Annotated in this window: 57 protein-coding genes, 1 other RNA gene and 2 other annotated features (2 of these 60 only partly in view); of the genes, 50 read left to right on the forward strand and 8 right to left on the reverse strand. The window is 43.4% G+C overall.

The window, feature by feature from the left end:
* From M1E09_RS05665 to M1E09_RS05730, 14 genes are all read left to right on the forward strand, one after another.
* A protein-coding gene (locus M1E09_RS05665) for a rod shape-determining protein (protein ID WP_456273881.1) crosses the window boundary here: on the forward strand, positions 1 to 35 show its final stretch. 970 nt of this gene lie to the left of the window's left edge; the window shows 35 of its 1005 coding nt (coding positions 971-1005); its start codon lies off the left edge, out of view; its stop codon occupies positions 33 to 35.
* Between the two features lie 245 nt (positions 36 to 280).
* Positions 281 to 1159, forward strand: coding sequence for a rod shape-determining protein MreC (gene mreC, locus M1E09_RS05670; RefSeq protein ID WP_456273882.1), 879 nt, complete (start codon positions 281 to 283; stop codon positions 1157 to 1159).
* Positions 1156 to 1674 (forward strand): rod shape-determining protein MreD, encoded by a 519-nt coding sequence (gene mreD, locus M1E09_RS05675; RefSeq protein ID WP_456273883.1) that lies wholly within the window; start codon positions 1156 to 1158, stop codon positions 1672 to 1674. The genes mreC and mreD overlap by 4 nt, the downstream gene beginning before the upstream one ends.
* Before the next feature lie 189 nt (positions 1675 to 1863).
* Positions 1864 to 2544 carry a septum site-determining protein MinC gene (gene minC, locus M1E09_RS05680; protein ID WP_456273884.1) on the forward strand — a complete coding sequence of 227 codons (681 nt, stop codon included), beginning with the start codon at positions 1864 to 1866 and terminating at the stop codon, positions 2542 to 2544.
* A 1-nt stretch (position 2545) separates the two neighbouring features.
* Complete coding sequence (gene minD / locus M1E09_RS05685; RefSeq protein WP_456273885.1) at positions 2546 to 3349, forward strand: septum site-determining protein MinD; 804 nt, start codon at positions 2546 to 2548, stop codon at positions 3347 to 3349.
* 225 nt (positions 3350 to 3574) lie between these two features.
* The gene (locus M1E09_RS05690) at positions 3575 to 4348 is read left to right on the forward strand and encodes a peptidoglycan DD-metalloendopeptidase family protein (RefSeq protein WP_456273886.1); all 774 of its coding nucleotides are present in this window, start codon (positions 3575 to 3577) and stop codon (positions 4346 to 4348) included.
* On the forward strand, positions 4341 to 5207 hold the full coding sequence (locus tag M1E09_RS05695) for a M50 family metallopeptidase (RefSeq protein ID WP_456273887.1): 867 nt from the start codon (positions 4341 to 4343) through the stop codon (positions 5205 to 5207). The genes M1E09_RS05690 and M1E09_RS05695 overlap by 8 nt, the downstream gene beginning before the upstream one ends.
* A gap of 106 nt (positions 5208 to 5313) precedes the next feature.
* Positions 5314 to 6771, forward strand: coding sequence for an Rne/Rng family ribonuclease (locus M1E09_RS05700; RefSeq protein ID WP_456273888.1), 1458 nt, complete (start codon positions 5314 to 5316; stop codon positions 6769 to 6771).
* 317 nt (positions 6772 to 7088) lie between these two features.
* Positions 7089 to 7169, forward strand: a sequence feature (ribosomal protein L21 leader region).
* A gap of 13 nt (positions 7170 to 7182) precedes the next feature.
* Positions 7183 to 7491, forward strand: a complete 309-nt coding sequence (gene rplU, locus M1E09_RS05705; protein WP_456273889.1) for a 50S ribosomal protein L21 — start codon at positions 7183 to 7185, stop codon at positions 7489 to 7491.
* Between the two features lie 12 nt (positions 7492 to 7503).
* Positions 7504 to 7839, forward strand: a complete 336-nt coding sequence (locus M1E09_RS05710; RefSeq protein WP_456273890.1) for a ribosomal-processing cysteine protease Prp — start codon at positions 7504 to 7506, stop codon at positions 7837 to 7839.
* Positions 7840 to 7851: 12 nt separating this feature from the next.
* A complete protein-coding gene (gene rpmA / locus M1E09_RS05715; protein ID WP_113930151.1) occupies positions 7852 to 8142 on the forward strand; it encodes a 50S ribosomal protein L27 in 291 nt (96 codons plus the stop codon).
* A 171-nt stretch (positions 8143 to 8313) separates the two neighbouring features.
* Positions 8314 to 8841 carry a Spo0B C-terminal domain-containing protein gene (locus M1E09_RS05720; RefSeq protein WP_456273891.1) on the forward strand — a complete coding sequence of 176 codons (528 nt, stop codon included), beginning with the start codon at positions 8314 to 8316 and terminating at the stop codon, positions 8839 to 8841.
* A 53-nt stretch (positions 8842 to 8894) separates the two neighbouring features.
* Complete coding sequence (gene obgE / locus M1E09_RS05725) at positions 8895 to 10187, forward strand: GTPase ObgE (protein ID WP_456273892.1); 1293 nt, start codon at positions 8895 to 8897, stop codon at positions 10185 to 10187.
* Positions 10188 to 10218: 31 nt separating this feature from the next.
* Entirely contained in the window at positions 10219 to 10674 is a 456-nt protein-coding gene (locus tag M1E09_RS05730) for an ACT domain-containing protein (protein WP_456273893.1), read from the forward strand.
* A gap of 733 nt (positions 10675 to 11407) precedes the next feature.
* Here the strand turns inward: M1E09_RS05730 and M1E09_RS05735 are convergent.
* Positions 11408 to 11953 carry a 3H domain-containing protein gene (locus M1E09_RS05735; RefSeq protein WP_456273894.1) on the reverse strand — a complete coding sequence of 182 codons (546 nt, stop codon included), beginning with the start codon at positions 11951 to 11953 and terminating at the stop codon, positions 11408 to 11410.
* Positions 11954 to 11983: 30 nt separating this feature from the next.
* Entirely contained in the window at positions 11984 to 13120 is a 1137-nt protein-coding gene (locus M1E09_RS05740; protein ID WP_456273895.1) for an IscS subfamily cysteine desulfurase, read from the reverse strand.
* A 122-nt stretch (positions 13121 to 13242) separates the two neighbouring features.
* Between M1E09_RS05740 and nadB the strand changes: the two genes are divergently transcribed.
* Genes nadB through nadA form a run of 3 tightly spaced genes read left to right on the forward strand, consistent with a single transcriptional unit; the run spans position 13243 to position 16784 of the window.
* Positions 13243 to 14835 (forward strand): L-aspartate oxidase, encoded by a 1593-nt coding sequence (nadB, locus tag M1E09_RS05745; RefSeq protein ID WP_456273896.1) that lies wholly within the window; start codon positions 13243 to 13245, stop codon positions 14833 to 14835.
* Positions 14804 to 15637 carry a carboxylating nicotinate-nucleotide diphosphorylase gene (nadC, locus tag M1E09_RS05750; protein ID WP_456273897.1) on the forward strand — a complete coding sequence of 278 codons (834 nt, stop codon included), beginning with the start codon at positions 14804 to 14806 and terminating at the stop codon, positions 15635 to 15637. The genes nadB and nadC overlap by 32 nt, the downstream gene beginning before the upstream one ends.
* A gap of 40 nt (positions 15638 to 15677) precedes the next feature.
* Positions 15678 to 16784 carry a quinolinate synthase NadA gene (nadA, locus tag M1E09_RS05755; protein ID WP_456273898.1) on the forward strand — a complete coding sequence of 369 codons (1107 nt, stop codon included), beginning with the start codon at positions 15678 to 15680 and terminating at the stop codon, positions 16782 to 16784.
* 459 nt (positions 16785 to 17243) lie between these two features.
* On the opposite strand, the gene M1E09_RS05760 is transcribed toward nadA, so the two are convergent.
* Positions 17244 to 17720 carry a tetratricopeptide repeat protein gene (locus M1E09_RS05760; RefSeq protein WP_456273899.1) on the reverse strand — a complete coding sequence of 159 codons (477 nt, stop codon included), beginning with the start codon at positions 17718 to 17720 and terminating at the stop codon, positions 17244 to 17246.
* Between the two features lie 241 nt (positions 17721 to 17961).
* Between M1E09_RS05760 and safA the strand changes: the two genes are divergently transcribed.
* The 10 genes from safA to yajC all read left to right on the forward strand — a co-directional run bounded on the left by safA (position 17962) and on the right by yajC (position 26540).
* Positions 17962 to 19419 (forward strand): SafA/ExsA family spore coat assembly protein, encoded by a 1458-nt coding sequence (gene safA / locus M1E09_RS05765; RefSeq protein WP_456273900.1) that lies wholly within the window; start codon positions 17962 to 17964, stop codon positions 19417 to 19419.
* Positions 19364 to 20389 (forward strand): phosphotransferase, encoded by a 1026-nt coding sequence (locus tag M1E09_RS05770; protein WP_456273901.1) that lies wholly within the window; start codon positions 19364 to 19366, stop codon positions 20387 to 20389. The genes safA and M1E09_RS05770 overlap by 56 nt, the downstream gene beginning before the upstream one ends.
* A gap of 124 nt (positions 20390 to 20513) precedes the next feature.
* Entirely contained in the window at positions 20514 to 21230 is a 717-nt protein-coding gene (locus M1E09_RS05775) for a YhcN/YlaJ family sporulation lipoprotein (protein WP_456273902.1), read from the forward strand.
* A gap of 201 nt (positions 21231 to 21431) precedes the next feature.
* Entirely contained in the window at positions 21432 to 21998 is a 567-nt protein-coding gene (locus M1E09_RS05780; RefSeq protein ID WP_456273903.1) for a BofC C-terminal domain-containing protein, read from the forward strand.
* 180 nt (positions 21999 to 22178) lie between these two features.
* Positions 22179 to 22787 (forward strand): Holliday junction branch migration protein RuvA, encoded by a 609-nt coding sequence (gene ruvA, locus M1E09_RS05785; protein WP_456273904.1) that lies wholly within the window; start codon positions 22179 to 22181, stop codon positions 22785 to 22787.
* 22 nt (positions 22788 to 22809) lie between these two features.
* The gene (gene ruvB, locus M1E09_RS05790) at positions 22810 to 23811 is read left to right on the forward strand and encodes a Holliday junction branch migration DNA helicase RuvB (protein WP_456273905.1); all 1002 of its coding nucleotides are present in this window, start codon (positions 22810 to 22812) and stop codon (positions 23809 to 23811) included.
* Positions 23808 to 24014 carry a DUF2905 domain-containing protein gene (locus M1E09_RS05795; protein WP_456273906.1) on the forward strand — a complete coding sequence of 69 codons (207 nt, stop codon included), beginning with the start codon at positions 23808 to 23810 and terminating at the stop codon, positions 24012 to 24014. Before ruvB ends, M1E09_RS05795 begins: the two co-directional genes overlap by 4 nt.
* 21 nt (positions 24015 to 24035) lie before the next feature.
* Positions 24036 to 25061, forward strand: coding sequence for a tRNA preQ1(34) S-adenosylmethionine ribosyltransferase-isomerase QueA (gene queA / locus M1E09_RS05800; protein WP_456273907.1), 1026 nt, complete (start codon positions 24036 to 24038; stop codon positions 25059 to 25061).
* Positions 25062 to 25083: 22 nt separating this feature from the next.
* Positions 25084 to 26223 carry a tRNA guanosine(34) transglycosylase Tgt gene (tgt, locus tag M1E09_RS05805; protein ID WP_456273908.1) on the forward strand — a complete coding sequence of 380 codons (1140 nt, stop codon included), beginning with the start codon at positions 25084 to 25086 and terminating at the stop codon, positions 26221 to 26223.
* 56 nt (positions 26224 to 26279) lie between these two features.
* Positions 26280 to 26540 (forward strand): preprotein translocase subunit YajC, encoded by a 261-nt coding sequence (gene yajC / locus M1E09_RS05810; RefSeq protein WP_456273909.1) that lies wholly within the window; start codon positions 26280 to 26282, stop codon positions 26538 to 26540.
* 48 nt (positions 26541 to 26588) lie between these two features.
* Here the strand turns inward: yajC and M1E09_RS05815 are convergent, their stop codons facing one another.
* Positions 26589 to 26957 (reverse strand): TIGR04086 family membrane protein, encoded by a 369-nt coding sequence (locus M1E09_RS05815; RefSeq protein WP_456273910.1) that lies wholly within the window; start codon positions 26955 to 26957, stop codon positions 26589 to 26591.
* Between the two features lie 201 nt (positions 26958 to 27158).
* Between M1E09_RS05815 and M1E09_RS05820 the strand changes: the two genes are divergently transcribed.
* Together M1E09_RS05820 and M1E09_RS05825 are read left to right on the forward strand one after the other, a co-directional pair.
* Positions 27159 to 28454: an ArsB/NhaD family transporter gene (locus tag M1E09_RS05820; protein WP_456273911.1), complete on the forward strand. Its 1296-nt coding sequence runs from the start codon at positions 27159 to 27161 to the stop codon at positions 28452 to 28454.
* A gap of 581 nt (positions 28455 to 29035) precedes the next feature.
* Complete coding sequence (locus M1E09_RS05825) at positions 29036 to 29683, forward strand: DUF421 domain-containing protein (RefSeq protein ID WP_456273912.1); 648 nt, start codon at positions 29036 to 29038, stop codon at positions 29681 to 29683.
* 42 nt (positions 29684 to 29725) lie between these two features.
* On the opposite strand, the gene spoVB is transcribed toward M1E09_RS05825, so the two are convergent.
* The gene (spoVB, locus tag M1E09_RS05830) at positions 29726 to 31276 is read right to left on the reverse strand and encodes a stage V sporulation protein B (protein WP_456274911.1); all 1551 of its coding nucleotides are present in this window, start codon (positions 31274 to 31276) and stop codon (positions 29726 to 29728) included.
* A gap of 108 nt (positions 31277 to 31384) precedes the next feature.
* Here spoVB and M1E09_RS05835 point away from each other — a divergent pair, with 108 nt between their 5' ends.
* From M1E09_RS05835 to dtd, 8 genes are all read left to right on the forward strand, one after another.
* Positions 31385 to 31711: a post-transcriptional regulator gene (locus tag M1E09_RS05835; RefSeq protein ID WP_456273913.1), complete on the forward strand. Its 327-nt coding sequence runs from the start codon at positions 31385 to 31387 to the stop codon at positions 31709 to 31711.
* Between the two features lie 114 nt (positions 31712 to 31825).
* Complete coding sequence (secDF, locus tag M1E09_RS05840; protein WP_456273914.1) at positions 31826 to 34090, forward strand: protein translocase subunit SecDF; 2265 nt, start codon at positions 31826 to 31828, stop codon at positions 34088 to 34090.
* A 166-nt stretch (positions 34091 to 34256) separates the two neighbouring features.
* Complete coding sequence (locus tag M1E09_RS05845) at positions 34257 to 35138, forward strand: cation diffusion facilitator family transporter (protein WP_456274912.1); 882 nt, start codon at positions 34257 to 34259, stop codon at positions 35136 to 35138.
* 13 nt (positions 35139 to 35151) lie between these two features.
* A complete protein-coding gene (locus M1E09_RS05850; RefSeq protein ID WP_456273915.1) occupies positions 35152 to 35496 on the forward strand; it encodes a LapA family protein in 345 nt (114 codons plus the stop codon).
* Between the two features lie 901 nt (positions 35497 to 36397).
* The gene (gene recJ, locus M1E09_RS05855; protein WP_456273916.1) at positions 36398 to 38743 is read left to right on the forward strand and encodes a single-stranded-DNA-specific exonuclease RecJ; all 2346 of its coding nucleotides are present in this window, start codon (positions 36398 to 36400) and stop codon (positions 38741 to 38743) included.
* A gap of 15 nt (positions 38744 to 38758) precedes the next feature.
* On the forward strand, positions 38759 to 39271 hold the full coding sequence (locus M1E09_RS05860; protein WP_456273917.1) for an adenine phosphoribosyltransferase: 513 nt from the start codon (positions 38759 to 38761) through the stop codon (positions 39269 to 39271).
* Between the two features lie 349 nt (positions 39272 to 39620).
* On the forward strand, positions 39621 to 41813 hold the full coding sequence (locus M1E09_RS05865) for a RelA/SpoT family protein (RefSeq protein ID WP_456273918.1): 2193 nt from the start codon (positions 39621 to 39623) through the stop codon (positions 41811 to 41813).
* A 14-nt stretch (positions 41814 to 41827) separates the two neighbouring features.
* Entirely contained in the window at positions 41828 to 42268 is a 441-nt protein-coding gene (gene dtd, locus M1E09_RS05870; protein ID WP_456273919.1) for a D-aminoacyl-tRNA deacylase, read from the forward strand.
* Positions 42269 to 42502: 234 nt separating this feature from the next.
* Here the strand turns inward: dtd and M1E09_RS05875 are convergent, their stop codons facing one another.
* Positions 42503 to 44233: an SH3 domain-containing protein gene (locus M1E09_RS05875; RefSeq protein ID WP_456273920.1), complete on the reverse strand. Its 1731-nt coding sequence runs from the start codon at positions 44231 to 44233 to the stop codon at positions 42503 to 42505.
* A gap of 141 nt (positions 44234 to 44374) precedes the next feature.
* Here M1E09_RS05875 and M1E09_RS05880 point away from each other — a divergent pair, with 141 nt between their 5' ends.
* The 5 genes from M1E09_RS05880 to M1E09_RS05900 all read left to right on the forward strand — a co-directional run bounded on the left by M1E09_RS05880 (position 44375) and on the right by M1E09_RS05900 (position 49405).
* The gene (locus tag M1E09_RS05880; protein WP_456273921.1) at positions 44375 to 44551 is read left to right on the forward strand and encodes an RNA polymerase subunit sigma-70; all 177 of its coding nucleotides are present in this window, start codon (positions 44375 to 44377) and stop codon (positions 44549 to 44551) included.
* A 67-nt stretch (positions 44552 to 44618) separates the two neighbouring features.
* Positions 44619 to 44848: a binding site (T-box leader), on the forward strand.
* A gap of 97 nt (positions 44849 to 44945) precedes the next feature.
* On the forward strand, positions 44946 to 46217 hold the full coding sequence (hisS, locus tag M1E09_RS05885; RefSeq protein ID WP_456273922.1) for a histidine--tRNA ligase: 1272 nt from the start codon (positions 44946 to 44948) through the stop codon (positions 46215 to 46217).
* A gap of 14 nt (positions 46218 to 46231) precedes the next feature.
* Complete coding sequence (aspS, locus tag M1E09_RS05890; protein WP_456273923.1) at positions 46232 to 47998, forward strand: aspartate--tRNA ligase; 1767 nt, start codon at positions 46232 to 46234, stop codon at positions 47996 to 47998.
* Between the two features lie 62 nt (positions 47999 to 48060).
* Positions 48061 to 48250: non-coding RNA, 6S RNA (gene ssrS, locus M1E09_RS05895), on the forward strand.
* 390 nt (positions 48251 to 48640) lie between these two features.
* Positions 48641 to 49405 (forward strand): tRNA threonylcarbamoyladenosine dehydratase, encoded by a 765-nt coding sequence (locus M1E09_RS05900; RefSeq protein WP_456273924.1) that lies wholly within the window; start codon positions 48641 to 48643, stop codon positions 49403 to 49405.
* Positions 49406 to 49466: 61 nt separating this feature from the next.
* Here the strand turns inward: M1E09_RS05900 and M1E09_RS05905 are convergent, their stop codons facing one another.
* The gene (locus M1E09_RS05905; protein WP_456273925.1) at positions 49467 to 49919 is read right to left on the reverse strand and encodes a hypothetical protein; all 453 of its coding nucleotides are present in this window, start codon (positions 49917 to 49919) and stop codon (positions 49467 to 49469) included.
* A gap of 235 nt (positions 49920 to 50154) precedes the next feature.
* Here M1E09_RS05905 and M1E09_RS05910 point away from each other — a divergent pair, with 235 nt between their 5' ends.
* From M1E09_RS05910 to M1E09_RS05930, 5 genes are read left to right on the forward strand one after another with little or no spacing between them, the layout of a single operon-like run.
* Positions 50155 to 50919, forward strand: coding sequence for a hypothetical protein (locus M1E09_RS05910; protein WP_456273926.1), 765 nt, complete (start codon positions 50155 to 50157; stop codon positions 50917 to 50919).
* A 2-nt stretch (positions 50920 to 50921) separates the two neighbouring features.
* Positions 50922 to 51299, forward strand: coding sequence for a GntR family transcriptional regulator (locus M1E09_RS05915; protein WP_456273927.1), 378 nt, complete (start codon positions 50922 to 50924; stop codon positions 51297 to 51299).
* Complete coding sequence (locus M1E09_RS05920; protein ID WP_456274913.1) at positions 51299 to 52009, forward strand: ABC transporter ATP-binding protein; 711 nt, start codon at positions 51299 to 51301, stop codon at positions 52007 to 52009. The genes M1E09_RS05915 and M1E09_RS05920 overlap by 1 nt, the downstream gene beginning before the upstream one ends.
* Complete coding sequence (locus tag M1E09_RS05925; RefSeq protein ID WP_456273928.1) at positions 52006 to 52932, forward strand: ABC transporter ATP-binding protein; 927 nt, start codon at positions 52006 to 52008, stop codon at positions 52930 to 52932. The genes M1E09_RS05920 and M1E09_RS05925 overlap by 4 nt, the downstream gene beginning before the upstream one ends.
* Complete coding sequence (locus M1E09_RS05930; protein ID WP_456273929.1) at positions 52925 to 53878, forward strand: ABC transporter permease; 954 nt, start codon at positions 52925 to 52927, stop codon at positions 53876 to 53878. Before M1E09_RS05925 ends, M1E09_RS05930 begins: the two co-directional genes overlap by 8 nt.
* Before the next feature lie 57 nt (positions 53879 to 53935).
* On the opposite strand, the gene M1E09_RS05935 is transcribed toward M1E09_RS05930, so the two are convergent.
* Positions 53936 to 55201, reverse strand: coding sequence for a replication-associated recombination protein A (locus M1E09_RS05935; protein WP_456274914.1), 1266 nt, complete (start codon positions 55199 to 55201; stop codon positions 53936 to 53938).
* 213 nt (positions 55202 to 55414) lie between these two features.
* Between M1E09_RS05935 and cymR the strand changes: the two genes are divergently transcribed.
* The 3 genes from cymR to mnmA all read left to right on the forward strand — a co-directional run.
* Entirely contained in the window at positions 55415 to 55834 is a 420-nt protein-coding gene (cymR, locus tag M1E09_RS05940) for a cysteine metabolism transcriptional regulator CymR (RefSeq protein WP_409251471.1), read from the forward strand.
* 14 nt (positions 55835 to 55848) lie between these two features.
* Positions 55849 to 56991, forward strand: a complete 1143-nt coding sequence (locus tag M1E09_RS05945; RefSeq protein WP_456273930.1) for a cysteine desulfurase family protein — start codon at positions 55849 to 55851, stop codon at positions 56989 to 56991.
* 157 nt (positions 56992 to 57148) lie between these two features.
* A protein-coding gene (mnmA, locus tag M1E09_RS05950; RefSeq protein WP_456273931.1) for a tRNA 2-thiouridine(34) synthase MnmA crosses the window boundary here: on the forward strand, positions 57149 to 57671 show its beginning. Its footprint extends 593 nt past the window's final position; only the first 523 of its 1116 coding nucleotides appear in the window; the start codon lies at positions 57149 to 57151; its stop codon lies beyond the right edge, outside the window.

Here is a 57671-nt window from a genome sequence, read left to right on the forward strand (position 1 = left end):
TGGACCATATCGACTTATTTAAAAATAAAAAATAATATTTCGCAACTGTTAAAAATGGGGCTGCACTCATTGAAAGGTTTTGTGGGCAGCCCCTTCTTGTTTGTACAGAACTGAAAAGCAATCCACTCTATTAAGTATCAACACTTCTATGGCTCGTTTTTGCGTAAAATGCTCTTTTTCCTTTATAAGAAAAATGGTAGATTAAGAAGTGTACATGTTGTATTCATTCATATCACATCAGGAGAGAAAATAAGTGTAAAAGATAGAGGTGTCTTTCATCATGCCCCGCTTTTTTTTGAATAAACGATTGATCATCCTTCTTGTCAGCATCATCGTGCTGGTGGCATTGATAGGATATTCTGTTCGTGAAAGGGATAATATATCCTGGCCCGAACAATTTGTAGGAGATATTGTCGGATTCGGCCAGTCGCTGGTTTCCAGGCCTGTCAATTCCATTTCCGGATTTATTGAGAATGTGAAAGATCTGCAGAATACGTATACAGAAAACCAAAAACTGAAATCCCGCCTTGAAGAGCTCGTGAAATTGGAGACGATGGTAAAAGATCTTGAAAAGGATAACGAGGAACTGCGCCAGATTCTCGGCAAGGAAGAGAACCTGCGAGATTATGATCCCATCCAGGCGACAGTGATTGCAAGGAATCCAAGCCAATGGGATGACCTGTTGATCATTGATAAAGGAAAGGTCCAGGGTGTTCAATCGAATATGGCTGTCATTACTTCCCAAGGATTAATCGGAAAGGTGAAAAGTGTTAAACAGTTCTCTTCCACCATTGAACTGCTTAGTACAAAAAACCCGAACAACCGGATTTCCGCTCTGATTCAGGGAGATGTTAATGCTGTAGGGTCTATAGAAGGATATGATACGGACCGGGATCAGCTTCTTGTAAAGCGGATTCCCAACGATATCAAGCTGAAGGAAGGATCGAAAGTGATCACGTCAGGCTTGGGCGGCGTGTTTCCGAAAGGCCTCCCGATTGGGGAAGTGAAGGAAATTGTCCCGGATCAATATGGCCTGACACAGACAGCTTATGTGAAACCAACAGCTGACTTCTATCACCTTGAACATGTAATGGTTGTGAACAGAAGCAAAAAGAGTGTCGATTTAGAGGAACCTGAAGATGCGGAGGGAGAGGAATGAAACGACTTCTCCTTCCGCTGATAGCTTTAATCTGCTTCTATGGCTCCAGCGTATTCGTTACGCTTCTGCCCATGGAAGTTTATAATAGTGACAGGGTTCTTGTTCCTCACTTTTTAATCATTTTCATCATGTTGATAAGTGTGTATTACCATAATGCTACGGCCATTTTGTACGGGTTTATCTTCGGCTTTCTATACGATTCATTTTTCACTGAAGTCCTTGGGGTGCATTTGTTCATATTCCCATTCACAACCTTTTTGACATCAAAGATCATGAAGGTGCTTCACAGCAACCTGATTGTTACCGGTATTGTCATTTTATTGAACCTGTCTATATTGGAATTCCTTGTGTATGAGATCAATTTACTGATCGGAAAGACAGGGTGGGATATTGTAACGTTTGCTGATCTTCGGCTATGGCCGACATTAGTGCTGAATGCAGTTTTTATGATCATTTTCTCGTACCCTTTAAAAGCACTGCTTTTGAAGCTTGAGAAAGAAAGGCTTGAAGACTGAGTCCTTTTGCCCATAATGTTTGTCAGCCTGCTGAAAAATAGTATGTTAGGTTAAAGGGAAACAGCAGTAAGAAACAATTTCTATCACCTCACATCCCGGCTGCAATAAAATACAAAAAGCATGTTTTAAAAAAAGGAAACGGGCATGCTTTTGTCGAATTAAATGACGACTGAGGTGAATTATTCCGACATGAAAAATAGGCAAAATGTTATGATTAAGGGAACAAAAGATGGCCTTACTCTCCATCTGAATGATCAGTGTTCCTTTGTTGAACTTAAGAATGAGTTAAAGGACAAGCTTTCAGCCCAATACCACCATAATGAGGATTCTCCGCTCATCACTGTGAAGATACAGGCGGGAAACAGATATTTAACACCGCCCCAAAAAGAGGAACTGAAGAAGGTTGTCACTGAAAAACGCAATTTGTCAGTACAAGAGATCTCAAGCAATGTAATGACGAATGAAGAAGCGGTAAAACTTAAAGAAGAAAGTGAAATCCATACAATAGCCGGAGTCATCCGTTCCGGACAGGTCATTGAAGCCCCAGGGGATCTATTGATCATTGGGGATGTGAACCCCGGCGGAACGGTAAAAGCCGGCGGCAATCTTTACATCCTTGGTTCTTTAAAAGGGATCGCTCATGCAGGCTATATGGGGAGCGATGAAGCGGTTATTGTCGCATCCCAAATGATACCTTCCCAGCTGCGGATTTCTGATTGCCTGAACAGGGCTCCTGATCATTTCGATAAAGATGAAAGTCACGAAATGGAGTGCGCTTACATAGATGATTCTAATCAAATCGTAATTGACAGATTGCAAGTGTTAAAGCATCTAAGACCGAATATTACTAGTTTTAAAGGGGGACGCTAATGTGGGTGAAGCAATTGTAATTACTTCTGGTAAAGGCGGAGTAGGGAAAACGACTACATCTGCGAATGTTGGTACGGCATTAGCTCTGCAAGGGAAAAAAGTGTGTTTAGTAGATACGGATATCGGGCTTCGTAACCTTGATGTCGTTATGGGACTGGAGAATCGTATCATCTATGATCTCGTGGACGTTGTCGAAGAACGCTGTAAAATCCATCAGGCACTTGTGAAGGACAAGCGGTTCGACGATAAATTGTTCCTGCTTCCCGCTGCGCAGACGAGCGACAAATCTGCTGTTTCTCCAGCTCAGATGAAAAAATTGATTGATACGCTTAAACAGGACTATGATTATATTATCATCGACTGTCCTGCAGGGATCGAGCAAGGCTATAAAAACGCTGTAGCCGGAGCTGACAGGGCGATTGTTGTCACGACCCCTGAAATTTCTGCTGTAAGGGACGCCGACCGCATCATCGGCCTGCTTGAAAAAGAAGACATAGAGCCTCCGAAACTGATCATCAACCGCATCCGCACCCATATGATGAAAACCGGGGAAATGCTGGATGTAGATGAGATTACTACGCATCTTTCCATAGATTTGATCGGCATTGTCGCGGATGATGATAATGTCATAAAATCATCCAATAAAGGCGAACCGATTGCAATGGATCCAAGCAGCAAGGCCTCTATTGCTTACCGAAATATCGCCCGCCGAATCCTGGGAGAATCTGTTCCTCTTCAATCCCTTGATGATGACAGACCGGGTGTGTTCACCAAACTGAAGAAGTTCTTTGGTGTGAAGGCGTAAAAGAATTTGCATCGTATATTCCTAGCCGTCTTGCTTTTCGCAGGACGGCTTTTTTATGCTTTTGGCTGCTGCAGTAATCAGACATAGACATATTTCCTTCGGACAAGTCATACATTGTTAGCAAAAGGGACTTGTACTGGAGATTGTGAAGAGTCTGCAACGAGAGCCAATGGCACAGACTCCCAACTGTACGCGTTCTGAGCATACAAAAAGGGGAATGGTATTATGGGGAATCGAGCGGATGAAATCAGAAAAAGAATAGCCAAAAGAAAACGAATGAACAGCTATAATGCTTCACCATCAAGGAATATGCTCCTCCCTTCAGACGAAGAGAGGTACGGGGGAGAACGATTCTCTTCTTATGAAGGTGGTCCTTCTTCAGAAGGAAGCCACCCTTTGTTCAGTAAAGAGATGTTAATCCTGAAAATTCTTGGAACCAGTGTAGTTGTTCTTTGTACAGCCATCTTGTTTCAGAATCAAGTGCCCGGTTTTGACAAGGCTCGTTCATACGTTAAGCAGACCATGAGCGATGATTTTCAATTTGCGGCTATTTCAACCTGGTATGAAGATCAATTCGGAAAGCCCTTGGCATTGCTTCCTGAGGGAAAAGACGGGACACAAAGTACTGGTGAAGAAGTGGTGGAATATGCTCTGCCAGCTTCAAGCAAGGTAGTCGAAAATTTCAAGACCAACGGACAGGGAATCATGGTGGAAACAAGCAAAGGCTCGGAAGTCCAGGCAATGAAAGGCGGACTTGTTACCTTTGCCGGAAAGAAAGATGATCTTGGCCAGACAGTCGTCCTTCAACACGATGATGGATCTGAATCCTGGTATGGGAACTTGAACACGATTAAGGTTAACCTATATGAAACGATTAAAACCGGCAGTGCTGTCGGGACAGTAACGGATGGTGAAAGTTCTGCGACTGGAGAGTTTTATTTTGCGATAAAACAAGGGGATGCCTTCATTGATCCGATCCAGGTGATATCATTTGACTGAATTCATGAAGCTGCTGAAAAAGGTTCATATTCATCCGCTGCTTTGGGCGGCAGCAGGACTGGCGATTGTAACCGCCCATTTTATAGAGCTGATCATGCTTTTTATCATTATTTTTATACATGAGTTAGGACATGGGGTCGCGGCCCATGTTTTTTCTTGGCGAATTAAGAAGATCATGCTTCTTCCTTTCGGCGGAGTCGCTGAAATGGATGAACACGGAAACAGGTCATTGAGAGAAGAACTGTGTGTCGTGGCAGCCGGTCCCATTCAGCATATTTGGTTGATGGGGGCAGCCAAGCTTTTGTATTCTGCTGAATTCCTTTCAACTTACAATTATGAGCTGTTCATTCAATTCAATCTTATGGTGCTGATATTCAATCTTCTCCCAATCTGGCCATTGGACGGGGGCAAGCTCCTGTCCGTCTGCCTGGGATACAGACTTACCTTCATCACTGCTTTTCAGTGGACGTTGATCCTTTCATTTGCGGCCCTCCTCCTTTTTCATGCGGTCGTGCTGTTGACAGTTCCTTTTCATCTTAACCTTTGGATCATCTTATCTTTCTTGTATTTCTCGCTATGGGTGGAGTGGAAGCAAAGAAAGTTCACGTTCATGAGGTTTTTACTGGAACGGTATTACGGAAAAAGCGGAGATGTACGTGACCTCAAACCGCTGAAAATCAATGGAGAAGAATCGATTTATTGTGTCCTGGAGAAGTTCCATCGCGGCTTTAAGCATCCGGTTATCATTTATGTGGATGGAAAAGAAGCAGGAAAACTGGACGAAAATGAAATTCTGCATGCCTACTTTGCTGAAAAAATGACGACTGCAAAATCCCGTGACCTTCTCTATTTATATTGAAGTATTTGCGAAATCCGAATACCCATATTATGATGAAAAGGCTGGCTGTACCTTAGTCAGTCTTTGTTTTATTTGAAGAAAGGCAAGGCGGAAAGAGGTAGGACAAATGAACAAAATAATAGTGAATGCCATGGGCCGTGAAAAAAGATGGGCCCGATTAAATAATGGAAAACTAGAAAGTCTGCATATCTATCAGCCTGAAAATGAAACAATTGTCGGCCATATCTATCTGGGCAGAGTCGACAAAGTTGAAAAAGGCCTTAATGCTGCATTTATCAATATAGGAACTGAAAAGAACGGTTTCCTGCATATGGATGATCTGGCCGAATACATGTCATTAGGTGAAGAGGAGAAGAAAAACGCCCAAATCGGACGGCTCATTCATCAAGGACAGAAACTGCTGGTACAAGTGAAAAAAGACCCCACCGGTACAAAAGGACCGAGATTGACGGGAATCATTGAACTGAGAGGGAACTCACTGGTATACCTCCCAGAAGGCAGATATATTGCTGTCTCTAAGAAGGCTTCGAACGAGGAAGAAAAGAAAAAATGGCGGCGGTTTGGATACGGGATGAAAGAGGAGCAGGAGGGCATCATTTTCAGGACAGCCGCTTTTCAAGAAACAAAAGAGACGATCCGGCTGGAGTTTTTACAACTCAGGAATCAATTTCTAGAACTGAATCGATACTCGCGGACAAAAAAGGCACCGAATTTAATTTATCGCCAGGATGTGCTGAAGGAAGAGATTTTGGAAGAACTAAAGAAAATAAAAGAGGCAGAAATCCTTACAGACGATTCTTCATGGAAAAATGAATTTAGCCAGTTCCTGGAACAGCGAAGCTTCCCATTTACTGGAGAGGTTGTCCACATCCAAGGCCACGAGAATATTTTCAATTATTATAGAGTGGAAGAGCAAATTGAGAAGGCATTGAAAAAAGCAGTCTGGTTGGAAAATGGTGCATCGATTGTGATTGAACCGACCGAAGCTTTGACGGTGATTGATGTGAATACCGGGAAATATACCGGAAAGAGTGATTTACAGCAGACAGTATTGAAAACCAACGTTCTGGCTGCAAGAGAAATTGCCAGGCAGCTAAAAGTAAGGAACCTTTCGGGAATGATCCTGGTTGACTTTATTGAAATGAAGAGCGAACAGCATCGGGCTGAAGTGGTAAGTGCTTTACAAGACGGCCTCAAAGAAGATGGCAAGCGTACTACAATCGTAGGTTTCACCGAACTGGGCATTCTTCAGTTGACTAGAAAGAAGACAAAACAGTCTCTCCTGGAGTACATGAGCACATCCTGTCCTTCCTGCAACGGCAGTGGACAAGTACCGAGTGCTCAAACGCTTGCCTACAGACTCGAAAGAGAACTTTATGAACTCTATCCCACCGACGAAGACAAAGTGGTTGTCGAGGCAACAGAAGACGTTCAACGGGTATTCCGGGGTGAGAGTTCTCATTTCCAAAAAGAAATGGAGAAAGCCATTAATAAGAAAATTGAATTTCAGGTCGCTTCTCAAAGTCATCCTTTTTATAAAATCAAGAGATTGGAGTATGTGTGAAAGAGGATATTTAATTAAGATTGGATTGGAAACAATGTTGTTTTTTGACCGGAGCGGAAGGTGCTCTACTCCTGCGGGTTTAGCGTGACAGGTGAGACCAAGGTTACGTACCCACTGGAACGTAACCCCGCAGGCAAAGCCGAGGAGGCTCACCGCACGCCCCGCGGAGTCGAGCACCTGGAGCGCAGGTCAAAAAACTTTTAACATTAAGTTGGAAGGTGAATTCCTAGGAATTCTAAATCATTTTAATACTGAGTAAGCTATTGACACCAATCTTTCTTTTATGATAGGATTCTTATGTTATAGTTTTTGTAGCACCCGTGCTACAACCGCTCAAATCAGGCAATAAGCTTTTGTGTATAACAAAACGCCTGTACTTGGCGAGTCTGAGTTTATAAGGAGGTGCCATTCATGTACGCAATTATCGAAACTGGCGGAAAGCAAATCAAAGTAGAAGAAGGACAATCCATCTACATTGAAAAGCTTACAGGAAACGAAGGCGAAACAGTTACTTTTGACAAAGTACTTTTCGTAGGTGGCGACAATGTAAAAGTAGGAAGCCCATTAGTTGATGGAGCTACTGTTACAGCTAAAGTTGAAAAACAAGGCCGCGCTAAGAAATTAGTCGTTTTCAAATACAAGCCAAAGAAAAACTATCGTCGTAAGCAAGGTCATCGTCAACCTTACACTAAAGTAACGATTGACAAAATCAACGCGTAAGGCGTTTGAAAGATGATTAACGTTTACTTCACTAAAGATCCAGGAGGGAGAATTTCTTCTTTTTCCATGGATGGACATGCAAATTTTGCGCAGAATGGTCAAGATATCGTTTGTGCCGGAGCATCGGCTGTATCCTTTGGCACCGTAAACGCGATCATGTCATTGACCGGGGTCGAACCCGGGATTGACCAGTCGCCGGATGGCGGTTACCTTCACTGTGAATTCCCGGCAGATCTGCCGGAAGAAACAGAGGAAAAGGTCCAGCTTCTCTTACAAGGGATGATTGTCTCTTTACAGACGATAGAACGTGAATATAGCAAGTTTATCAAAATAACCTTCAAAGCGTAGGAGGTGGAACAAATGTTAAGATTAGATCTTCAATTTTTCGCATCTAAGAAAGGGGTAGGTTCGACTAAAAACGGTCGTGACTCAATCTCTAAACGTCTTGGTGCTAAACGTGCTGATGGTCAAGAGGTTACTGGCGGATCTATTTTATACCGTCAACGCGGTACTAAAATTTACCCGGGAGTTAACGTTGGACGCGGCGGTGACGATACTTTATTCGCTAAAGTTGATGGAATCGTACGTTTCGAGCGTATGGGCCGTGACAAGAAAAAAGTCAGCGTATACCCTGTAGTTAAAGAAGCTTAATGCTTTTTAAAGAAAACTCTAGCCGTATTCGGTTAGAGTTTTCTTGTTTTATGAGAGGACAATGGGTCAATCAGTCGATTATTGTCTTTTTATCAGGAAAAATTTTTCGTTACCCTATCCTTTTCTGATATACTAGCAAGTAAGAAAAGTCCGAATGTTACGGGGAGTTTTATGATGAATAGTGAATGGAACCTGGTAGAGGCATTGCGACATGCCCGCCATGACTGGATGAATAGATTGCAATTGATCAAAGGCAATATGGATTTAGGAAGAATGGACAGGGCGAAGCAGATCATTGAGGAAATTGTCGCTGAAGCCCAGAATGAGTCAAAGCTTTCTAACCTGAGGCTGCCAAAATTCTCTGAGTGGATGCTTACCTATAATTGGCAGACACACTATATTAAGTTGGAATTCGAAGTCATCGAAGCAGAAGAACCTGATCTTGATGATAATTGGTTATATGAGTGGTTTACAGGACTGTTATTTGTTCTTGAAAACTGTGTGAAACCTTATGAAGAAAACAATATGATGGTAACCATCAAGATTTGCCAGCAGGAAGCCCGGTTTGAATTGGATTTTAATGGGATAATAGTAGATAGAGAAACGCTGAAGGACTGGCTGGGGAAAAACAGTGCCGGTATTGCGGTGCACACACTGGATAGTAACGGATTTTTAATATCCTTGAGTACAAATACATAATCTAAGAAGAGCCGGCCATCTCTTGGTCCTCTTTTTTTAAGGAGTGAAAACAAATGTTTGTCGATCAGGTCAAGATTTATACAAAAGGCGGCGACGGAGGCAACGGAATGGTTGCATACCGCCGTGAAAAATACGTCCCGGACGGTGGTCCTGCGGGCGGTGACGGAGGCAATGGTGCTGACGTTATATTTGAAGTGGAAGAAGGTCTGCGCACACTGATGGATTTCCGTTATCAGCGTCACTTTAAAGCGCCTCGCGGAGAGCATGGGATGAGCAAGAATATGCATGGAAGAAACGCAAAAGACATGATAGTCAAGGTTCCACCGGGTACCATTGTAAAAGATGATGACACAGGGGAAATGATCGCGGATTTGACGGAGCATGGCCAAAGAGCCGTCATTTCCAAAGGCGGACGCGGTGGAAGAGGAAATACCCGCTTTGCTACACCTTCCAATCCTGCTCCGGAATTATCGGAAAAGGGGGAGCCGGGCCAGGAGCGATATATCGTCCTTGAACTCAAGCTTCTTGCTGATGTCGGACTTGTAGGTTTTCCAAGCGTAGGAAAGTCGACTCTGCTGTCCATCGTTTCAGCAGCCAAGCCCAAAATAGGTGATTATCACTTTACCACCATTGCTCCCAACCTGGGAATGGTAGAAACAGAAGACGGACGCAGCTTCGTCATGGCTGATCTTCCGGGATTGATCGAAGGCGCATCTGAAGGTATAGGTCTCGGACATCAGTTCCTTCGCCATATTGAACGTACGCGTGTCATCGTCCACGTCATCGATATGAGCGGACTAGAGGGAAGGGACCCTTACGAAGATTACCAGACAATCAATGCGGAGTTGGAAGCCTACAACCTTCGTTTGACAGAACGTCCGCAAATCATTGTGGCCAATAAAATGGACATGCCTGATTCAGAGGAAAACCTCAAGAATTTCAAGGCGCAACTGGAAGAGGACTATCCTGTCTTCGGTATCTCTGCCGTTACAAGGCAAGGGCTTCGTGATCTTTTGTTCGCCATCGCCGATAAACTGGAAAAAACACCTCAGTTTGCGATGTTTGAAGAAGAGGAAGAAGAGACAAAAGATCAGCGTGTGCTTTATAAACATGAGAAAGCGGAGACTGAATTCATTATCACAAGGGAATCTGATGGTACATTCGTTGTCAGCGGTGCCAAAATTGAAAAACTCTTTAAGATGACCGATTTCAGCCGCGAAGAATCCCAAAAGAGATTTGCGCGTCAATTGCGCACAATGGGAGTCGATGAAGCTCTTAGAGAAAGAGGAGCTAAAGATGGCGATACAGTCAGATTGCTCGACTTTGAATTTGATTTTGTCGACTGATTCTCCAGCTTAGGTTACGGGGGGAACAGCATTGCGAAAAAAAGAACAGGACGGAAAATTTTATCTTGTCAGAGAAGATGTGCTTCCTGATGCAATAAAGAAAACCCTTAAAGCGAAAGAGCTGTTGGACAGGGGGAAAGCAGATTCGGTTTCGGAAGCGGTACAGAGCATTGACTTAAGCAGAAGTGCCTTTTACAAATACCGTGATACTGTATTTCCGTTTCATACAATCGTGAAAGAGCGGATCATCACTCTATTCTTTCATCTGGAGGACCGCTCCGGCACCCTCTCTTACCTGCTGGGAGAGGTGGCGAAAACAGGCTGTAACATCCTGACGATTCACCAGACGATCCCTCTGCAGGGCAGGGCAAATGTGACGCTCTCCCTAAATGTCGCGGACATCACAGTTGATATCGAAGAGATGCTGAACAGCCTGAGAAAATTAGAATTTGTGGAAAAAGTAGAAATGCTGGGCTCAGGTGCCTAGCATTTTTTTGTTGAGACAAAAAAGCCTGTCCATTTTATGGATTTATCTTTTTGAAATTTGGCTGTTGTGTCGATGCTTCTTTTTCTGGTGGGGGTATAGCGCCTATATGGGGTTGTCAATTTTATATTTTTAGGATTTGATGCCGCCATAGCGTGTATATGGGGTTGTCAATTTAATATTTTTAGGATTTGATGCCGTCATAGCGCCTATATGGGGGTGTCAATTTAATATTTTTAGGATTTGATGCCGCCATAGCGTGTATATGGGGTTGTCAATTTAATATTTTTAGGATTTGATGCCGTCATAGAGCCTGTATGGGGTTGTCGATTTAATATTTTTAGGATTTGATGCCGCCATAGCGCCTATATGGGGTTGCCGATTTAATATTTTTAGGATTTGATGCTGCCATAGCGCGTATATGGGGTTGTCGATTTAATATTTTTAGGATTTGATGCCGCCATAGCGCCTATATGGGGTTGCCGATTTAATATTTTTAGGATTTGATGCCGCCATAGCGCCTATATGGGGTTGTCGATTTAATATTTTCAGGATTTGATGCCGCTATAGCTCCTTTATGGAGTTGCCGATTTTCCATTTTCCGAATTCTATGCCGCCATACCGACCGGTTTAACTCGACGCCCCTTCTTATACATAAAAAGGAAAAACCAACAATCATTGAAATTTACTCCACAAAAAAAGGACACCCTCCAAAAGAAGAGCATCCTTCAAAAAATCAAGAATATGATTCAATCAAAAATCCGGCATTCTTTAACGCTTTTTCAGCTTCAAACATGACGTTTTCATTCGGTGCCGAAATGGTGTGCAGATGAATGCCGTCTGTCAGTTCAGACAGATAAGAGGCATTCGTCTCCTTGATTCTGTCCATGAATTGCTGGACTTCAAGGCGGTTGGATACCATGATGGAAGCAGTCAGGTCTCCATAGACTTTGTGCTCAATTCGGACATCTTTGACGAGAATGCCATGGTCGACGAGGAGGTTTAATTCTTCCTCTGTCCGCTCAGGTGAATGCCTGCAGGCGATTGTTTTTTCAACAGTGCCATTGGGCTGTTTAGGCTGCATGTACAGGTAGCCCTGGCTTGTAGCGATGATCGGTTCTTCCCTGGCTTTAAGCAGAGTAATATCACTGACGATGACCTGGCGGCTGACATTCGTAAATTTGGCGAGGTCGCCGCCGGTAATCGGTGCCCCCTCTTGCTGCAATTTGGATAGTATCAGGTTTCTTCGTTCTTCTCCTAGTATCTTCTTGCCTTTTGACATATTTCTTCCCCTCTCCATTAAAGCAGAAAGCTAGTTTTCATAGTGTGTTTTGGCTATATCAATCAGAACTAATGCAAGCTCTGCCACCTCTTCTTTTGTTGTATCTTTTCCCATTGAGATTCTTATAAACTCTTTTCCGATTTCATCATTGAGACCGAGGGCCTTAACGGTCTTGGAAACAGATTGCTGGCCGGTCTGGCAGGCGCTTCCTGTTGAGATGGCGAAGCCCCGTCTATTACATTCTAACATGACCCACTGGCCTTGAAGGCCATTCAGGCACAAGCCGGTTACATGGGGAAGCTGATAGCCTGAGGGTGCGCCGAGGATCTTTACTTTATCCCCAAGCCCGGCTTCTAATCGTCCGATGAACCTTTCCCTCAGAGCCTGGTAGTGATCCAGGTCAAACCCGCTGCAAGCGCTCTGGGCCGCACTTACAAAAGCGGCAATGCCCGGGGTGTTAACAGTACCGCCCCGCAAGCCGCCTTCGTGGGTCTGGCCGGGAAAAATAGACTTTGGCGTATGCTTAGGATGAATATAAACAGCGCCGGTTCCTTTAGGGCCGTATATCTTATGGGATGAAATAGACAGGCTGTCGACAAGTCCGGAAATGGAATGGATGTTTGTTTTTCCAAAAGACTGAACCATATCGGCATGAAATAAAATCTGTTTATTCTTTATCAGGTTGTAGATCCCCTGTATGTCCTGAATTGAACCGATTTCCCCATTTGCATGCGCGATTGAAATAAGTATCGTATCATTTCTAATTTCTTTTTCCAAGTCTTCCAGTGAAATCATGCCATTTCCATTAAGAGGGAGTTTAGTGATTTCAAATCCTTCTTTTTCAAGATATCCCAGCACAGAATGGATGGATGAATGTTCTGCGATTCCGGTAATGATATGGTTTCCGCGGTGCTTGTTTTCAAGAGCAAGGGAAAGAATGCCGAGATGGTTGGCTTCCGTTCCTCCCGAAGTGAAGAAGATGCCTTCTGAAGGAACCCCCAGCAAGTCTCCCAGAGTCTGTCTGCATTCCTGCAGGAGAAAAGCCGCTTTTGCCCCGGTGTCGTGCAGGCTGCTTGTGTTGCCATAATAACTTGAAGCAGCCTCCTGGTAAACTTGCAGTGCCTCTTTATCTATCGGTGTTGTCGCTGCATAATCAAAGTATTTCAATAGAACGAACTCCTTTTAGAATATTCAAAATAATATTACGGAAGAAAAAACTCTTGTCATTAGTTTAAATATGTGTAAATATATGTGTCAAGACACCTGTAAATAATCAGGAGGGGTCATTGATGAAAAGAGCAGATGTTATTATTATCGGAAGCGGCCTTGCAGCCTTGCAAACCGCACGCGAACTAAGCTCGGATTTGAATGTGATGATTATCACAAAGAGTCATAAAAGAGGCAGTAATTCATATATGGCACAAGGCGGGATAGCCGCCTCTGTAGCGAATGATGACAATATAACAAAGCACTTTCAAGATACCATAGAAGCGGGACGCGGTCACCACCTGGAGGAAGAAGTGATCTCTCTTGTAAAGGAAGGCCGGAGAATTGTTCTTGATCTTGTCGAAGATGGCGCTCCATTTGACAGAAACAGTGATGGCACTTTGAGCCTGGGTATGGAAGGAGCGCACAGTGCGAACCGCATTCTCCATTGCGGAGGGGATGAAACTGGGAAGTTTTTAATAGATTACTTGATGAAAGCCCTTTCGCCGAATGTAAGCTGGATTGAAGGTGAAATGGTTTTTGAAGTGATCAAAAATCGCGAGGGTGCTTGTGCAGGAGTGAATACGATAAGCAGATCCGGTGAGGTGAATACCTATAAAGCCCCATATATCGTGATGGCTGCAGGAGGAGCAGGCGGGTTGTATTCCTCCACGTCCAATCATCCCTCTGTAACAGGTGATGGAATGGCTGTTGCCTTCAGGGCAGGGGCTCTCATTGCTGATGCGGAATTCATCCAGTTTCATCCGACCCTTCTCTTTATCGATGGAAAGACAAAAGGACTTGTGTCAGAAGCGGTAAGGGGAGAAGGAGGACTGCTTCTGAATGATCTTGGCGAAAGAATCATGGACGGTATTCATCCTCTTAAAGAACTTGCACCGAGGCATATCGTTGCACAGCAAATCTTTGAACAGAGACAAATGGGCAGGGAAGTCTATTTATCTATTAGTAAAATCAATAACTTTACAGCTAAATTTCCTTCCATCAGTTTGATGTGCCAGGAAAACGGAATCGATTTAACTGAGGGTATAATTCCAGTGTCACCAGGATGCCACTTTATGATGGGTGGAGTGATCATTGATTCTGTCGGCAGAACAAATGTTAAAGGTCTTTATGCAATAGGTGAAGTGGCATGCAGCGGTGTGCACGGAGCCAACAGGCTTGCCAGTAACTCCTTGCTCGAGGGACTTGTTTACGGAAAGCGGCTTGCCCATTGGATCAACAGCCAAAAAAGAGCTTTCTTTGATGATGAGCTCGTTGAAGCTGAACCGAATCGGAATGAAGAACATAGTCAGACGCTGGATTTGTTTGATATAAAGGTTTTCCAAGAGAGAATGATGGACTCGGCTGGGATCATCCGGAATGGAGAGAAGCTTGAAAGTCATTTGAATTGGCTTCACTCTCTGGGTCTCGATCTCGATCAAAGCCTTACCGGCCTTGTCCCTAATGATATTCAAAAGTATTTTATGTGGATTAACAGCTTGATGATTACGAAATCAGCCCTGCTCCGGACAGAAAGCAGAGGCGGGCATATCAGAAGTGATTTTCAGAATGAAGATGATTCATTGTGGGCGAAGAGGCGAATCATCCATGCAGTAGAAGACGGAAAAATGAGGACGTGGTTGGATGAACAAATTAAAACTAAAATCTATGCTTGAGCAATTTTTCCTGGAAGACCTGGGAGAAGGAGATCTAAGTTCCCAAGCATTGTTTACTGATAAGGACCATAGCAAGTTTCACTTCATTGCTAAAGAAACTGGCGTGTTTTGCGGAAATGAAGTGATTCTGTGCGGTTTTAAATTAATAAATCCTGAGATAAAAGTAAGAATTTATATTAAAGATGGAGAAGAAGTGGAACCGGGAACTGTCATAGCTGAAGCAGCTGGTCCATCCGCTGATTTGCTCCAGGCAGAGAGAGTCATCTTGAATCTGGTACAGCGCATGAGCGGCATTGCGACACAAACTGCCAAGGTCGTCAGCCTGGTAAAGGATACGGGCGTCCGTATTTGCGATACCCGCAAGACTACACCCGGCCTGAGGATGCTTGAAAAATATGCTGTCAGATGCGGCGGAGGATTCAATCACAGGAATGGTTTGTATGATGCTGTCATGCTGAAGGATAATCACATTTCTTTTAAAGGCTCGATTGCATCCGCGGTAGAAACGGTGAAAAGCAAGCTTGGGCATACAGTGAAAGTAGAAGTGGAAATCGAAACGCGTGAAGGGCTGCGTGAAGCGGTGGAGAGCGGTGCAGATATCATCATGTTCGATAACCGGTCACCGGAAGAAATCGCAGAGTGGCTTGGCGATGTTCCGCCTCATATCATCACTGAGGCATCAGGCGGAATCAAAATAGACAATGTGGCCGAATATGCCAGAGCAGGGGTTCAATATATATCGCTGGGGTTCTTGACGCACAGTGTCAACGGACTGGATATCAGTGCGAAAGTGTTAGATTAGGCCGGAAGTAAAAAGGTGAAGAGGAAAGGGGTTTTCGATTGTGAGTTTATTACAGACATTGAAGCAAAACACATATGAATTGCCGGAAAAATACCGTAGTTTAAGCACCGAAGAAATGGAAGCCAGAGTAAGGGAGATCAAAGCAGAACTTGGAACGAAACTTTTTATCCCGGGCCACCATTATCAAAAAGATGAGGTCATCCAGTTTGCAGACACGACAGGGGATTCCCTTCAGCTCGCACAAGTGTCTGCTGATAATAGCGACGCAGAGTATATCGTTTTTTGCGGTGTGCACTTTATGGCAGAAACGGCTGATATTTTGACAAATGAAAATCAAAAGGTCATTTTACCCGACATGCGGGCCGGCTGCTCCATGGCTGATATGGCGGATATTCACCAAACAGAAAGAGCGTGGGAAATGCTTCAAAGCCAATTCGGGGATACAATCCTGCCGCTTACCTATGTGAATTCAACTGCAGCCATAAAATCCTTTGTAGGAAAGAATGGAGGAGCCACCGTGACATCTTCCAATGCTCATAAGATGGTGGAATGGGCGCTGCAGCAAAAGCAAAGAATTCTCTTCCTTCCAGATCAGCATTTAGGGCGCAACACAGCGGCAGATCTTGGAATCGCTTTAGAAGATATGGCCGTTTGGGATCCGATCAACAATCAATTGATCCATGAAGGAGATGCAGAAGAAATCAAAGTGATCCTTTGGAAAGGACATTGCTCTGTGCATGAAAATTTCACTTTAAAAAATATTGCGGATGTACGTGAGCAGTATCCGGATATGAACATCATCGTTCATCCTGAGTGCCGCAGGGAAGTTGTTGAAAAGTCAGATGACAATGGCTCGACAAAGTATATTATTGAAACAATCAAGAATGCAGCTCCGGGAACATCATGGGCAATTGGAACAGAGATGAACCTTGTCAAAAGGCTGATCAATGAACACAGTGATAAGCATATTATTTCTTTGAATCCACATATGTGTCCTTGCCTGACAATGAATCGAATCGATCTGCCGCATTTATTGTGGTCGCTCGAGAATATCATTGAAAATAAACCTGAAAATATTATCAAAGTGGATGAAGAAGTAGCGCATAATGCAATATTGGCTCTTGAAAGAATGCTGGAAAGAGCTTAATGATAGAATAAATTCCACTGCCATATAAACATTGTTGTTATTGATAAGTGGTTTGTTGATTTCCGCTCCAGGTGTGCGACTCCGCGGGGCGGGCGGTGAGCCTCCTCGGCTTTGCCTGTGGGGTCTCACCTGTCCCGCTAATCCCGCAGGAGGTCGCACACCTTCCGCTCCAATCATAAATAGTTTTGCAAAATAGCATTTACAATCTTTTTCATTCCCATTTTAACAACTGAACAATAAAATATTGTTCAGTTGTAATTTTTTTATGGAGATAACGGAGTTTAATTCATCTTTAATATGAACAGAACCCCTCTTTATCAAAATAAGGACGAAGGCTTTAAGCAATTTCATTCTCTAATTGTTGTGTCTATTCGATAATTGAATCCGCTAGCATGAATGGTACCGGTAATTTTTTTTTTGATGATTTCTCAGAATATAGGGAGGATCATAGGAAAACGGTTATTTCCAAACTTCATCAATATCCTCACTGTAAAACGTAAGGGCTCTTTTGTAATTTTTGATCCACTCATCTGAAGAAGAGGTGATCAGGGTGGTCAGCAATAAGCTGAACGATTCCTTATGTTCGTCTAAATTGTAAAGAGTCATGGCATGAAAAACCTTCATCGCTTGATTATCCGGAAACTCTTCTATGCCCTTCTGTAAAGTCTCGTTTGCCAGCTGATATTCCCCGATGCACCTGTAACTGCTGCCCAGCTGAATGAAGGCAGCCTCCCGGTTGAATCCTGAAATTCCATTTTCAATTGCCCTTCTATAAAAGGGGATAGCGGCCGTTTCCAAACCCAGTGAGTCATTCACTGCACCACAGTAGAAGTTGGCCTCCGGATCTTCAGGATGCTGCAGGAATATATTTTCCAGCAATTCTTTTGCCGTTTCATACTTTTTTTCATCCAATAATGCTTTTGCTTTTGCCAGCAAGGTAATCCCCCCATTTTTTAATAGCAGCTGCCGTTAATACTCCAAGTATAATTCAACAATTGTCATTTAGCCCAATTTACTTTACCGGCCATAGTTGAAAAACTTTCAGCAAAGCACTTCTGGACAAGGCGTAAAGGTATATTTATTTCCAATAATTCATAAGTATTTGTGTAGATTGTTAGCACTTTGCCTATTAACTGACATAGGATATATAGACTTATGCCTGAGGAGGGAATTAATAGTGAAGATCCATATCGTACAAAAAGGAGACACTCTTTGGAATATCAGCAAAAAGTATGGTGTGAATTTCGAAGAGTTGAAGAAAATGAATGCCCAGCTGTCCAATCCCGATATGATCATGCCCGGTATGAAGATAAAAGTTCCGACATCTGGCGGGATGGTAAAAAAGGAAATGGCAGCGAAAAAAGAAATGCCAGTGAAGGAAATGCCGAAAGCGCAGCATCCTTTTGCCCAGCAAAAACCTGCTGCAATGCCGGTTGAATCACCTAAGGAAAATATCAAGCCGGCTCCGAAGAAAGAAATGCCAATTAAGGAAATGCCAAAGAAACCTTATACCCCAAAAATGCCGAAGCCAGTCATTCCAGAAATCGATATTAATAACTACTACATGATGAACATGGCAAATATGCAAATGCAAACACAACCGGCGCCGAAGATACCTGCTGCAAAAGCACCGGCACAAAAAATGCCGGCAAAAACAGCTCCAGCACAAAAAGCGCCGGCACAAAAAATGCCGACTCAAACGTCCCCGGCACAAAAAGCACCAAAAGCTCCTTTCTTGCCAAAACCGAAAGAAGAGCCTGAAGCGGTAGCCGGCGTTCAGGATGACGAAAGCCCTGATTACCCGCAAATGCCTTATGGGCAGCCGATGCAAATGCAGCCGGATTATTGTTATCCAGTATCACCTGTATTGCCTGGAAGCGGTTTAGGGCCAATGCAGGGAGGGCAGCCAATGTATGGCGGCCAGCCGATGCCTCAAGGATACCCAATGGGTCCTGGCGGCCAGGTGCAAGGTGCATACACGATGCCTCAAGGGCTTCCTGGTATGCAGCAGCCAATGATGCCTCATATGGGATATGATGAAGAATCCTCTTCCTTTATGCCATATATGCCGCAGCAAATGGGAGCTCCAATGGGCGGACAAATGATGAACCCAATGGGGGATCCTTCAGCAGTAGCCGGTGTTCAGGATGAAGATGATTTTCCTACAGCTCAAATGCCAATGGGCGGCATGCAGCCGCAAATGCCATATTCACCTTATCCGGGAATGGGTCCTGGTATGATGGGGCCAGATAACTGCTACCCAGTATCGCCTGTAATGCCTGGAACAGGGTTTGGTCCTGGTATGGGAGCACCTGGATTTGGCAACCCGCAGATGACTTCGCCAGCAGGGTATGGAAATCCTCACATGGGAGCTCCAGCAGGCTATGGCAACCCATATGGCCCCGGCCCACAAGTGCAGGGTGCAATGATGGAAGAGTCACCGGGAATGTACGGTGCACCAGTTCAGCAGGGAGGCTGCGGATGTGGAGGCCCACAACCGATGGGTCAATTTGGACCTGGGATGATGTCCCCTTATGGCCCGGGCATGATGCCTCAAGGCCCAGGTTATCCAGGAATGTATGGACCGGGACCATTCGGTATGCCGCGATTTGACGACGATGATTTTGAAGACTAATGAAAAAGGTGGAGACGGTTTTCAGAATCGTCTCCTTTTATTATTGAAGAAGAAGCTAAGAGACAATGATATTGACCTGCAAAAGATTAAAGATGGAAAGTGGATGCTCCAGACCAGTACAGCCCGCTGGTTCGTCAAGCTTTACCCATCGGAAAAGAAATACCTTTTACAGAAAAAGGTCATTGGAGAAATGCGTGCAAGAGGTTTTATGAAGGTGCCGGCATTTCATGCGCTTCATGAAGAGGAAATCGTTGAGTTTGGAGGCAGGATCATTGGCATAACGGATTGGGTGGAACCCGGTAAGGCCTTTACTTATAATACCTTTCAGGAACGGCAGGCTGCCCTTTCTGTTCTTAAAGAATTTCATAGCTGCTCCAAGAAGCTTTTACTTAATAATGCTATAAAAGAAACTAAAACAGCCCTGCCAAGACAGGCTTTAATAAAAAAATGGAGGATCAGGCTGGAGGAATTCAGGAAAAACGCACAAGTGCTTTCTCATTATGTACCTTTCTCTTGTATAGCACCCTATATTCAGCTTGGGGAGGATGCATTAGATGGTGTAATCCGCCATGGTTTCTCTGAATGTAATTGTCTCCTTCACGGTGATCTTGCCCATCATAATTTTTTGCTGGATGAAAAAAATCAATTATACATCATTGACTTTGATTTAATTTCTTCAGGCCCCGAAGAAATCGATTATATTCAGTTTGCTAACAGGATATTTCCTTACATCCACTGGTCATTGGAGTCTTTATGGAAGCACCGGGCATTTGAGGATTACAAAAATGATAAAGGCTTTCTGAGCGCACTTTTATATCCATCGGATGTTTTCAGGGAATGGAACCGATTTTTCCGGGAAGGACCGAATTATCAAAGGAGAGTCTGGGACTATTTAATGGCCTTGACAGTCGGGCAATTTTCGGAGCGGATGGCTTACAGCAGTGAGATTAAGAAAAAACTTAGAGAGTGATCTTCTCCAAAAACAGGAGCCTTCTCCATCTTTTTATCCGACTGATTCAGAATTAACCTGCGTTTAATTCCGCAAGCTAACAAAGAGCACATTTGCTCAAAGTTTGCGGAAGAGGGTGACTTCATTGAAGAAGAAGCTTTTGCTGATTCCACTATCATCTGCTTTGTTTCTGGGAGCATGCAATGGGGCTGAAGAAGCTGCGCAAAATCAGAATAATGCGTACGAACCAATGGGGTTTTATTCAAACCAAGGACATGGTAATGACGATGATCACAGGGATGGTCCTTTAACAGAATGGTATGACCATTCTGTCGGACGTGAGGGCCAGGCCATTCGTGAAAGCAAGAGGCAATACCTTCAGGTGAAAGACGAAGATGGCAATCCGCAGAACCCTTCAAAACCATTGGCCGAAAATGACCGCAACTTCTTTCTGAATGATTCAAGGGCAAGTCATGGGGATGCGAACTACCATGGCCACCTTGATGATAATACAAGAAAAGCCCGCAGATCATATTATACGGCTTATGAAGGAGAACTAGCAGAAAAAATCGGGGATGTAACGGCATCAGTACAGAACGTAAATGATGTCCGTTCGGTAACATATGGAACGGATGTACTGATAGCTGTTGATCTTGATGATCATAGCAAGTTTGAAGAAACGAAAAGGGATATCGAGAAAGCTGTAAAACCTTATTTAAATGGAAGGACAGTGACAGTCGCTGCGGACGAGGGTACATTCAGCCGCCTTCGCAATATTGATAATGATTTGCGTGACGGAGGTCCGCGTGAGACAATCAAAATGGATATCCATGACCTGTTAAGATCAATAAAGGGTGACTAAAGCGAGGGAATCTTTCCTCGCTTTTTTTGTGTGGTTTTCCGGTTATTTCCCTATTCAATTTGTTAGTAATGGAAAAATTCTCTGAAATGGGGATATCAATGTAAATATTTGGTCAGACTAGTAACAAGTAAACCAGGCCAAGGGAAAAAAGGCATTAACAAAATTGAGATGCCATATTATTAGAGTTCAGAGGTGATCACGATGACGGTCAAGATACGAATCGTGTTTATGATGCTGCTTCTTATCGGTGCATTTTACTTTACGTTCTTCCATGATGATGGGGAGCTCGAAAAAGAAGCGGCAGAAAATGTATCGAAAACAGAAAGTGCAGACGCTGTTGCAGAAGCAGCTCATAGCGTAGACGTTATTTTGGAACGAGTTTACTTGGATGGTGAAGTAAGCGAAGAAATCAAAACGGAGACAATCTGGTCGATGGAAGACTTTTGGGCCGCCTATGCAGCTTGGGAACTTATAGAAATGTCTGAGGACGAAGTGGTGTTTCGGCAGGCAGTCGATGACATCTCTCCATTAATGAAATCAAATGGATACTTTGGGATTTCAGAAGATGGTGTCTTGTCTATTTTTAATGGAAGGCCGGGCCAGGCGGAGATCATTCAGTCCTTTTTCCAGCTTGATGTAGAGAAACTTGAAAGCAAAAAACATGATGAACTGGTAAAAGGGATTCCTGTAAAGTCGAAACAAAGTTATGAAGAGGTAATTCAAAGCTTTCAACCCTACTCCAAAAAAGATGAAGCGTCATTTGAATAGCAGCCGGCTGTCCTTCAGCCGGTTTATTTTTGTTGCAAGGGTAAATTCCTGCAGACTATGTCTTTCTCTTGTTTTTTTGGTAAAATAAGAACAGATGTTTTGGATTTTGTGTTTAACCAGAATCCCATTAAGTATCGAATCTTATGTTACAATGAAGTGATTAAGGGAGAGAAAAAGCAGATGTATGAATATATAAATGGAACCGTAAAAAGAGTGGGGCCTGAATATGTGGTCCTTGAAAACGGAGGTATTGGATATCAGATATTCACCAGTAATCCGTTTCTGTTTTCCAAGTTTGAAAATGAAAGTACAGTGATCTATACATATCAGCATGTAAGAGAAGATATTTTGGCGTTATACGGATTTCTGACAATGGAGGAGAAGCTTCTGTTCATCAAGCTGCTGAATGTTTCAGGTATAGGACCTAAAGGTGCTCTTGCCATACTGGCAGCCGGTGCCCCAGAGCAGGTAATTGCTGCGATTGAAGGGGAAGATGAACGGTTCCTGACCAAATTTCCCGGCGTAGGAAAGAAAACGGCCAGGCAGATGATTCTTGATTTAAAAGGCAAATTGCAGGATGTCGTGCCAGACTACTTTCCAAATCTTTTCCAAGAAGGAAAGCAGGCAGATGCTCCATCCAATGACGAATTAGTCGAAGAGGCGGCACTTGCTTTAAAAGCATTGGGCTATTCAGAAAGAGAAATCAAGAAAGTGACTCCTAAATTGTCTTCTCAAGGTAAAACGACAGATGAACTAATCAAAGAGGCGCTGAAATTATTGCTTAAGTAATGCAAAGAAAGGAGGCAAACAGATGGAAGAAAGAGTTGTGTCATCGGAAGCGGAAACAAACGACCATTCATTTGAACTTTCTTTAAGGCCGCAGACATTAAATCAATATATTGGACAAGATAAAGTAAAAAGTAATTTAGGTATTTTCATCGAGGCAGCAAGAATGAGACAGGAAACCTTGGATCATGTCCTGCTTTATGGACCACCCGGCCTCGGAAAAACAACCCTTGCCGCTGTCATTGCAAATGAAATGCAAGTCAATCTGAGAACAACTTCAGGACCGGCCATTGAAAGGCCAGGGGATCTTGCAGCAATTTTGACCTCGCTGGAACCGGGGGATGTTCTTTTTATTGACGAAATCCATCGTCTGCCCCGCTCTATCGAGGAAGTTCTTTATCCGGCAATGGAAGACTTCTGCCTGGATATTGTCATCGGCAACGGTCCGAGTGCCAGATCTGTACGACTGGATTTGCCTCCTTTTACACTGGTGGGTGCCACCACCAGGGCGGGAGCTCTATCTGCTCCCTTGCGCGACCGGTTTGGCGTCCTGTGCAGATTGGAGTATTATAACGAGGAACAGCTCCGAGAAATTGTTGTCAGGACTTCAGAAATCCTGGAGACTGCGATTGATGGACCTGCCTCTGTCGAATTGGCCAGGCGGTCCCGCGGAACACCGAGAATAGCGAACCGGCTGCTGCGAAGAGTGAGGGATTTTGCCCAGGTCAGAGGTGACGGTGAAATTACCACTGAACTTGCGAGCCATGCCCTCGAACTCTTGCAGGTGGATAAGCTGGGACTCGATCATATTGACCATAAGTTATTAAAAGGTATAATTGAAAGGTTCAAGGGCGGCCCGGTCGGCCTTGATACAATAGCCGCAAGTATAGGTGAGGAATCACACACGATAGAAGATGTATACGAGCCTTACTTGCTGCAGATCGGGTTTTTGCAGCGCACGCCTAGGGGGAGGATTGTGACATCCCTTGTGTACGAACATTTTGGCTTGGAGGTTCCAAAAGCATGACAGGATTGCCGAAAATGATGATGATTGCAGGAGCCCTTTTACTGATTATCGGTTTCCTGATGGCATTCACAAAGCTTGGGAGACTCCCTGGTGACATCATTATCAAAAAAGAGAATTCCACATTTTATTTTCCTTTAATGACGTCGATTATCGTCAGCATTGTATTATCTTTGGTTTTTTACATCCTAGGGAAATTCAAATAAGAAAAAAGTAAGGTGAGAGCTTTGAGAGTTGAAGATTTTGATTTCCATTTGCCGGAGGAACTGATTGCCCAGACACCTCTGGAAAAACGGTCTGAGAGCAGGCTTATGGCCATTGACCGTAAAACCGGCAGCCTGCAGCATAAGAAATTCAAGGATATCGTTGATTTCCTTAAAGAAGGTGACTGCCTTGTCCTCAATGACACCAGGGTGCTTCCTGCCCGTCTTTTTGGTGTTAAAGAAGAAACAGGAGCTAAGATTGAAGTCCTTCTCTTGAAACAAGAAGAGGGCGACAATTGGGAGACGCTTGTTAAACCCGCAAAGAGAGTCAAGAAAGGGACCAGAATCTCATTCGGAGAAGGAAAACTGACCGCTGTCTGTACGGAAGAAAAAGAACAGGGCGGAAGAGTGCTGGAATTTCAGTATGAAGGCATTTTCTACGAAGTACTGGATGAGCTTGGGGAGATGCCTCTTCCTCCATACATAAGCGAAAAGCTTGATGACCAGGACCGGTATCAGACAGTCTTTGCGAGGGAAAGGGGGTCTGCTGCTGCCCCGACTGCCGGTCTTCATTTTACCGATGAATTATTGAATGAAATTCGAGAAAAGGGTGTGCACGTTGCCTTTATCACTTTGCATGTGGGATTAGGTACGTTTCGCCCGGTCTCTGTAGACAGTATTGAGGAACATGACATGCATTCCGAGTTTTATCAGATAACGGAAGGAACGGCGAGGCTTCTAAATGAGGTGAAAGAAAGCGGTGGCAGAATCATTACGGTTGGAACAACTTCTACAAGAACCCTTGAAACTATTGCAACAAAACATGGGGAATTTGTAGAGGAAAGCGGCTGGACAGACATTTTCATCTATCCCGGCTACAAGTTCAAAGCAATTGATGGTCTGGTTACCAATTTCCATCTGCCTAAATCAACCTTGATCATGCTTGTCAGTGCTTTTACAAGCAGGGATATCATCCTTAATGCATACAATACAGCTGTTGAGGAACAGTACAGATTTTTCAGCTTTGGCGACAGCATGCTGATACTGTGAAAATTGGAAGGAGTTAGACGATTTGACTGCTATTCGTTATGAACATATTAAAACTTGTAAACAAACAGGAGCGCGTTTAGGGAAGGTTCATACACCACATGGCTCTTTTGACACGCCGGTCTTCATGCCCGTCGGGACATTGGCAACCGTAAAGACGATGTCTCCTGAGGATTTAAAATCCATGGAAGCAGGGATTATCCTCAGTAATACCTATCACTTGTGGCTGCGCCCGGGCCATGAAATCATTAGGGAAGCAGGCGGCCTCCACAAATTCATGAATTGGGACAAAGCGATTCTTACCGATTCAGGAGGGTTCCAGGTCTTCAGTTTAAGTGAATTCCGGAAGATAGAAGAAGAAGGAGTTCACTTTCGTAATCACCTTAACGGTGACAAGCTGTTCTTAAGCCCTGAGAAAGCGATGGAAATCCAGAATGCCCTGGGATCTGATATCATGATGGCCTTTGATGAATGTCCACCTTATCCTGCTGAACATGACTATATGAAGCGTTCGGTGGAAAGAACTTCAAGATGGGCGGAGCGCTGCTTGGAAGCCCACCAGCGTCCACAAGATCAAGGGTTGTTCGGAATCGTGCAAGGGGGAGAGTATGAAGATCTCCGCCGACAAAGTGCAAAAGATTTAGTATCTCTTGATTTTCCTGGCTATGCGGTGGGCGGCTTATCTGTCGGAGAACCGAAAGATGTCATGAACAGAGTGTTGGAATTTACAACGCCTTTGCTTCCTGATAACAAACCCCGATACCTCATGGGAGTCGGCTCACCTGATGCATTGATTGATGGAGCAATAAGAGGAATCGATATGTTTGACTGTGTCCTTCCTACCAGAATTGCCCGCAATGGGACTCTGATGACAAGCAAAGGACGTCTTGTTGTCAAGAACGCAAAGTTTGCAAGGGATTTCAACCCGATTGATGAGAATTGTGATTGCTACACTTGCAGGAATTACAGCAGAGCCTATATCCGTCACTTGATTAAATGTGATGAATCGTTCGGAATCCGCCTTACGACTTATCATAATCTTCATTTTCTGTTAAAATTAATGGAGCAAGTCAGACAAGCGATCAGAGAAGATCGATTGGGTGACTTTAGAGAAGAATTTTTTGAAGCGTACGGATATAATCGTCCTGATGCAAAAAACTTCTGATTTAGGATGTTCATTCATAAGAATAAAGCATCCTCACAACGAAAGGAGGTACCAGAATGGATACGTTAGCTACTTTAGTTCCTTTACTGCTGATGTTTGTTCTTTTCTACTTTTTGCTGATTCGCCCTCAGCAAAAAAGACAGAAAGCGATTCAGCATATGCAGAATGAATTGCAAAAAGGTGACAGAATCATCACAATCGGCGGTATGCATGGCATTATCGACGCTATTGAGGAAGGCACAATCGTCGTGAAATGCGGAGATGGCAGCCGTCTTACATACGACAGAAATGCTGTTCGTGAAGTTGTGAAAGCATAATTGAACAAAATAAGACCCGCATCTGCTTTAGATGCGGGTCTTATTTTGTCATGAGGATCTTCCCCCGCTGACATTGACACCGAGAATACCGCCCATCATACAAGTGATAATAAAGCAGACATGGTATACCACCTGTTCCATGGAAAACAATGAATCATATCCGAGATACTGAAACAAAAATACTCCAGCAGTGAATATTGCTCCAGTCAGGCCGCCGAGAACAAGGCCCTTTTCCTTCCCTTTTCCTCCAGACATGAAACCTCCGATAAATAAGGCCAGGAATGAAATGATGGTTACCGCCAAGCTGATGGAGCTCTCCTCAAGGCTGGTGAACCGGAGCATGAGTGCAAAAATCAAACTCGCCACAATGGCAATCAGCAGGATTGTCCCCGTTCCATACAAAATCGCACTTCCCATTTTTTTAGCCTCTATAGTCTCCCTCTCCCTTCTTTTCAAACATGAAAAATACAAGCTTTTCCTAGTACAAGCATATTCACGAAAGAAATAAATAGACTATAATTTTTAGTGGCCAAGCATCATACAATGTTAAAAGTATTTAAAGTTGAACGACGAGACAGTTGTTTTGCAATATACAGGTTTCTAAAAGGAGAGGGATGTATGTCACCCTTCATTATATTGGCAGTATTTACAGCCGTTTACATTTTGCTAATAACAGAAAAATGGAACAGGATCCTTGCGAGCATGGCTGGTGGAGCAGCTATGCTTCTTATCGGTGCCTTTACGATAGAAAAAGCATTGTTCACTTATATTGACTGGAAAACGATTACCCTGCTGTTTTCGATGATGCTGATTGTGACTGTGACAAGCAAGACCGGATTTTTTGAATTCCTTGCCATCAGGCTTGCACAGGCTGTCAATGGAAATGGACTTGCCTTGCTGGTAGTCTTTTCACTTCTTTCGGCAGTCGGGTCGGCTTTTTTGGCAAATGTCACGATTGCCATGCTGCTTGTCCCCATCTTGTTCACTCTTACTAAAGTGCTCGACCTCCCGCCGCTGCCGTTCTTAGTCATGATGATCCTGGCGTGTAATATCGGCGGGACTGCCACCCTGATCGGAGACCCGCCAAATATGATGATAGGGCAGGCAGTCGAGCACTTTACCTTTAATGCTTTTCTTCAGAATCTTATGCCAGTAGCTGCCTTGATCCTGGTGATCACGATGATTATTATCTGTTTGATTTACAAAGAAATATTGATTGTAAAAGAAGATAAAAAACTGTTATTGAAAGGGATTAATGCTAAATCGTATTTAAAAAGAAATAATGGACTCATCGCATCCATTAGTGTCCTGGTACTAGTTTTGGCAGGATTTTCTCTTCACCCTGTCCTGCATCTTGACGTCACATCGGTAGCACTGGCAGGGGCAGTATTGATCATGCTCCTTTTGGAAAAAGTATATGATCCCGAGGAAATTTTAAAGGAAGTGGAATGGGGAACGCTATTTTTCTTTATCGGGCTATTCTTACTGGTAGGAGGAATAGAAGAGGCAGGGTTCATCGATGAGATCGCCAGGGAAATCATCAAGCTGACAGAAGGCGATATGAAGACCACATCCTTTGTCATCCTCTGGGGAACAGGTCTGCTCTCTGCCGTAATCGATAATATACCTTTTGTCGCAGCAATGATCCCCGTCATCCAGGAGTTTCAGGAATTCGGCATGGTCAATATGGATCCATTATGGTGGTCTCTTGCACTGGGAGCCTGCCTGGGCGGCAACGGAACATTGCTTGGATCTTCGTCCAATCTCGTTATCGTAGGACTCGCTTCAAAAGAGGATGTACAAATCAAATTTTCCCATTATCTCCTGATCGGTGTGCCTATCACTTTAATTTCGTTAGCAGTCTGTACGGTGTATGTATACTTTAAATACATCGTGCCGTTTATGGGGTATTAGGACATTGCCTCTATAGGAAATGGGATTTACTCGGACAATGTTTGTTTGACCCTATACATGCTTATTTCGACTTAACGGGACTAGAGTCAAGTCTCATGTGCCCGGCAGTTTTTAACAACATTTTATAATGGAGCTAGAGGATAATGTTTTTTTGTAGGTCAAAAAGCGGTAATTATTTGATCCGGTAATAAAAATGTGTAATTGTTCTGCTGCATATCTGTTAATATTCATCAGCATTCTAATCCAGATGATAAAATTAATATAGAAATTTTTAAAAGTTCATTTTAGTGATTTGGCTATAGATAAAATATTTAGTTGATTGGAGCGGAAGGTGTGCGACCTCCTGCGGGACTAGCGGGACAGGTGAGACCCCGCAGGCAAAGCCGAGGAGGCTCACCGCCCGCCCCGCGGAGTCGCACACCTGGAGCGGAAATCTGGCAACAATTTTTTTACAACAACACTCTTTAACACTGCCTTAGAGCTCTATTAGGACAAACCTTATAGTAAAAACTTACCTCTTATCTTTCCTTTTTCCAAGAGCATAATAAATGGTGCAAACGTACCTGAAGGAGGAGAGGGACGTGGAGGAATATTTAATAATTATTGTCCGTACAATCTTCTTATATGCAGTTATACTATTTATTTTCCGGCTGATGGGGAAAAGGGAAATTGGTGAACTGAGTTTATTGGACCTTGTTGTATTCATCATGATAGCGGAAATGGCAGTGCTTGCAATTGAAGAACCTTCAAGCGCTCTGGTGAACACACTTCTGCCTATGGCGGTTCTTATGCTGATTCAAATATTGACAGCCTTTTTATCCATGAAGAGCAAAAAATTCAGGGAAATAGTCGATGGCAAGCCAATCGTCTTAATCAGCCATGGGAAAATTGACGAAAAGGCGATGAAGCGACAGCGCTATAATTTCGATGACCTGCTCCTGCAGCTTAGAGAAAAAGATATCAGCAATCTTGCTGATGTGGAATTTGCGATTCTTGAACCTTCAGGCACATTGTCGGTAATCAAAAAAGAAGAAAATCAAGGAGAGGGGTCGTTGACACTTCCGTTGATTCTTGATGGTATCATCCAGAGAAACCACCTTGATATGATTGGCAAAAATGAATTTTGGCTCAGAAAGAGGCTGAGGGAGAAAAATTATCACCACCTTGAGGACATTTCTTTTTGCAGCTTCCAGAATGGACAATTTTATATTGATTTGCGTGATAAATAAAAGCCATCTCCTGATTTGCCGGAGATGGCTTTTGATATAGGGTTAGTTCATGACAAGTTTGCCGATAAAAGGAATCCTCTTCAAGTCATCCCTGCGGATCAGTTTTACTATTATGGAAAGCACGACATACACGATGCTCGTGATAGTAAGACCGGTTATTAGCCGGAAACCAAGTGGAAGGTTATTTAAAAAGTCGGTGTATAAATAATGCCCGGCAAGTCCTGAACAGGCCATCACCACAACAAACTTGAGATAATCCCTGACATAAATAGTCATAGGAACAGTCTTAAGTATCGTAGCAAAATGAAGCATGGTAACGAGCATAATACCGGTGACAATTCCCAGCGCCGCACCGTATATACCAAATGCAGGCTGTGAAGCCAAAATGAAGATGATGCCTGTTTTGACTACAGCTCCTATCAGGCTGTTGATCATCGCGGCTCTTGCTAAATCAAGTGCCTGGAGGACAGCCTGCAGAGGCCCCTGATAATAATAGAAAAGGAAGAAAGGAGCCATGACCATGATAAAGCCGGCGCCGCTATTGCTTCCATACATGACGGTCATCAACGGGTCTGCGAACACGAATAGCAGCACGACAGCAATTCCGCCGGTGATCAGGCAGAACCTGAGTGCCTGGCTAAGCCGGTGCTCAATCAAGAGGAAGTTGTTTTGTTTGTTGGCTTCACTAACTGCAGGTACCAGAGACGTTGAAAGGGACACAGTGATGAATGAAGGCAAAAACAACAGGGGCAAAGCAAAACCGGTAAGTGAACCGTACTGTTTTGTAGCGAGTGACGTGGCAACCCCTGCCAGTGCCAAGCTGTGAGCGACGACAATCGGTTCGAAAAACCATGAAATCGATCCGATCATACGGCTTCCTGTCGTGGGCAAAGCCACACTCAATAGTTCATTAAGAGTTTTTCGTCCTGATTTTACAGATTTGAAAAAATTTCTCCTGACCTTAAATTTCTTTTTTAATTTAAATGCTGTAAACATATAGAGCAGCGAAGCGAGTTCCCCGATCACAGATGCGGCCATTGCTCCCGCTGCAGCATACTGGATTCCATAAGGAAGAAAGGCTTTGGTCATGAGGGCAATCAAACAAATGCGGACAACCTGCTCTATGACCTGCGAAATCGCGGCAGGCTTCATGTTCTGCCTTCCCTGGAAATAACCTCTTATAACAGAAGAAATGGCGACAATCGGGATGATAGGGGCAATCGCGACTAACGGATAATACGTACGTGAATCGGTAAATAAGGTTTCAGATAGATAGGGGGCAAGCAATATTAAAGCCGGAGTGAAGATCATGGATAAGGAAATGGTTATGGCAAGCGAAACCGCCAGGATCTTCTTGACCTTCTTTATATCTCCTTGTACCTCAGCCTCTGCAACACTTTTAGAAATCGCAACGGGAAGGCCCATCTGCGTAATTGTAATCACAAGTATCAGAGTCGGGAATGCCATCATAAAGAGGCCGACTCCCTCTTCACCAATGAACCTTGCAACGACGATCCTGTTTATAAATCCGAGAATCCGTGTAATTAAGGCAGCTCCCATCAAGATCATAGTGCCTTTTAAAAATTTAGACATCATATTCCCTGCCTTCTCAAAAATCGTAATATCGTATACAATTATCTATATGCATCAGGATGGACAAAGCATGACAAGTTGTTAGCATTTTGAAATGGAGCTGGGAAAATGATGAACGTTTTGCAACATCCGTACAGTAATTTTTTTGAAGATGTAGAGCTTGCACTGGTAAGCAAGGTGGAAGAATTTGAAATGCTGGGATATGGAAAAGCAACTGTAGAAAGCTTATGGACATACCTGTTGAAAAAGAAGTGGAAGAAACCGAAAGAGGAAATACGGATATCAGAACTGGTCAATGACATATTGAGTGTCAAACCAGGCGAATATATGAGCTTTGAAACAGTGGAAGCATACAGATCGCCGAACTGGTTCACTGATTTGAACGAGGATGAGCTGAAAGAGCTGTTAAATCCATCCAAAAACCCCAAAGGATGATAGCATGATATTAAATTGACAGACAATTACATCTAGCTCATAATGGGAATATTGGTATATTCCGTGAGCAGGAAAAAACCTGTTCCGGACAAATGCAAGGAGGACTCATACATAATGGTAAAACGTAGCCGCATTGTTGCCTTCTGTTTAATCGTTCTCTTACTGGGAGGATTAATCGGAAGTACAACAACCAACATTTTGAAAGACATCAAGCTTGGTTTGGACTTGCAGGGCGGGTTCGAAGTCCTGTATCAAGTGGAAGAATTGAATGGTGATGAACCCACAAGTGAAACAGTCGCCAATACGGCAGATGCGCTGGACAAGCGTATCAATGTTCTCGGTGTAAGTGAGCCGAACATCCAGATTGAAGATGGCAACAGGATCCGTGTCCAGTTGGCTGGTGTAGAAGATCAGAATGAAGCAAGACGAATTCTGTCTACACAGGCAAACCTGACTTTCCGTGATATTAACGATGAAGTAAGACTGGATGGTTCTGACTTGGTTACAGGTGGAGCTCAACAGTCATTCAGCCAGCAGAACAGCCCGATCGTTTCCTTGGAGTTAAAAGATAGGGATAAGTTCTACAATTTGACTAAGGAGCTTTCACAAAAACCGTTTCCTGAAAACAAGCTTGTTATCTGGCTTGACTTTGAAGAAGGTGTGGATTCTTATGAAGCAGAAGCTGCAAAAGAGGATCCGAAGTTCTTATCAGACCCAAAAGTTGATGAGCCCATCAACTCGAACGAAGTTCAAATTTACGGTGATTTCACTATAGAAGAAGCACAAAACCTGGCATCCTTGCTGAATGCTGGTGCCCTTCCTGTAAAACTTACTGAAGTGTATTCTACTTCAGTCGGGGCAAAATTTGGTGAGCAGGCAATGGATAAAACGGTGACGGCAGGGCTGATCGGTATTGCGATCGTTTTCTTGTTCATGTTGATTTTCTACCGTTTCCCAGGGTTTATCGCGATGATCACTTTATCTGTTTATATTTATCTGATTCTGTGGATATTCGACATGATGAACGGGGTCCTGACACTGCCGGGAATCGCAGCCCTGATACTCGGGGTCGGTATGGCAGTCGATGCCAATATCATCACATATGAAAGAATAAAAGAGGAAATGAAAGTTGGAAAGAGTGTCCGGGCGGCATTCCAGGCGGGAAATAAATCTTCGTTCATGACGATTCTGGATGCCAACGTGACGACAATTCTGGCAGGTGCTGTTCTATTCTACTTTGGGACAAGCTCTGTAAAAGGATTTGCAACAATGCTGATCGTCAGCATTCTGACAAGCTTCCTGACTGCGGTATGGGGATCCCGCCTGCTTCTTGGCCTATGGATCAACAGCCGGGCGTTCAACAAAAAGCCTTCATGGATGGGTGTTAATCCTAAAGATATAAAAGATATTGCAGACAATTATGACACGCTTGACCTTCCGACTGCATATGACAAGTTTGATTTTGCCAAACAGCGAAATAAATTCTTTGCGATATCAGGAGTTTTGATTGCGGCTGGTCTTATCATACTTGCCATCTTCCGGCTTAATCTCGGAATTGATTTTGCGGCGGGTACTCGGATGGAGATTCTATCTGATTCAAGCTTGACATCAGACAGCCTGACAGAGGAACTTGAAGAAGTTGGGTTCCCATCAGATGAGATTGTTATATCAGGCGACAACAATGAAATTGGCGTCGTACGATATACGGATGTATTGACTAAAGAGGAAATTGCCGAGTTAAAGACTCACTTTACTGAAGCTTACGGTGCGGAACCAAATATCAGTACCGTGTCGCCGGTCATCGGGAAAGAACTGGCGAAAAATGCCATGATCGCCGTTGCGATTGCTTCCGTAGGCATCATCATTTATGTGACGCTTCGCTTTGAATGGCAAATGGCAGTCGGAGCGATTGCAGCACTTCTGCATGATGCATTCTTTATCATTGCCTTCTTCAGTTTGACCCGTCTGGAGGTCGACCTGACATTCATTGCAGCGGTATTGACAATTGTCGGTTATTCCATCAATGATACAATTGTTACGTTCGACAGGCTCAGGGAGAATCTGCAGAAGAAACGCAGATTGAAAACCAACGAAGATATAGAAGAAGTCGTGAACAAAAGTTTGCGTCAAACACTTACGCGTTCAGTAAGTACAGTTATTACGGTGGTGTTTACCGTCATTGCACTGATGATTTTCGGAAGCCAGTCAATCACGAACTTCTCCATTGCATTGCTTGTCGGTTTAATTTCCGGTACTTACTCTTCTGTATTCATTGCATCTCAGCTGTGGCTGGTGCTGAAGAAACGGGAATTGAAGAAAAAAGGAACCATCATTACGTTCAAAGAGAAAAAGAAAATCTCAGACGAACCTCAAGTATAATAAGAATGCTGAAAGGACGAGTTTTCAGGCAGGTGTCTGCCTGGGATACTCGTCCTTTTAAGCGTTTTGGGAGATACTTTACAGTTAAATAGGTTACAATAAAGTGGAATAAGGGGGGACAACTTTGAGTACAGATGATCGTTTTAAGAAAGCTGAATTTGCCGCGATGGTCGGTGTAGTAGGAAACATCCTGCTGGCAGGGGTAAAATGGTGGGCAGGAGTGGCTGGAAACAGTAAAGCACTGATTGCCGATGCAGTCCACTCGGCTTCTGATGTGGCAGGGTCACTCGCAGTATACATAGGATTGCGCGCAGCTAAGCAGCCGCCGGATGAGGACCACCCATACGGACATGGAAAAGCAGAATCCATTGCTGCGATCATCGTAGCGGTGCTTTTGTTTCTGGTTGGTATCGAAATTGGCAAGTCCTCTATCGAATCATTCTTCCACCCGATACAGGCACCTACATCCATAGCCATTTATGCCGTCATCTTTTCCATTGTGGTAAAAGAAGTGATGTTTCAATACAAGTACAGACTGGGTAAAAAGTTAAAAAGTGATGCGCTTATTGTAAATGCGTATGAGCATCGTTCTGATGTCTATTCTTCGATTGCAGCGCTGATAGGTATTGGGGCAGCCATGCTCGGCGGCGTGCTGGATATCGAATGGCTTGTCTATGGAGATCCGGTAGCAGGGGTGTTCGTTTCTCTGCTGGTCTTGAAAATGGCCTGGAAGCTGGGGGCGGAATCCATTCATAATACCCTCGACCATGTGCTTCATGATGAAGATACACAGGAATTGAGAGCAGCCGTCAGCGAAGTTGAAGGTGTATTGGAAATTAATGAACTGCATGCCAGAGAGCACGGCCATTATGTAATAGTTGATTTGAAAATCAGCGTCGATCCCCATATTACCGTAGAAGAAGGGCACCGAGTGGGTAAGAATGTGAAGAAACGGCTGCTTGAAGCACCTGAAGTGCAGGATGTTTTCATACACATTAATCCATATAATGTAGAAGAAGAGGAAGATGAAAGCGTAGACCTAACATAAGGGAGGGAGACATATGAAATTTCAATGGAACTTGATCCTCGGATTGGCCTTTGCTCTGATCGTTGCTATTTTCGCAGTTATCAATGTCGATCCGGTAAGAGTGAATTACCTTTTTGGTGAGGCAGAATGGCCGTTGATTTTAGTTATTATCGGATCAGTTCTCATGGGAGGGCTGATTGTCGGTTCGGTCGGCCTGTTCCGTTTATTTGTCGTCCAGAGAAAGTTGAAAGCAGCTCAAAAAGAGAATGAGAGGCTGAAAAAGGAAGCAGAAGAAAAAGAGACTCTTCCTGAAAGTGAACCTGTACCAGCACATGAAGAACATATCGAAGCTGGAGGGGAAGAACAAAACCGGATGTAACCTGGAAGAAAGACGATTCGCAGCTGAGCTAAGCAGTTCACTTTATAGGTACAAAATGTAAAAATCCAAAGTCTTTAGCATACGAATTCGCACCATTATTCGTATGCTTTTTTTGGGTATTACAGCAAGTCATCTACTATCAAGTGTTTTTTCGCATCTAGTTTCGTACACGTTTCCACAACTCTGAAATAAATATTGTAGTCTTGCGAATTATGTCGCGGATTTACTGTTTGAAAGACGGCTTTTCTTCAAGTAACAACGCCGTTTGTTCACTGAGTGGCCCCACCCCGCCATCCAAGAGAGGAATCTAATAGGCCCAAAGGAAATCAGCAGCATGAGCTGATAAAAATAAGGGGAGAATTTCCCCTTATTTAGGAAATGGCATTAAAAATAGTTAAAATAAAGGGAATATTTACCGCTATTCATTAGAAAAGCATGAAAAATGGGGTGCTTTGCCAGGAATAAGGGGAAAATCTCCCCTTATTTATAGTGAACTCAGCTATGTTTTGCAGTTTAAGGGGAATTTCTCCCTCTATTTTATGGATCTGTGACCCCTCACTTAAGGATAGGACTTTCTATAATTAAAAAATCACCTTCCACGATCCTGCTCCTTCCCCTTCACCTTATCATTTTCTTTCAGTCAGGCCGATAGTTTTGGCTGCACTTTACCTTACGAATCAGGGTGCAGATTAGTATGCGATTTCATAGGAAAAAAGCAATTCAATTAAGGAGACAAATAGTGCTTTTGTACTCCAAAATTGAACTACTTGCAGCTGAGGCGGATTATCCTTTTTTGTCTAATTACATTTCACATATTCACCCCACCACTTCTCTGCCATATTTCTCTGATTGAAGTACCACAATCCATTTTGTATAATAGGAAAGGCTGAGGGGTGAACGTATGTTGAAATCTAAATCCCGCTGGTTAGTGAAAGACCATGGGGAGAATTATATAAATAGACTGCAAGATGAGCTGAATGTCCCGGCGATTGTCAGCAAGCTGCTGGTGAACAGGGGAATTACCGAAATTGATGAAGCGCGACATTTTTTATACGGGAAAGAAGAGCCATTTCATGATCCATATCTTCTTATGGATATGGATAAAGCGGTAGAACGTGTGAAGAAAGCTATTAACGAAGGGGAAGCCATCCTGATTTTTGGAGATTATGATGCCGATGGTGTAAGCTCCACTTCCACCATGATGCAGACTCTCTTGGATTTAGGGGCTGAAGTACATTTCTATATACCAAATCGCTTTACCGAAGGTTACGGCCCAAATGAGAATGCTTTCCGATGGGCAGCAGATGAAGGGTTCTCTTTAGTCATCACCGTAGATACTGGCATAGCGGCCGTGAAAGAGGCACAGCTGGCGAAAGAACTGGGTATGGATTTAATCATCACAGACCACCATGAGCCAGGTCCTGAGCTTCCGGAAGCACTGGCGATCCTTCATCCCAAAAGGGAGGGCAGTACATATCCTTTTGCGGATTTGGCTGGTGTAGGAGTTGCCTTTAAATTTGCCCATGCGTTGTATGGGAAATTTCCAGATCACCTGCTAGATCTCGCTGCAATCGGTACAATTGCCGATCTTGTCCCTTTAAAAGGAGAAAACCGGGCTATAGCCAAACAAGGATTGGCAAAGTTGCGAAACAGCAAAAGGCCTGGTATTGCAGCACTTTGCAAGGCAGCCAATGCACAACAGAATGAGATTACCGAAGAAACCGTGGGGTTTGCGATTGCTCCAAGAATCAATGCAATCGGCAGGCTGGGAGATGCCGATCCGGCAGTAGACCTGATGCTGTCAGAAGATATCGAAGAATCGACGGCGATTGCCGTTGAGATTGATGGAATCAACAAAGAAAGGCAGGCCATTGTTAACCAGATGACCCAAGAAGCTGTCGAGATGGTGGAAACAGAGTTTCCTCTTGAAGAAAACTCTGTGCTGGTCATAGGGAAAGAAGGCTGGAATTCCGGAGTTGTCGGGATTGTCGCATCCAGGCTGGTCGAAAAATTTTACCGGCCGGTCATTGTGTTAAGCTTTGATAGTGAGAAGGGGACAGCCAAGGGTTCTGCCCGCAGTATTGTTGGGTTTGATCTGTTTCACAATCTTTCACGCTGCAGAGAACTGCTTCCTCATTTTGGAGGACATCCAATGGCAGCAGGCATGACGCTTGAGTTATCTGATGTAAGTGAACTGAGAAACAGATTGAACTCTTTTGCGGAAGAACTGCTTACGGCTGAAGATTTTATTCCATTGACAGAACTTGATGCAGCAATACGCCTTGAGGAAGTAGATGTCGAGACAATTGAATCGTTGGAACTCCTTGCTCCTTTTGGTATGGGAAACCCCAAACCAAAAATGCTGATTGAAGGAGTTTCCATTTCCGGAATGAGGAAAATCGGCGGCAATAAAGACCATCTCAAGCTTTCTTTGCAAAAAGATGTGCATACTTTGGACAGCGTCGGATTTGGAATGGGTGAGTTTGCCGATCATATTTCTCCACTGGCAGAAGTATCAGTCATTGGTGAACTATCCATCAATGAATGGAATAATATCAGGAAACCCCAGCTGTTTCTTAAAGACCTTACAATTGACCAATGGCAGCTGTTTGATATGAGGGGAATCAAGCCGTTTCAAAGATGGTTCCAGAAGGTGCCTCCTTCAAACAGAAAGATAATTGCTTTTAAGCAAGCAACAATTGATCGAATGCCTCTGGATGAATATCGTAATGACGTGTTGTTAATTTCTTCTCATGAAGAAGCAGCAAGTTTCTCATATAAAACGGCAAGCCTCATTCTATTGGACATGCCTCCTTCAGGAGAATGGCTTGAGACAGTTGTAAAGAACACAGAACCGGAGAGGGTCTATGCCCACTTTGACCATGAAGAAGATCACTTTTTCAGCACTGTGCCGACAAGGGACCATTTTAAATGGTATTATGGCTTTCTGTTAAAAAGGGACTCTTTTGACCTTGAAAAAAATGGCGGCCAGCTTGCGAAGCATAAGGGATGGTCACGAGAAACAATTGAATTCATGTCAAAGGTGTTTTTTGAACTGGATTTTGTTACAATAAAAAATGGATTGATTTCCGTGAATCCTGTCAAAGTTAAGAGAGATTTGGAAGAATCGATTACCTACCGACAGAAACAGGAACAACTTAATTTAGAGAATGAATTGTTGTATTCATCTTATCAGGAACTTAAGAACTGGTTTGATAAGAAGACTGGACTGGTCTGCAACATATGAGGAGGATTTTTAAGCATGGACTTAAAACAATACGTGACAATCGTCGAAAACTGGCCTAAAGAAGGTATTAGATTCAAAGATATCACAACATTGATGGATAACGGCGATGCGTATAAATATGCTACTGATCAAATTGTTGAATATGCAAAAGAAAAAGAAATTGACCTGGTTGTAGGACCTGAAGCACGAGGTTTCATCATTGGCTGCCCTGTTGCCTATGCACTAGGAGTAGGGTTTGCACCTGTGCGCAAACCGGGCAAACTTCCTCGCGAAACAATTCAGGTTCAATACGGGCTTGAGTATGGAAAAGACTCTTTAACAATCCATAAAGATGCCATCAAACCTGGACAGCGCGTCCTGATCACGGATGATTTACTTGCAACAGGCGGTACAATCGAAGCAACAATCAAACTGGTAGAGGAACTGGGCGGCATCGTAGCCGGCACAGCCTTCCTTATTGAGTTGACATATCTTGACGGCCGTGAAAAATTGCAAGGGCATGATATCCTGACTCTGATGCAATACTAAAAAAGCCCAATATCATGATGAAAAGGACTGAAGAGAAAAGGGGGGGGAACCGCCTTTGTCGCTTTAGTCCTTTTTTGTATCTTTAGGTACCTGCTGAATGAATATTGGAAAATTGAGAAGGAAATTGTGAGCTGTACAGCATAAAGAAAAAATGATATGCAAATATTTTTCGACAAAATCGGCAGTTTTTTATGTTGAGGCTTTACATATCTTCTATTTTTTTTGATAATAGTATACAATACTCTTTTTTATAAAGAACATGAATTCAATGTCATTCCTGATGAACAAAAGTTGTTTTGATATTGGGGATGGCGGTTGGATTTAATATATTGTAAAGGTGATTTTGCTGATGGCAAAAGATCAAGTGCTGACCCCCGATGAGGTCATAAAACGAACAAGTGAATATTTAATGGACGAAGACGTCACACTGGTGAGAAAAGCTTATGAATTTGCCAAAGAAGCACATAAAGAGCAATTTCGAAAATCTGGAGAGCCTTATATTATACACCCGATCCAGGTTGCCGGTATTCTTGCTGATTTAGAAATGGACCCGTCTACTGTGGCATCCGGATTTCTGCATGATGTAGTAGAAGACACGAACATCACACTCCAGGAAATCGAGGATGGATTCGGAAAAGAAGTGGCGATGCTTGTTGATGGGGTGACGAAGCTTGGAAAGATCAAGTATAAATCACAAGAAGAACAGCAGGCTGAAAATCACAGGAAAATGTTTGTTGCGATGGCACAGGACATTCGGGTCATCCTGATCAAGCTTGCAGACCGTCTTCATAATATGCGGACCCTTAAGCATTTGCCGAGTGAAAAGCAGCGCAGGATTTCCAATGAAACCCTCGAAATATTTGCTCCATTGGCACACCGCCTGGGTATTTCGAAGATCAAATGGGAATTGGAAGATACGGCCCTGCGTTACTTGAATCCGCAGCAATATTACCGCATTGTCAACCTGATGAAGAAGAAAAGGGCAGAGCGTGAACAATATCTTGACGAGGTCATTGAGGAAGTGAAAGACAGTCTTGGTGAAGTAAAGATCGAGGCGGATATTTCCGGGAGGCCTAAGCATATTTACAGCATTTATAGAAAAATGGCCCTTCAGAACAAGCAATTCAATGAAATCTATGACTTGCTTGCGGTCCGGATTGTTGTAGATAGTATTAAAGATTGTTATGCAGTACTAGGTATCATCCATACATGCTGGAAGCCGATGCCCGGTCGATTCAAAGACTATATTGCGATGCCGAAGCCAAACATGTACCAGTCACTCCATACGACAGTGATAGGTCCTAAAGGCGATCCGCTGGAAGTTCAGATCAGGACTTCTGAAATGCATCAGATTGCTGAGTACGGGGTTGCAGCACACTGGGCTTATAAAGAAGGCCAAAATGTTGATGAAAAGGCGACTCTTGAGAAAAAGCTGACCTGGTTCAGAGAAATTCTCGAGTTCCAAAATGAATCTGCGAACGCAGAAGAATTCATGGAGTCCCTTAAAATTGATTTATTTTCGGACATGGTGTTCATTTTCACGCCTAAAGGAGATGTTATCGAGCTGCCTGCAGGATCGGTGCCGATTGACTTCGCTTACAGGATTCACTCTGAAATCGGCAATAAAACCATCGGTGCCAAAGTGAATGGGAAAATGGTCACTCTTGACTATAAATTGCAAACTGGGGATATCATTGAGATTCTCACCTCAAAACATTCTTATGGCCCGAGCAAGGACTGGCTGAAGCTTGCCCAGACTTCGCAGGCAAAGAACAAGATCAAAACCTTTTTCAAGAAACAGCTTCGTGAAGAGAATATTGAAAAAGGAAGAGAACTTGTTGAAAAAGAGATCAAAAATCTTGATTTTGATCTGAAAGAAGTTATTACACTTGAAAATGTGTCACGTGTAGCAGAAAAGTTCAACTTCTCCAATGAGGAAGATATGTATGCAGCTGTTGGATACAGCGGGATAACGGCTGTCCAGATAGCTAACAGGCTGACTGAAAAGCTCCGGAAGAAAAGGGACCAGGAAGAATCAATGCAGGAAACGATTACTGAACTGAAAGCAACGCAGCCGGTTAAGCGAAAACGAGATGCAGGTGTTCAAGTTACTGGAATCGATAATCTGCTGATCAGGCTGTCCCGCTGCTGTAATCCGGTGCCTGGGGATGAAATCATCGGTTTTATTACAAAAGGCCGAGGAGTATCAGTGCACAGGTCCGATTGCACAAACGTATGCGCTGAAAATGCGGAACAAAGGCTGATACCGGTTGAATGGGAAAGCGACTTCACCAACCGCAAGGAATATAATGTCGACATCGAGATTTCCGGCTTTGATCGCCGTGGATTATTGAATGAAGTACTTCAGGCTGTCAATGAAACGAAAACGAACATTTCAGCGGTAAGCGGAAAGTCAGACAGGAATAAGATGGCGACGATCAATATGTCCATTTCAATACAGAATATTTCCCATTTGCACAGGGTAGTTGAAAGAATCAAACAGATTTCAGATATTTATGCTGTCAGAAGGATCATGAATTAAGGAGTTTGTTATAAATGAAAGTTGTATTGCAAAGAAGCCGTGAAGCATCCGTCACCGTTGATGGAGAAATCAGCGGCAAAATCGATTCAGGTTTTGTGCTGCTGGTCGGCATTACTCATGAAGATACTGAAAAGGAAGCGGATTGGCTTGCTGATAAAATAATAAACCTCCGCGTCTTCGAAGATGAAGAGGGTAAGATGAACCGTTCCCTTTTAGATGTCGAAGGCCAGATTCTTTCCGTTTCTCAGTTCACTTTATACGGGGACTGCCGGAAAGGAAGACGGCCGAATTTTATGGATGCTGCAAAACCTTCACATGCTGAGAACATATACAATTATTTCAATGAGGTACTGAGGCAAAAAGGTATTTCTGTAGCGACCGGTGTTTTCGGCAGCATGATGGATGTCAAACTGACCAACGATGGACCGGTCACTTTGATTGTTGAGAGTAAATAGTGAATTGAAAAAGGCTGAAGATAGTCGAAACTATCTTCAGCCTTTTTGAATATAAGAAAATATTTGTATGAGGGTTATGGTTCTGAATCCAGCTCTAGCGCCCCAACGACTAGCAGATTTCGGTCTCTCTTCTTGCGATAAGTCATCATCGAATCGCTGCAGCTCTTCGTGATTCCTTTATCTCATACGAGAGCCCTCCAATCTGTACGCCGCTGAGCGGTGCGCGTGCGCTTTTTAATTAGAGAAATAATCTGTCAATCCATTATAAATGCTTCTTGCTGCCATATCCTGAAAACTGTTTGTGTTGACTAAAGCTTCTTCTGAAGGATTACTGAGATAACCCAGTTCCAGCAGCACGGCAGGCTGCTTGTTTTCCCTTATAACATGGTAGTCTCCTTGCTTAACTCCTCTGTTCCTGGATGAAAGCGTTTCTGACAGCCTGTTTAACACAGACTTCGATAATTTTTTCTGATAGTCATGATAATAATAGGCTGTGTAGCCTTTGATTGAAGAATCATTTATGCTGTCATAATGGATGCTGATAAATGCATCGCTGTCATAGTAATGAGCAATCGCAACCCTTGAATTCAATGGTGAATAAGTATCATCACTCCTGGTTAATACCACATTGGCTCCTGCATTTCTCAGGAGTTCATATAAAAGCTGGGAAGTGGATAGCGTCAGTTCTTTTTCAAGTGTGCCTCTATAACCGGTGGTTCCGCTGTCATGGCCTCCATGGCCGGGATCAATCACTACTGTTTTTCCTTTTAAACCGGCGCTTTTTCTATTAGATACAGGCGATGAACTGCTTTCTCCTTTTACCGAAACGATCCAGCCTGCTACATATGCAGATTGCCCATTCTTAAGAGAAATTTCATACCAGTCACCGGTTTTTCTTTTAATAGGAAATGTGTCGCCGGAAAAGGCTCTTGCGACAATTGAGCCATCAGTAGAAGCTGAGCCCCTTAAATTCGTGCCGTTATAAAGGATCTGTACTTCGCCTTCACCACTCACTGGTTCAGCCGAGGTATATTCTTCTCCAATTGTTTTCTCAATATACCACCCGGCAGCCCACCCGGTTTTTCCGCCTTTGAGAGAAAGTTTATACCAGTTGTTCTTTTCTTCCAGAATCTGATAGACTTCCCCTTTCTTGACTGAGCCGGTAACGCTGCCGCTCAGTCCTGCCTTATCCCTCAGGTTGAGAGAATGGACAGTGACTTTTCCATAGGATGCTTTGCTGCTCTGGACAGCCGCGCCCGATTTCTCGATATATTGGCTGCTTGTCCAGCCTTCATTGTTTCCAAATTGGATTCGGTACCAGCCTGGAGCGCTGCCAGTAATGGTGACTCTGCTGCCTTTGTTCAACTTGCCGATAATACTGCCATTCAAACTGCCTGAACTTCTGACATTCAACGAATTGACAGTAGCGACGCCGGTGCCTTGCTCTCCTGTTACAGCAGGTTCACTCTTTTTCTCAGGAGAACTGCCGGTGCTGATATAATCCTTATGTACCCAGCCTCTTGTGCTGCCGACTGACACCTCATACCAGCCTCCGTCACTGTTGTTGATTTGAACCTCCTGCCCTTTTGCCAATGTATCGATGACAGGCTGGCTGGTTCCGGGCCCTTCCCTCAAGCGGAGTCCGTTATCAGTTACAACCCCTTTCTTTACTGAAGGCTGTGTCTTTTTGGAAACCAGCCAGTTTGCGACCCATCCGGTATCGGAGGAATTCAGTTGGATCTTAAACCAGTCTCCCTCACTTCCCACAGACTTAAATTCATCACCTTTATGGACTTGTGCTGTGACGGGAAAACTAAGCCCTGGACCTTTTCTGACATTCAAGGTCTGTGTATTGATGATGATGGAATCCCCTTTCGCGGCTGCTTTGTTCATGTGGGAGGAGGGCAGTACGCTTAGTACCAGCAGAAAAATGATTACATAATAATGAAGTCTTTTTTTGATCATCTACACCACCTGTTGAAGGGACATTGCCCTCTTATTGTCTATAGAATAATTCTCCGCAAATAAGAAAAATCCTTTTAGATGAAAGAAATTTCTCCCTAATGGAAATGATATGTAACAACATGACAGGAAAGGATGATATGCATGAGGGCGAGTGAAAAAGGATTGATCAGCTCAAATGGCGAAAATCAGTTATTTGGAGTGAACTTCCATAGTTTCTTGGAAAAAGAAAAGAATGCTGACAGTTTTGAATTGGCTTCCGAATTCGGTTTGACGTTAGCGGGAGTGCGCCAGTTAAAAAAGAAAATGGAACGTTCATAATTTTTGCCAATCCTCTTGACATCTTAGTTTGCCATACGTATTATTATAGAAATAAAATATCTAAAAAAGATAACCATTGATGGAGCACAGTAGCTAAAATTTCAGGTGTAAAGAGAGGAAGTGCCGCGGCTGAAAGCATTTCTGCATACTGGTTTAGTGAATGAACACTCCGGAGGCTTCCTGCTGAACGAACTATCTCCAAGGCAGGGACGTTCCAGGCGTTAACTGGCTAAGTGGAAGCAGAAATTGCTTCAATTAGGGTGGCACCACGGGAATCCAAAAGCTCTCGTCCCTTGTTTATCAAGGGATGGGGGCTTTTTTTATTTGTTTTTGGATTGAATGGGCCTGCCGATAATTTATTATTTTTAGAAAGAACAGGGAAAGGGGATTTACCATGTCTATTAAAATTCCTCGAGGAACACAGGATATATTGCCCGCTGACGCAGTGAAATGGCAGTATGTTGAAAAGACCGCAGCTGATATCTGCCGAAACTATCAATACGAAGAAATCAGGACTCCGATTTTTGAATCCAGTGAATTATTTTTACGTGGAGTAGGAGACACAACAGATATTGTTCAAAAAGAGATGTATGTGTTCGAAGACCTGGGAGGAAGAAGCCTGGCATTAAGACCTGAAGGTACCGCTTCTGTTGTCAGGTCATATGTGGAAAATAAAATGTTCGGGGCAGCCAATCAGCCTGTCAAGTTGTATTATACCGGCCCGATGTTCCGCTATGAGAGACCACAGGCAGGACGTTACCGCCAATTTGTCCAGTTTGGAATCGAAGCTTTAGGAAGTGAAGATCCATCCATGGATGCAGAGGTTATCTCAATTGCCATGCAAATATATAAACAATTGGGGCTAAAAGAGCTTAAGCTGGTCATTAATACACTCGGTGATAATGAAAGCAGAATCAAACACCGTGAAGCGCTGATTTCCCACTTCGAGCCTCGGATAGGGGAATTTTGCAGTGACTGCCAGAATCGACTTGAGAAAAATCCATTAAGAATACTTGATTGTAAAAAGGACCGGGATCATGAACTGATGAAGACGGCTCCATCAATATTGGACTTTCTGAATGAAGAATCGAAAAGTTATTTTGAAAAAGTTCAACAGTACTTGGAAGCAATGGACATTTCTTTCGAGGTAGATCCGACATTGGTCAGAGGGCTCGATTATTACAATCACACTGCCTTTGAAATCATGAGTAAAGCAGAAGGCTTTGGAGCTATCACCACATTATGCGGAGGCGGACGCTACAATGGTCTTGTAGAAATGATCGGTGGTCCGCAAACACCGGGAATCGGATTTGCATTCAGTATTGAACGGCTGCTGTCAGCTCTTGAGGCTGAGGGTGTGGAACTCCCTGTCCAGCAAGAATTGGATTGTTATATTGTCACAATGGGAGAAGAAGCAAAAGATCACTCTGTGAAGCTTTTGCACCAGCTGCGCCAAGCAGGATTGTCTGCCGAAAAAGATTACCTGGACCGCAAGATCAAAACACAGTTCAAATCAGCCGACAGAATGAACGCTAAGCTTGTAGCTGTACTAGGTGAAGATGAACTGAAAGAAAACAAAATCAATCTTAAAGACATGAGTACAGGAGAGCAGCATCAGATTGATTTAGAATCGTTTGTAGAAGAAGTTAAAAAGTATCGCGGTTAAGGAGGAGTAGCAAGATGAAACGGACAGTATATTGTGGAGAAGTGACCGAGAAGTTCGTCGGTGAAAAAGTGACATTAAAAGGTTGGGTACAAAAGCGAAGAGATTTGGGCGGATTGATATTCATCGATTTGCGTGACAGGAAAGGCATTGTACAAATTGTGTTCAATCCAGAAACATCCAGTGAGGCTTTGGCAGCAGCCGAAAAAATCAGGAACGAATTCGTTCTTTCTGTAACCGGTGTAGTTTCTGCAAGAGAAGAAGGAACGGTTAATGAAAACTTAAAGACAGGCAAAATCGAAGTTCACGCTGAAGATGTGGAAATCATCAACGAAGCCAAGACACCTCCATTTGTCATCGGAGAGGGAAAAGAAGTTTCCGAGGAACTCCGCTTGAAGTATCGATACCTTGACTTAAGAAGAAAAGCGATGCTGGATACGTTCCAAATGAGAAGCAATGTAACCAAGTCTTTCCGCGACTTTTTAAGTGAGCATGACTTCCTGGATGTAGAAACGCCGATCCTGACGAAAAGCACTCCGGAAGGCGCACGTGACTACCTTGTGCCGAGCAGGGTCCATCCTGGAGAATTCTATGCATTGCCGCAGTCACCGCAGATCTTCAAGCAGCTATTGATGGTATCCGGCTTTGACCGCTATTATCAAATCGCCCGCTGTTTCCGTGATGAAGATTTACGTGCTGACCGCCAGCCGGAATTTACCCAAGTCGATATCGAAATGAGCTTTATGGATCAAGAAGAAATTATCGCCCTTGTTGAAAAAATGATGCAAAAACTGATGAAAGATGTTAAGGATATGGAAATCACTGAAGCCTTTCCTCGCATGACTTACCAGGAAGCAATGAGCCGCTATGGTTCAGATAAACCGGATACCCGTTTTGCGATGGAACTTGTAGATGTTTCTGAGTCTGTGAAAGATTCAGGCTTTAAAGTATTTGCCAGCACTGTGGCAAACGGCGGAGAAGTTAAATTGATCAATGTTAAAGGCGGAGCAGAGAAGTATTCGCGCAAGGACATTGACGGCTTGACTGAATTCACAAGCCGTTATGGAGCCAAAGGCCTTGCGTGGATGAAGGTGGAAGAAGCTGAGCTTAAAGGTCCGATTTCTAAATTCTTTTCCCCTGAGGAACAATCCGGGCTGAGAGAATATGCTTCCGCGGAGCAGGGTGACCTTCTGTTATTTGTTGCTGATAAAAAATCAGTGGTTGCCGATGCATTAGGTGCATTAAGACTGAAACTAGGAAAAGAATTAGGATTGATCGATGAAACAAAATTCAACTTCTTGTGGGTGACAGATTGGCCGCTTCTTGAGTACGACGAGGAGGATGGCCGTTATTATGCAGCCCATCATCCATTTACAATGCCGGTTAGAAGCGAAGTTGATATGCTTGAAACAGATCCTGCACAAGTTCGTGCACAAGCTTATGACCTTGTCTTAAACGGATATGAACTGGGCGGGGGATCTCTGAGGATTTATGAACGTGATGTTCAAGAGAAAATGTTCCAGGTGCTTGGGTTCTCCAAAGAAGAAGCGCAGGAACAATTTGGATTCCTATTGGAAGCATTTGAATATGGTACCCCTCCTCATGGAGGTATTGCGCTCGGACTTGACCGCCTGGTGATGCTTCTTGCGGGGCGCAGCAACTTAAGAGACACGATTGCATTCCCTAAAACAGCGAGTGCAAGCGACCTGCTGACAGAAGCTCCAAGTGAAGTAAATACAGCTCAGCTGGATGAATTGGGCCTAAGCCTGAAAACTGGTGAATAATACCTATCAGTATAAATTGAAATTAACGGATAATTGTGATATTATCTTAACAACAGCTTAACAAAGTCCTGATGTGTTCGTTGTTTTACCTATTAGTTTTGACCGAACATTTCTATCTACGGGAGTCTCACGTTTTCAAGCGGCGTTAATGCCTCTGGCTCAGAGGACTAATAAAACCTGAAACAGGACACCCACCTGCTGAGAGCGGGTTCAAAACGATGGAATCTCAGCGACGGCACGATTGGGACTTTGTTAAACCACTATATTGAATTTTTAAACCCCTTGCATAGGCAAGGGGTTTTTTTACATCCTCTCAGGGTAAAATGTATATAAAGTGATGAGATAAGAAGGTTATTTCAACACGTGAAACATCTGTAAATTAACCATTATTATGCTGAGCTATTGTTATCATGCTGTGTTTAACCGTTTATTGAATCATTGGATTTTCTTTTGGTGATTCAAGTGGCGGTTTTTATCAGGGGATTGGAGCGGAAATCAATCTAATTAGAAAATTAGAAATGGGATATTATTAAAAGGAAAGTGAAAATATTATTCCTATAGGATAGGTTGCATTAAAGCGGCCCATCGTTTATTCTTATTCAGTAATCAAACATAGAAACTCGATATAACGGAGATGATTTAATGCTGCACCAGTTTTCACGAAACGAATTAGCAATCGGAAAAGAAGGATTGGATATTTTAAAAAACAGTACAGTTGCCGTTCTCGGTATCGGCGGTGTAGGTTCTTTTGCTGCTGAAGCTCTTGCGCGTTCAGGAGTAGGGCGTCTCATCCTGGTTGATAAAGATGACGTTGATATTACGAACATAAACAGACAGCTTCACGCTCTTCTATCAACTGTCGGCAAACCGAAAGCCGATCTGATGAAGGAACGGATTAAAGATATTAACCCTGAATGTGAAGTCATTTCTTTGAAAATGTTCTATACAGAAGAGACATATGAAGAATTCTTCAGTTACGGACTGGACTTTGTAGTGGATGCTTCCGATACGATTTCATATAAAATCCATCTGATGAAAGAGTGCCTGAACAGGGATATTCCTTTGATTTCTTCGATGGGGGCTGCCAACAAAACTGACCCAACCCGTTTCATGATCGAAGATATCTCCAAAACACATACCGATCCAATAGCAAAAGTGATTCGTACACGTTTGAGGAAAGAGGGCATCCGAAAAGGAGTTAAGGTCATCTTCTCAGATGAAAGCCCTATTGTGATCAGAGAAGATATCAGGCAGGAAGTCGGCAAAGAGGATGCAAAGATCCGGAAAGCAAAGATTCCGCCATCCTCCAATGCCTTTGTGCCATCAGTAGCCGGTCTGATAGCGGCAAGTTATGTAATCAATGAGCTGTTATCTTCCATTGAAATTAAACGAGTGAAAGACTCTTAAAAAAGCTGCCCGCGGGCAGCTTTTTTTATCATTTCATTGAGTTAAAAAGATTCACAATACGTTAGTCACGAATATTTGCATGTAACTCCGGTACGGCTTTTACAGTATCCAGGAGCTTCTTGTAATTGCTCTTTAGTGACATAAAGACATTTTCTGCTTTTTGTAACCTCTTTAGAAGTTCAGCCTGCTCCGCTTTCAGCCTCTTATTTTCCCTTGGTATTTCTTCTTCATTATTGTAGTTCTTCAAGAAAGAAATACAGTCTCCAAGGGTTAACTCCCTTTCGGCAGACATGGGTGCTGGTTCCATCTCATCATTTGCTATTTGTAAATTTTTTCTTAATTTATTGTTCCATCTGAAACCGCAAGCCCCTGGAGTTCGTCCTATAGACTGTGCAGTTTCTTCAAATGCCTCTTTTAGAGTTTTTCCATCATTCAAACACTGTATTACGGTTTCGGTTAAGGTCATTTCTTCTTCAGGGGTCCATTTTTTACTTTTAACAGCAGCAGTTTTCATAGTAACACCTCCTGAAAGGTCTATGCCGGCTGTGCTATAGATTACTTTAAATTAGTATGTGAAAAAGGAATGAGCCTATCCGGCGCTGCCACTAGAAAAATCAGGTATCCAACTTGATGAAAAGTGAAGGAGTACATATTCGGCTTGGACACAGAATAGAAATCAGAATTCCTTGTTGACTTCCTTGCGTGTAACAGTGTACTATCTAACTAGAACACTATGACAGGAGGTTCATATGAAGGCATTTAAAGGATTGCTTTGGAAAGATTACAGCATTTCACGGTTCTGGTTTTTCGGCTGGCTTGCCCTTCTGCTGTTTGTTTATATTGTGGGTGTAAGTCTGGCAGGATATTTCGGCTATCCTGAAATTTCTGTTTTCATTGTTTTTATGGAAGGTGTGGCTCATTTAGGGTTTATGCCGTTAATACTCCTCAGCCTTCTGATGATAGAGGGAAGAACACAATTATGGCTGTACACGACACAAGAAAGTTGGAAGCTTTTGCTCTCTAAGGTAATCGTTGTACTTAGTTATTCTGTGCTTTCGCTTCTCCTCGTTGATTTACTTGGAGTCAGCAGTCTTGGATGGCAGGAGGGAGAAATATTATTTTTACCTTGGAAGGAAAGCATCTTTTTCAATTTGGCTGTTACATCAAGTGCTGTTTATTTTTCCAGCTGGGTCCTATTTTACTGGACGACCTATTATGGACTGGCAAAGTCATCGATTCTGAAAAAATTCCGGTGGTTCATTCTGATATTCATCTTCATCCTTTATCAAGTGATTTCTTCGCTGGTTATGAGACTGGATTGGTTTAGAAAATTCACCGATTTATGGACAATCAAGGTAAGGGGCTCTTTTTTTATTGAGGCGGGCCAGGGAACTTTTGATACCGGTAGTGAATTCATTCATCTTTCTGTAATCCCTTTTCTCATTTATGCAGTGATAACGGTCATCCTGTTTCTGGCGGCAAGCTGGATCCTTGAACGCAAGGTAGAGGTTTAGCTATGGCAGATCAATTTAAAGCAGCAAAACCGATTTATCTGCAGATTGCCGATAAAATCATACACAGTATAGTCAGGAAGGAGCTTGCTCCTGGTGAAAAACTGCCGTCTGTCAGGGAAATGGCGGTGAAGTCCGGAGTGAATCCAAATACAATTCAAAGAACATATAGTGAATTGGAGAGGATGGAAGTGGTGGAAACCAAAAGAGGGCAGGGGACCTTCGTAACAGAAAAAGAGGATTTGTTTCTTGAAATGAAGAATAAGGTGCAGAGAGAAATGATGGATCAATTTGTCAAAAGTATGAGTGAGCTGGGTATATCTCAAGAGAAGATGCTGAAAGATCTTACCTCATTTTTAAAAGAAGATGGCGGTGAAGAATGATGACTGCACAATTGAGCAAGGTTACCAAAAAAATTGGAGACATATACGCTTTAAAAGATGCAGACCTCAACTTTGAAAAAGGGAAGATTTATGGCATCCTTGGTCCGAATGGGAGCGGGAAATCCACCACGCTTAAAATCCTTGCAGGCCTTGTCTCCCCTTCTGCTGGAAAAGCAACGATCAATGGGAAAGAAGTCACTCGAAGGGCATCTGGGAAAGTGGGGTATCTCACCGAACTTGATATGTTCTATGACTCTTTCACAGTCGAAAATATGATTGATTTTTATGATTCCCAGTTTGACGATTTCAGGCGGGACAAATCCCAGGAGCTCTTAGAATTTATGGAACTTCAGCCAAAGATGAAAATCAAACAGCTTTCAAAAGGAAAAAGAGGGCGGCTGAAACTTGTGCTAGTGCTTTCGAGGAAAACCGAGTTGATATTGCTGGATGAACCGTTTTCTGGATTGGACCCCATGGTAAGGGATTCAATTGTGAAAAGCCTGCTTTCGTTTATTGATTTTGAATCACAAACAGTCATTATTGCGACACATGAAATTAATGACATTGAGGCCATCCTTGATGAGGCATATATCCTTCAGGATGGAATTGTCTTAAATCACTGCCAGGTTGAAGAATTACGTGAGCATCATGGGCTGTCAGTAATGGAATGGCTCAAAACAAATACAAAAGCTCAGGGGGAAGAGAATTGAAAACAGTATTGGAACTTAACAATGTTTCGAAGGTGATCAAAGGCAAACGAATCATTGATTCATTGTCATTTGGTGTACAAGAGGGAGAAGTTTTTGGATTTCTTGGACCAAACGGTGCGGGGAAAACAACCACAATCCGGATGATAGTAGGATTGATGGGCATCAGTGAAGGCGATATCGTGGTGAACGGTATCAGCGTAAAAAGCAACTTTGAAGGAGCAATCAGGGATATTGGAGCCATCGTCGAAAATCCTGAGTTATATAAATTCCTCTCCGGATATAAGAACCTTCAGCACTTTGCAAGGATGCACAAAGGCATTACCGAGGAAAGAATTAAAGAAGTGGTGGAATTGGTCGGGCTGACTGACCGGATTCACGATAAAGTAAAAACGTATTCACTGGGGATGAGACAAAGATTGGGGATCGCACAATGTCTCCTTCATAACCCAAAAGTCCTGATCCTTGATGAACCGACTAACGGTCTGGATCCTGCAGGAATCAGGGAGATCCGCGACTATATTCGCCGCCTTGCAGCGGAAAATGGCATGGCTGTCATCGTTTCAAGCCACTTGCTATCTGAAATGGAAATGATGTGTGACAGAATCGGCATCATCCAGAAAGGAAAGCTTGTGGATGTACAACAGGTGAAAGAATTCGTCCAAGGAAATGAACAGGTGTATCAGCTGGAAGTTACCGACGGGGATGCTGTTTCCGCCATCATAGCAGAAGCATTCCCGGATCTTCAGCATCAAGCCATTGAAGGAAAGTTGCAGGTGGCACTGACAAAAGAACAAGTCCCGCAATTAATAAGCACTCTTGTTCAACGCAATATTGACATCTACTCCGTGGTTCCGGTTGCCAAGACGCTGGAAGACCGCTTCCTGGAAATAACGAATGAAAAGGGGGAAGCATCCCATGTTTAATTTAATAAAGAATGAATGGATCAAAATATTCAGCAGGCCAGGAACGTATGTGATGATCGGATTGCTTTTTATCCTTGTCATCGGTATCGGTTCTGTCATGAAGTTTACAGGTAATACTGAGGATGCAACGGAGAGAGACTGGAAGCAGGAATTGCAGACACAGGTTGAAATGGATAAGAAGTATTTGGATGAAACCCAAGAGATGGCTGATTTTCAACAAAACTCAATAGAAAGCAATATTGCCATTAATGAATACAGGCTGGAAAATAATATTGCACCTGCACAGGGTGAGAATATGTGGTCCTTTGTGAATTTCAACGCCAATTTTGTAGATCTGGTCGGCCTGTTTGTCATTATAGTAGCAGCAGGTATTGTTGCCAGTGAATTCACATGGGGAACAATCAAGTTATTGTTAATCAGGCCAATCTCTCGAACAAAGATTCTGCTGTCCAAATATATTACCGTAATTCTTTATGGAGTCACAATGTTATTGCTTTTGTTCATTCTATCAAGTATTGTGGGGGCCATCCTGTTTGGCACAGGGGACGGCCAGCCTCATCTGGTTTATGTTGATGGAGCTGTAGAAGAACAGAACATGGTCTTCTATATAGTCAAAAACTATCTGTTAAAAACAATCTTAATTACAATGATGGCAACTATGGCCTTTATGATATCGGCTGTATTTAGAAACAGCTCACTTGCCATTGGTATATCATTATTCTTATTGTTCATGGGAGGTACAGCGACTACTTTTATTTCAATGAAGTACGATTGGGCGAAATACAGTCTATTCGCCAATACTGATCTAACCATGTACACAGGGGCCATGCCGCCGCTTGTAGAGGGAATGACTTTAGGGTTTTCCATCACGGTTTTAATTGTTTATTTTGTTATTTTCCACATTCTTGCTTTTGTAGTGTTTAACAAAAGGGATGTAGCAGCTTAAAAGGAAGCCACAAAAAAGAGAGGGTAACGCACAAATGCGATTTCCCTCTCTTTTTAGTCATTTCTGGCTCATAATCTTTTTATAAACCTGTGCAATGGCAGACTCAAACTTCCCTGTATCTTTCGGTTCATAGTATCTGGCTTTTTTCAATGTATCGGGCAGGTATTGCTGTTTGACCCAGCCGGAAGGATAGTCGTGGGGAAACTTATATTCAATCCCTCTGCCCAGTTCTTTTGCACCGGCATAGTGGGCATCCTTCAAATGGGCAGGCACCTCGCCATTTCTTCCGCTTCTGATATCCTTCAAGGCGGCATCGATTGCACTGATGGCAGAATTAGACTTTGGAGATAAGCACAGTTCGATCACAGCATTCGCTAAGGGAATCCTGGCTTCAGGAAAACCGATTTTCTCAGCCGTTTCGACGGCAGCCAAAGTCCGGGGGCCGGCTTGAGGACTGGCCAGGCCGATATCTTCATAGGCAATGACGAGCAGTCTTCTTGAGATGCTTGGAAGATCACCCGCTTCGACCAGCCTGCCAAGATAATGCAGAGCAGCATTAACATCGCTTCCCCTGATCGATTTTTGGAAACCGCTCAATACGTCATAATGGGCATCTCCGTCTTTGTCATGGGAAAAGCTTTTTTTCTGCAGGCATTCCTCCGCAATTTCTACATTGATATTAATGGTTCCGTCATCATCAGCTTCAGTTGACAAAGCCGCCAGTTCCAAAGCATTTAAAGAACTTCTGACATCGCCATTGCTGGCTTGGGCGAAGTGAAGCAAGGCTTCTTCACTGATGGAAATCTTTTGTTTTCCAAGTCCTCGTTCCTCATCGTTCACCGCTTTTTCTAATGCCTTCTTCATGTTCTCGACAGAAAGGGGCTTTAGTTCAAAAATCTGGCAGCGTGAGCGGATGGCAGGGTTGATGGCATGATAGGGATTGCTTGTTGTAGCCCCAATCAATGTAATCATTCCATTTTCCAAGTAAGGTAGAAGGAAATCCTGCTTGGCTTTGTCGAGCCGATGGACTTCATCGAGAAGCAGAATGACTTTTCCTGACATCTTAGCTTCTTCAGCGACCACTGCGATATCTTTTTTATTGTTGGTGACGGCATTCAAGGTTCTGAAGGCATAGTTCGTGCTTCCGGCTATTGCGCTGGCAATCGACGTTTTGCCTATTCCGGGAGGGCCATATAAAATCATCGAAGAAAGCTGCTTTGCTTTTACCATTCTGTCAATGATCTTACCTTCCCCTACCAGATGCTCCTGGCCGATGACATCGTTTATTGTTCGCGGTCTCATTCGAAAGGCCAACGGTTTGATACTCATTTTCATCTCTCCAAACTGGCGTTCTCATTATTTTACTAATTTATCATATCCAAGCCATATTTTAAAAGAAGAGGCCCTTTGGAGTTAAAGGGTTTTTAACAGTATCAGTGGATTATGCTATAATGACAAAAGTTACTAAAGGAATAGGGATAATCTATATTAAATTTTCTTTTTATAAAGATAGATTAGGATTGAGGGGCGAAAACTATGAAGATTTCTACAAAGGGACGCTATGGTCTTACAATCATGATTGAGCTGGCAAAACGGCATGGAGAAGGGCCGACATCATTAAAGTCGATTGCCAAGGCTCAAAACTTATCGGAACACTATCTGGAGCAGCTTGTTGCACCTCTTCGGAATGCCGGATTGGTGAAAAGCATCAGGGGTGCCTACGGCGGGTATGTTCTTGGGAATGAGCCTTCCCAGATTACTGCCGGCGATATTATCAGGATCCTGGAAGGGCCGATTTCGCCTGTAGAAGGAATCGAAGATGAAGAACCGGCCAAGCGGGAATTATGGATGAGAATCCGTGACGCGGTTAAGGAAGTATTGGATAATACAACTATTGAAGATTTGGCAAGCTATACAGATGAAGGCGAATCAGATGCCTACATGTTTTATATTTAATGGGAGGAATGAAAATGAAGACGATTTACCTTGACCACGCGGCAACCTCCCCAATGGATCACCGCGTAGTTGATGTCATGACAGATGCTATGAAGGGGATATACGGCAACCCCTCTTCGATCCATTCTTCAGGAAGAGAAGCGAGGCATAAGCTGGACAGTGCAAGAATGGAAGCGGCCAAAAGTATCGGGGCCCATTTTAATGAAATCATTTTCACCAGCGGTGGCACAGAGGCTGATAACCTGGCCATTTCCGGTACGGCCCATGCCCTGAAACACAAAGGCAAGCACATAATTACTTCGGCTATTGAGCACCATGCTGTCCTGCATACATGCGGCCAGCTAGAGAAGGAAGGTTTTGATGTAACCTATTTGCCGGTAGATGAAAACGGGGCGGTTTCCCTTAAAGACGTGGAAGCTGCCTTAAGAGAAGACACCATTCTCGTCAGCATCATGTATGGTAATAATGAAGTAGGAACGATTCAGCCCATTTCAGAAATAGGCGAACTGCTCCGAAGCCGAAATATTCTGCTCCATACCGATGCTGTACAAGCTTACGGGATGAAAAAAATTGATGTACAAACAGAAAAAATCGACCTTCTTTCCGTTTCAGCTCATAAAATTAACGGGCCAAAAGGAACAGGCTTTCTCTATGTCCGGAAAGATGTACCTCTTGAAGCGAAAATTTTCGGGGGAGAACAAGAGAGGAAAAGACGAGCGGGGACCGAAAACCTTCCATCTCTAATTGGTATGGCTGAAGCAATCAAGCTCTCCCAGGAAGAAATGGAAGAAAAGACGGCTAAATATACTCATCTTAAAAACAAGCTGATTGAAATTTTAAAAGAAGAAAAGATTGAATTCTACTCCAACGGTACATTGGAGGATACACTTCCCCATATAGTAAATCTCAGCTTTCCCGGAACGGATGTAGAGTCTATGCTTGTTAACCTGGATCTTGCGGGCATCGCAGTGTCCAGCGGGTCTGCCTGTACGGCGGGTTCAATTGAACCTTCTCATGTCCTGCTTGCGATGTACTGCAAAGACTCAGAACGGCTGCGCAACTCAATCCGTTTCAGCTTCGGCATCAATAATACAGAAGAAGACGTGATGAAGGCCGGCAAAGAAGTTGCCAGGATAGTCAACCGCCTGAGAAAATAAGGAAAAGCTTAAATTCTTGTCACGCGGTTCACTTTGTATTAAAATCTTTCTATTGTTTTACAACATGGCTACCTGAACAGTTTATTACTGTTTTTATACAAGGCTCTGCAAATCTCTTAGCCAGAGCCTATACGAACATGAAAAGGAGGTGCCTTTCGTGAAAAAGGACCCAAAAGATACAAGAGTGGTCGTCGGCATGTCAGGAGGGGTGGATTCCTCCGTCGCAGCACTGCTGTTGAAAGAACAAGGATATGATGTCATCGGGATATTCATGAAGAACTGGGATGACACCGACGAAAATGGAGTTTGTACGGCAACCGAAGATTATGAGGATGTCATCAGAGTCTGTAACCAGATTGGAATCCCCTATTATGCCGTAAACTTTGAGAAACAGTATTGGGATAAGGTTTTCACCTATTTCCTGGATGAATATAAAGCAGGGCGGACACCGAATCCTGACGTAATGTGCAATAAAGAAATCAAGTTCAAGGCTTTCTTGGAGCATGCTTTGAAATTGGGAGCCGATTACCTGGCTACCGGCCATTATGCCCAAGTGGAATACCGTTATGGCGAGTACAAGATGCTTCGCGGGAAAGACTCCAATAAGGACCAGACTTATTTCCTCAACCAATTGGGACAAGTTCAGCTTGAAAAAGTCATGTTCCCGATCGGTTCCATCG

The organism is Bacillus sp. AK031, assembly GCF_053903065.1.

Coding starts and splice junctions, on each gene's coding strand:
- mreC (WP_456273882.1), top strand. CDS start 281: ATGCCCCGCTTTTTTTTGAATAAACGATTGATCATCCTTCTTGTCAGC.
- mreD (WP_456273883.1), top strand. CDS start 1,156: ATGAAACGACTTCTCCTTCCGCTGATAGCTTTAATCTGCTTCTATGGC.
- minC (WP_456273884.1), top strand. CDS start 1,864: ATGAAAAATAGGCAAAATGTTATGATTAAGGGAACAAAAGATGGCCTT.
- M1E09_RS05690 (WP_456273886.1), top strand. CDS start 3,575: ATGGGGAATCGAGCGGATGAAATCAGAAAAAGAATAGCCAAAAGAAAA.
- M1E09_RS05700 (WP_456273888.1), top strand. CDS start 5,314: ATGAACAAAATAATAGTGAATGCCATGGGCCGTGAAAAAAGATGGGCC.
- rplU (WP_456273889.1), top strand. CDS start 7,183: ATGTACGCAATTATCGAAACTGGCGGAAAGCAAATCAAAGTAGAAGAA.
- M1E09_RS05710 (WP_456273890.1), top strand. CDS start 7,504: ATGATTAACGTTTACTTCACTAAAGATCCAGGAGGGAGAATTTCTTCT.
- rpmA (WP_113930151.1), top strand. CDS start 7,852: ATGTTAAGATTAGATCTTCAATTTTTCGCATCTAAGAAAGGGGTAGGT.
- M1E09_RS05720 (WP_456273891.1), top strand. CDS start 8,314: ATGATGAATAGTGAATGGAACCTGGTAGAGGCATTGCGACATGCCCGC.
- obgE (WP_456273892.1), top strand. CDS start 8,895: ATGTTTGTCGATCAGGTCAAGATTTATACAAAAGGCGGCGACGGAGGC.
- M1E09_RS05735 (WP_456273894.1), bottom strand. CDS start 11,953: ATGTCAAAAGGCAAGAAGATACTAGGAGAAGAACGAAGAAACCTGATA.
- nadB (WP_456273896.1), top strand. CDS start 13,243: ATGAAAAGAGCAGATGTTATTATTATCGGAAGCGGCCTTGCAGCCTTG.
- nadC (WP_456273897.1), top strand. CDS start 14,804: ATGAACAAATTAAAACTAAAATCTATGCTTGAGCAATTTTTCCTGGAA.
- M1E09_RS05770 (WP_456273901.1), top strand. CDS start 19,364: ATGGACCGGGACCATTCGGTATGCCGCGATTTGACGACGATGATTTTG.
- M1E09_RS05780 (WP_456273903.1), top strand. CDS start 21,432: ATGACGGTCAAGATACGAATCGTGTTTATGATGCTGCTTCTTATCGGT.
- ruvA (WP_456273904.1), top strand. CDS start 22,179: ATGTATGAATATATAAATGGAACCGTAAAAAGAGTGGGGCCTGAATAT.
- ruvB (WP_456273905.1), top strand. CDS start 22,810: ATGGAAGAAAGAGTTGTGTCATCGGAAGCGGAAACAAACGACCATTCA.
- M1E09_RS05795 (WP_456273906.1), top strand. CDS start 23,808: ATGACAGGATTGCCGAAAATGATGATGATTGCAGGAGCCCTTTTACTG.
- yajC (WP_456273909.1), top strand. CDS start 26,280: ATGGATACGTTAGCTACTTTAGTTCCTTTACTGCTGATGTTTGTTCTT.
- M1E09_RS05815 (WP_456273910.1), bottom strand. CDS start 26,957: ATGGGAAGTGCGATTTTGTATGGAACGGGGACAATCCTGCTGATTGCC.
- M1E09_RS05820 (WP_456273911.1), top strand. CDS start 27,159: ATGTCACCCTTCATTATATTGGCAGTATTTACAGCCGTTTACATTTTG.
- spoVB (WP_456274911.1), bottom strand. CDS start 31,276: ATGTCTAAATTTTTAAAAGGCACTATGATCTTGATGGGAGCTGCCTTA.
- M1E09_RS05835 (WP_456273913.1), top strand. CDS start 31,385: ATGATGAACGTTTTGCAACATCCGTACAGTAATTTTTTTGAAGATGTA.
- secDF (WP_456273914.1), top strand. CDS start 31,826: ATGGTAAAACGTAGCCGCATTGTTGCCTTCTGTTTAATCGTTCTCTTA.
- M1E09_RS05845 (WP_456274912.1), top strand. CDS start 34,257: ATGGTCGGTGTAGTAGGAAACATCCTGCTGGCAGGGGTAAAATGGTGG.
- M1E09_RS05850 (WP_456273915.1), top strand. CDS start 35,152: ATGAAATTTCAATGGAACTTGATCCTCGGATTGGCCTTTGCTCTGATC.
- recJ (WP_456273916.1), top strand. CDS start 36,398: ATGTTGAAATCTAAATCCCGCTGGTTAGTGAAAGACCATGGGGAGAAT.
- M1E09_RS05860 (WP_456273917.1), top strand. CDS start 38,759: ATGGACTTAAAACAATACGTGACAATCGTCGAAAACTGGCCTAAAGAA.
- M1E09_RS05865 (WP_456273918.1), top strand. CDS start 39,621: ATGGCAAAAGATCAAGTGCTGACCCCCGATGAGGTCATAAAACGAACA.
- dtd (WP_456273919.1), top strand. CDS start 41,828: ATGAAAGTTGTATTGCAAAGAAGCCGTGAAGCATCCGTCACCGTTGAT.
- M1E09_RS05875 (WP_456273920.1), bottom strand. CDS start 44,233: ATGATCAAAAAAAGACTTCATTATTATGTAATCATTTTTCTGCTGGTA.
- M1E09_RS05880 (WP_456273921.1), top strand. CDS start 44,375: ATGAGGGCGAGTGAAAAAGGATTGATCAGCTCAAATGGCGAAAATCAG.
- hisS (WP_456273922.1), top strand. CDS start 44,946: ATGTCTATTAAAATTCCTCGAGGAACACAGGATATATTGCCCGCTGAC.
- aspS (WP_456273923.1), top strand. CDS start 46,232: ATGAAACGGACAGTATATTGTGGAGAAGTGACCGAGAAGTTCGTCGGT.
- M1E09_RS05900 (WP_456273924.1), top strand. CDS start 48,641: ATGCTGCACCAGTTTTCACGAAACGAATTAGCAATCGGAAAAGAAGGA.
- M1E09_RS05905 (WP_456273925.1), bottom strand. CDS start 49,919: ATGAAAACTGCTGCTGTTAAAAGTAAAAAATGGACCCCTGAAGAAGAA.
- M1E09_RS05910 (WP_456273926.1), top strand. CDS start 50,155: ATGAAGGCATTTAAAGGATTGCTTTGGAAAGATTACAGCATTTCACGG.
- M1E09_RS05915 (WP_456273927.1), top strand. CDS start 50,922: ATGGCAGATCAATTTAAAGCAGCAAAACCGATTTATCTGCAGATTGCC.
- M1E09_RS05920 (WP_456274913.1), top strand. CDS start 51,299: ATGACTGCACAATTGAGCAAGGTTACCAAAAAAATTGGAGACATATAC.
- M1E09_RS05930 (WP_456273929.1), top strand. CDS start 52,925: ATGTTTAATTTAATAAAGAATGAATGGATCAAAATATTCAGCAGGCCA.
- cymR (WP_409251471.1), top strand. CDS start 55,415: ATGAAGATTTCTACAAAGGGACGCTATGGTCTTACAATCATGATTGAG.
- M1E09_RS05945 (WP_456273930.1), top strand. CDS start 55,849: ATGAAGACGATTTACCTTGACCACGCGGCAACCTCCCCAATGGATCAC.